This is a genomic window from Bradyrhizobium canariense (assembly GCF_900105125.1).
GTDB classification, from domain to species: Bacteria; Pseudomonadota; Alphaproteobacteria; order Rhizobiales; family Xanthobacteraceae; genus Bradyrhizobium; species Bradyrhizobium canariense_A.
In genome coordinates this window covers 6,015,567-6,073,237 of the sequence record NZ_LT629750.1, presented here as the reverse complement: position 1 = coordinate 6,073,237, position 57,671 = coordinate 6,015,567, and the positions used below count along the sequence as shown (strand labels likewise).

Below are 57,671 nucleotides of genomic sequence, written 5' to 3'. Positions count from 1 at the left end.
CAAAAAGCAGCCATGAAAAAAGCGGCCACGCATTGTGGCCGCTTTTTTTGTCGGTTTTCGCGTCACGTTGACGCAGCGCTCCGCGCCGGAATCACGTCCTAGTGCAAACCCCCGAATGCATAAATCAGGACGAGGATCGGAAGCGGGACACCGAGCAACCACAGCAGCAAATAACGTCCCATGAACAATCTCCGGTGATGATCGAGCAGAATGTCATCTCGAGGCCAGCTGACCTCAATGCCGGCCACCAATGCCAAATCGCGGGAGTTTGTTCCGGAAGTTGAGAGCTCGGCGGATCACCGTCAGCGGCGCGATAATTGTTCGGTCCGGTCTCGTTCCGTCATGTCCACGACGGTCTGCATCGGCGCGGTGAGTTCGTACACGTAGCTCACATCGGTAAAATACCGCTTCGAGATGCCGCCGAGCGCCTCCGGAGCGACACGATCGAGCAGGATGACGCCGAAATCGCTGTCCTGGCGGCGGGTTGCCTCGCTGGTGTTGAACTCTTCCCAGCGAAAATGAAATACCGCGTCGGGATCCTCTCCCGTCACTTCCCAATGCGCGACGATATGCGGATGCTTGCCGACCAGCGACAGCCCTTCGTCCGAATGCGATGCCAGTTCGAAGAACAATAGCGAGAGGCTTTGGGCGGCCCGCGCGCTGACAGAGATATCGGGACCGCTCACCGCGATGCGTTCGGAGTGCGGTATGGCGCGGGCCTCGAACAATCCCTGCAACTTCACGCCCTGCCACTGGCTTTCGCTCAACAGCGAGACCACGTTCGACATGGCGTGGATGCGCCCGATTAGAAGCTCACGGGCGCCATCGATATCCGCGCCATGACGCAGCGTCCGCGTCACGATCGACTGGATCACGGCTAAAATGTTCTTGACCCGATGATTGAGTTCATCGATGACCGCCGTCAGCCGGCGCTCAAAACCGATCCGCACCTGGATTTCGCGGCTCAGCCGCAAATTGTTGTAGGCGACGTAGCCGAACAGCCCGCAGACAATGCCGGTCAATGCAAGCCCGATCGCGGCCACGATAGCGGCTGTCTGCGCGGCGCGCTTCACCGCGTTGGTCTTGGCGTAATAGCCGAGCGACCAGTCGCGGCCTCCGAACGTCACCGTTCGTATCGCTGATGGGGAGGGCCCTTCCGGGTTTGTGATCCTCGACGACACCACGCCTTGATCGCTGGCAATCAGCTCACCATTGGCGCTGCGAGGATCTTTCAAGGCGACGGAGAACAACGATAGGTCGTCATTCGTCAGCATCAGCGGCGCCAGTTCGTATGAAAATGTCACGAAGCCCGCGGGCGAAGCGGCGCCGTCCGGCAAAACCGGTGCCGCCAAAACAACCCCGATCGGCCCATCTTGGCGCAACAGCCGAATCGGGTCTGATGCGACTGGTTTTCCTTCGGACATCGCCTTCGCGAACATCGGTCCAAGAATCGGATCTTGATCAAGCGAACGGCCCGGGAAGGCCATCGTCTGCCCGTTGCGAGGTTCGACGTCCATCACGACATCGATCGGCTGAGTGAGAGACTGCGTATCCCGCGGCGAATCGTCATAGTTACGAATCGTCGGGTCGGAAAATCCGGCTTTCGCCAGTTCGGCTCTTGCGGCATCCAGTTCGTTCGGCTTGAGCCGCGCGATCCAGCCCGCTACCACGAAATCGGTCTTGAAGGCATAAATGGAGGTCCGCAGCGGCTGCAGCATGTCCGCCTTGATCATCGACGGCGTGTGAAACAGGCCGGACGCGACGCGGGCCAGCAGCTCGCGCTCGGTCAACCGGTCCTGAACCAGGCTGGCGTGAACGTCGATCGCACGCGCCATCGCGATGCCGTCGAGCGTGAGTTCCTGATCGTGAACGCGATAGGCCGCAAGACCGGAGAGCAGAACCCCGATAAGCGCGATAAACCCGATGATGAATCCCAGCCGAACCACTCGGTTACTCGGTCATGAGGGGTTGGCGAAGAAATAGATCAAGCATGTGACATTCGCCGGGGCGGCAACAAACTGAAGCAGAGTGAAGGCCAACCGCCAGACATAATGAAGGAGCGATCATCGGTACGCAACCGCGGTGGGCGACAAAGCTGAAAACGGCCCGTTTTCAAGCATTAAGTCAGACGAGCCAGAGCGTACCAATCAAGAAAGATCGATTTAGTTCCGGCTACTTAACTAGAAGGCTTACAAATACTTGCCTTTGGGGTCTCGCGAGGTCGAAACGTTAACCAATCCGATCAGCGGCCTTGGTGCGTACAGCCGGACTGAGACCGCCTTTGGCCTCGATGAAACCGATAATGCGATCCAGGCCTTCGCTCTTCCTGAGATTGGTCATGACGAACGGCCGCTCGCCACGCATCCGCCGGGCGTCGGTATCCATTTTTTCCAGGGACGCACCGACATGCGGCGCGAGGTCGATCTTGTTGATGACGAGAAGATCCGATCGGGTGATGCCGGGACCGCCTTTGGAGGGGATCTTGTCGCCGGCCGCGACATCGATGACATAGATCGTGAGATCGGCGAGTTCGGGCGAAAATGTCGCAGCAAGATTGTCTCCGCCGGATTCGATCAGCACCAGATCGAGGCCCGGGAATTTCGCGCGCATGTCAGCGACGGCGGCAAGATTCATCGAGGCGTCCTCCCGTATTGCCGTGTGCGGACAGCCTCCGGTTTCAACGCCTGCGATGCGGTCGGGCGTCAGCGATCCCGAACGAACGAGAAATTCCGCGTCCCATTTGGTGTAGATGTCGTTGGTGATCGCCGCGATGTCATAGCGCTCCCGCATCGACTTGCAGAGCAAATCCATCAACGCAGTTTTTCCTGATCCGACGGGGCCGCCGATGCCGATCCGAAGCGGGCCGTGAGAACTAGCCATGTCAATCATTCCCTCCGTTGTCATCGTCCCGGCGAAAGCCGGGACCCATACCGCGTGATTTATCAATGAGGCAGGACGGGCGATGCCTTCTGCAACAATTGAGGACGGTGGTTCCCCGTTTTCGCGGGGACGACGTGTTGATAGATGAGTTCACGACCTGAACAGCCTGGTGTACTGCGTTTCATGCCGCATGCTGGCAAGGTCTGCGCGAAACGTCGCGCTGCCGAGATCATCGAGCGAGGCCTGGAGCGCACGAACGCCCGTCGCAGCGACGACGGACTCCAGCGACGCCAGCACGCGCTGACTATCGGTCTGCCCCAAGGGGATGAGCCGGGCGCCGGCGGAGATCCAGTTCGATGTCAGCGCGTGGAGGAAAGCATGCATCGTGAGCGGAAGCGGGATCGCATGCGCCGCGCTGACCAGGCCCACCGCGACCGGATAAACGATGCCACCCTCGCAGCAGGCGACCATTCGATCCAGACCCTCGCAATTCCACGCCGAACGCGCGATGTCGATGAATGCGCGGCCCTGCGCTGAGGTCTCGAGGTGACGCTCACGGGAAGGCACGAACGCAGCCGCAAGCTCAGAGACTTCGCGCAGGCCAACATCATCGCTCGACGCCGCGGCGCGGTGGGTGTGCGCGAGAAACACACCATCGCAAAATCCGGGCCCGTCCGTGAGCATCGCACCGAGCCAGTCGCGCAAAGACGCGGCGTCGACGATATCGCCGGCTTCCACCGCCCACTCGATGCCGCTCGAATAAGAAAAGGCCCCAACCGGAAACGACGGCGACAGCCAGGTCATCAGCCGGTACAGCGCCGCGGCCTCGCTCTCATTCACTCCGCCGCGATCGCCGATCGGGTGCCCCGTAGCGCCTCCGGTCGCGTTCGTGGCTGCCGCCGCGCGCCTCCGAGGTTTCGCCGGCGGCTTATTTGTGGTCATGAGCATGGGTGTGACCATGGTGATGCTCGTGATCGCAATGCTCGTCATGGGGATGGTGGTCGTCATGGTGGTGATGGTCACCATGATCGTGCGAGGAATGATCATGCGCCGCGTGATCGTGGTGATGATGATCCTCGGCGACGTGATCATGGCCGCCGCCGGCATAGGCGCCGCCTTCGGGATCGAACGGCGCCTCGATCTCGACGACGCGCGCGCCAAGACCCTTCACCATCGCCTCGATGACGTGATCGCGCCTAATGCGCAGGCCCTTGGCCATGATCTGCGTCGGCAAATGCCGGTTGCCGAGATGCCAAGCGACCCGGATTAAATGATGTGGATCGCTGCCGCGAATCTCGACCAGTGGCTCCGGAGCCGCGACGACTTCGATCAGGCGTCCATCGTCGAGCAGCAGCGCATCGCCGCCGCGCAGCGCAACGGCGTTTTCGAGATCGAGCAGGAATTCAAGCCCGCGCGTGCCCGTCATCGCCATCCGACGCCGGTGACGATCGTCGAAATCGAGAACGACGGTGTCGGCCGGCGCCTCGGTCCAGCGATGCTGGGCGTGAACTTGCGTCGCGCGGATCATGCGAGCCTCTGCTTCTTGCTATGACGCGTTTTCTTCACGTGAACCGGTTCACTTCGCTTGAAACGCTCTAGAACTTCTCGACCTTGCCATCGCTGATGATCTCGATCACCGTCGGCGACACCTTCAGCGGCGCTGAATATTCACGCCAGACCTTCATATGCGGCGCACGGCCATGCGCGTTGAGGTCGTCGCGGGTCTCCCAGCGCTCGACCACCACGAACAGATTGGGATCGTTGATGCTGGTGTGGCTCTCATAGGAGAGACAGCCTTTTTCCTTGCGGGTTGCCGCAATGCATTCCTTGGCGCCCTTGATGAAGGCGTCCCGCTGGTCCGGCTTCACCTGGGTGGTGGCAACGACATAGATCATCAGATTCTCTCCCGATGTTTTTCTTGATTAGCGAACTTCGACCTTTTCGGGCGTAATGACTTCGATCTTCGGCGGCGCCGTCATGCATTTTATGGCAACGCGGCCGAAGGCCTTCATGTGCTCGGCGCTCCGGTGCGGCACCAGCACCTCGGCGTTTTCCCACTGCTCGACAAACACCATCTTGGAATGATCGGTGACGCTTTCGTGCAGGTCATAGGCAATATTGCCGGGCTCCTTGCGGGTTTCCTTGATGCAGGCGGTGGCGGCGGCGATGAATTCGGCGCGTGTTTCAGGCTTCACGGTCAGTGTGGCAACAACGTAAATCACGAAAGTCCTCCCGGCTTGTTCTGGCTTTGATCGCCGGAGGCGACCATAGCCCATGATCCGCCAAAGTGTGAGCGGTTTGGCGGCAGGATCGCACGCCCATTTGGGAGCGCAATCGGACACAAAACCGGCAGCCGCCGTCGGATCAAGTCCGAGGGAATGCTTTGGCCAATCGCGGCTCTAGAACATGAAGTAGCGCTGCGCCATCGGCAGCACTTCAGCGGGCGCGCAGGTCAGGAGTTCGCCGTCGGCGCGGACCTCGTAGGTCTCGGAATCGACCTCGATCTTGGGCGTGGCGCCGTTATGGATCATGCTCTTCTTGGAGATGCCGTCGCGGGTATTCTGCACCGCGTAGAGCTTCTTATCGATGCCGAGTTTCCGCGCCAGCCCCGATGTCACCGCGGCCTTGGAGGTGAACACCACCGAGGAGGCCGTCAGCGACTTACCGTAGGCTGCGAACATCGGCTGATAATGCACGGGCTGCGGCGTGGGGATCGATGCGTTGGGATCGCCCATGGGGGCTGCGACAATCGAGCCGCCCTTGATGATGCAGTCGGGCTTCACGCCGAAGAAGGCAGGCGACCACAGCACCAGATCGGCAAGCTTGCCCTTTTCCACCGAGCCGATCAGCTTTGAGACGCCATGCGCGATCGCGGGATTGATGGTGTATTTGGCGATGTAGCGCTTGACCCGGAAATTATCGTTGTTGCCTTTGTCTTCCGGCAGCGAGCCGCGCTGCTTCTTCATCTTGTCGGCGGTTTGCCAGGTACGGATGATGACTTCGCCAAGTCGGCCCATCGCCTGCGAATCCGACGACATCATCGAGAGCGCGCCGAGATCGTGCAGGATGTCCTCCGCCGCAATGGTCTCTTTGCGGATGCGGCTTTCGGCGAAAGCGAGATCTTCGGCAATCGATGGATCGAGATGGTGGCACACCATCAGCATGTCCAGATGCTCGTCGATGGTGTTGCGCGTGAACGGGCGCGTCGGATTGGTGGAGGACGGCAGCACGTTCTTCAGGCCGGCCACCTTGATGATGTCGGGCGCGTGCCCGCCGCCAGCGCCTTCGGTATGAAAGGCGTGAATGGTGCGGCCTTTGAACGCCTTGATGGTATCTTCGACGAAGCCCGACTCATTCAAGGTGTCGGAATGGATCATCACCTGAATGTCGTGATCGTCGGCAACCGACAAGCAGTTGTTGATCGCCGCGGGCGTGGTGCCCCAATCCTCATGCAGCTTGAGCGCGCAGGCGCCGGCCTTGATCATCTCCACCAGCGCGGCCGGCCGCGAGGCGTTGCCCTTGCCGGAAATGCCGAGATTGACCGGAAACGCATCGAACGACTGGATCATCCGCGCCATGTGCCAGGGGCCGGGCGTGCAGGTCGTGGCAAAGGTGCCGTGCGACGGACCTGTGCCGCCACCGAGCATCGAGGTCACACCCGACATCAGCGCGTGCTCGATCTGCTGCGGACAGATGAAATGGATGTGGCTGTCGAAGCCGCCCGCAGTCAGGATCTTGCCCTCGCCCGCGATCACGTCGGTGCCGGGGCCGATGACGATGGTCACGCCGGGCTGGATATCCGGATTGCCGGCTTTGCCGATGGCGCTGATGTAGCCTTCCTTGATCGCAACATCGGCCTTCACGATGCCCCAGTGATCGACAATCAGCGCATTGGTGATGACGGTGTCGGCGGCGCCCTGCTTGTTGGTCGCCTGCGACTGGCCCATGCCATCGCGGATCACCTTGCCGCCGCCGAATTTCACTTCCTCGCCGTAGATGGTGAAATCCTTTTCGACCTCGATGATGAGGTCGGTGTCGGCGAGCCGCACCCGATCACCCGTGGTGGGTCCGAACATGTCGGCATAGACAGAACGTTTGATCTTCACCGACATGATTGGACTCCATCGCGAGAATTCCTCCCTCCCCCCTTGCGGGGGAGGGTCAGGGAGGGGGGTGAGGCTTGCTCCGCAGCCAGACCGATAGCGGCTACGACGCCTTCCAGATTCTTCATCACGTCATCATTGGTGAACCGAAGCACGCGATATCCGCGGGACGCAAACCATTCATCACGCCGACGGTCGTGGCGAAGACGAGACTCGAAATCGTGGCTTTCGCCGTCGACCTCAATAACGAGCTTGCAGGAGTGTGCGACGAAGTCCGCGATATAACTGCCCATGGGGCTCTGCCGGCGAAATCCGAAAGCGGCGAGCCGATGCGCTTTCAAGTGGCGCCAAAGCAGCGTTTCGCTGCGCGTCGTTGCTTGTCTTAGTCGTTTGGCACGATCTCGTTGAGTCTTGCCGACCTCGTTATGCGGCATACCCCCCTCCCCGCCCTTCCCTCGCAAGGGGGGAGGAGACCGGACAACAGTGATCGTCTCTGAAGAAATCAAAGCTTCCCCATCACGTCGCCGCGGAAGCCGTAGACGGTGCGCTTGCCGGCGAGCGCCACGAGCTGCACGTCGCGGGTCTGCCCCGGCTCGAACCGCACCGCAGTGCCGGCCGCGATGTCGAGCCGCATGCCGCGGGCTTTCTTGCGGTCAAATTTCAGCGCCGGATTGGTCTCGAAGAAATGGTAGTGCGAGCCGACCTGGATCGGACGATCGCCCGAATTGGCAACGGTGAGCGTCACCGTCTTGCGGCCGGCATTGAGCTCGATCTCGCCGTCCTTGATGAATAATTCGCCGGGGATCATTTTTCCTCCTCTGTCATTCCGGGGCGATGCGCAGCATCGAACCCGGAATCTCGAAATTCATAATCTCTGGATTCCGGGTCCGGCGCTCTGCGCCGTCCCGGAATGACCAATTTGCTTCATCGGATCGGCTCATGCACGGTGACGAGCTTGGTGCCGTCGGGAAACGTCGCTTCCACCTGAATGTCGTGAATCATCTCTGGGATGCCCGGCATCACCTGGGCACGGGTCAGCACCTGCGCGCCCGCCTGCATCAGATCGGCCACCGTGCGGCCGTCACGCGCGCCCTCGACGATGAAATCGGAAATGATCGCGATGGCCTCGGGATGGTTGAGCTTGACGCCGCGTTCCAGCCGCCGTCGCGCCACCATCGCCGCCATTGAAATCAGAAGCTTGTCCTTTTCGCGGGGAGACAGGTTCATGCGAGCACTCTAATGATTTTTGATCGATCCGATTTAATTGAGCCCACCTAATTGAGCCAGAGCCGCGGCAGCGCCGCACCGCTGGCGCGGCCGAGCACAGCCATCATGTCGGCACGAAGCCGGGCGGCATCTTGGGCACAGAAGCGCGCCATTGCAAACCCATTCCAGGCGGAGATGCCGACCTCACCACCGAACGAATCGGAAAGGTCGCGGATCCGCTCAACCAGCGCCTCATCGCCCGGCACGATCAGCGCCGTGCCGATGGCGACGCCGCCTTTGGCGATCGCAGGACTGGCAAGCTTGACGCCGATATCGCCATCGAGCCGCACGGTTTCGGCAAGCACCAGCTTGCCGCCGCGCCGCAAGCGCCAGCGATCGACGAATTCACCCCGAAGCATGCGTTCGCCCATCGCCGAGCGGCCGAACACCACGATTTCGCACAGCAGCAGCGAGGCGGTATCCGCAAGATCGATATCGATCCGGCGCGACACCCGCGCCGAATCGAACAGAATGGTTTCCTGCGGCAACCAGGCGAGGTGTGCGCCTGCGGCCGCTTTCAGGGCGATATTGAGCTGCGCGGCCGCATCCGGCGCACGATAGATTTTTTCCGCGGCTGCGGTCGTCAGCGTCAACCGCGCGCCCTCGCCTGCCGCGATATCGATATCGAAGCGATCGCCGCCGGCAACGCCACCTGCGGTGTTGACGAAAACAGCCGAGAGGCCGTCGCCTTCCGGCGAGGGAAAGCGCACGCGCAACGAACCGGATTCATGCAGATGGCGGCGGCGGGTGACGCCTTCCAGGAGATGTACGTCGAACGTCACCGACCCCTGAGCCCGATTGGCCGCGAAAATCGCCGAAGCCCCGCGCGTGGTATCGGTCCGCATCCCCTCCCCCCCAGCACGACCTTGGCCGGTCGCGTCTTAAAACCTTGATTAAAGCGCCATCTGGCGACTGATTTCGGCCGGATCCATCGCGCTGCGATCACAGGCATATTTCACAGCGCCGCGGTCCATCACCGCGAAATTGTCGCCGAGCTCGCAGGCAAAGTCGAGATATTGTTCGACCAGAACGATCGCGATATTGCCGAGGTTGCGAAGATACGAGATCGCGCGGCCGATGTCCTTGATGATCGACGGTTGAATGCCCTCGGTCGGCTCGTCGAGCAGCAATAGTTTCGGCCGCATCACCAGCGCGCGCCCGATCGCAAGCTGCTGCTGCTGGCCGCCGGAAAGATCGCCACCACGGCGGCCGAGCATCGATTGCAGCACCGGAAACAGCGCGAACACGTCGTCAGGGATATTGCGGTCTTCGCGCTTCAACGGGCCGAAGCCGGTCTTGAGATTCTCCTCCACGGTGAGAAGCGGAAAAATCTCGCGCCCCTGCGGCACGAAGCCGATGCCGCGCCGCGCCCGTTCATAGGGTTTCAACCCTGTGATATCGGCACCATCGAGCGTGATCGCGCCGCTGGCAATCGGATATTGGCCGACCATCGCGCGCAACAGGCTGGTCTTGCCGACGCCGTTGCGGCCGAGCACGCACGTTACCTTGCCGGGCTCCGCCGCGATCGAAACGCCACGCAACGCCTGCGCCGCGCCGTAATAGAGGCTGATATTGTCGACGTTCAGCATGATCAGCGTCCCAGATACACTTCGATCACCCGTTCATTCGAGGAGACCTGATCGATGGTTCCCTCGGCCAGCACCGTGCCTTCGTGCAGGCACGTCACCTTGACGCCGAGTTCACGGACGAAGGTCATGTCGTGCTCGACCACCATGATGGTCTTGTCGCGGTTGATTTCCTTCAGCAGCTCGGCGGTCTGGTGAGTTTCAACGTCGGTCATGCCGGCAACCGGTTCGTCGACCAGAAGCAGCTTTGGATCCTGCGCCAGCAGCATGCCGATCTCCAGCCACTGCTTCTGGCCGTGCGACAGGCTTCCCGCCAGGCGGTCGCGCGCGTCGGTCAGGCGGATGGTTTCCAGCACACGCTCGATACGCTCGGACTCGGCTTTAGTTTCCCGCCAGAACAGTGTGCCCTTGACGCGATGATCGACATTGAGCGCCAGCAGAAGATTATCCTCGATGGTCTGACTCTCGAACACCGTGGGTTTCTGGAATTTTCGGCCGATCCCGAGTTCGGCGATCCGTGTTTCATCAAGCCGGGTCAGATCGGTGACGCCGTCAAACAGGACCTCGCCTTCGTCCGGCTTGGTCTTGCCGGTAATGATGTCCATCATCGTGGTCTTGCCGGCGCCGTTCGGGCCGATGATCGCCCGCATCTCACCGGGGGCGAGCGTCAGCGACAGATTATTGATGGCGTGAAAGCCGTCGAACGAGACGTGCACGCCGTCGAGATAGAGCAGCGCCGAGGTAGCACGAGAGTCCATGACGTTCATTGTTTCACTCCGCCATGTTCGGTTCGCTGACGCCGTCTTCGCGCGCAGCACTCACGGCATTGGCCGTCAAGCGTCGCGCCTTCCACGGTTCCCACCAGGCATTGAAAGTGCCGATGATGCCTTTCGGCAATAACAGCGTCACCAGGATGAACATCGCGCCCAGCATGAACAGCCAGTACGGCGCCAGCGGACCGGACGTGAAATAGGTCTTGGCGTAGTTCACGACGACCGCGCCGAGCGCGGCACCGATCAAGGTGCCACGGCCGCCGACGGCAACCCAGATCACGGCCTCGATGGAATTTCCCGGCGCGAATTCGCCGGGATTGATGATGCCGACCTGCGGCACATACAGCGCGCCGGCAACGCCGGCCATGCACGCCGAAAGCGTGAACACGAACAGCTTGTAGGATTCGACGCGGTAGCCGAGAAACCGGGTGCGGGATTCGGCGTCGCGGATCGCGATCAGCACCTTGCCGAGCTTCGAGGTCACCACCGCGCGGCAGATCAGGAAACCGACAATCAGCGCCAGACAGCTCAGCGCGAACAACGCGGCGCGGGTGCCGTCGGCCTGGATGTTGAAGCCGAGAATATCCTTGAAATCGGTGAGGCCGTTATTGCCGCCGAAGCCGAAATCGTTGCGGAAGAACGCCAGCAACAATGCATAGGTCATCGCTTGCGTGATGATCGACAGATAGACGCCGGTGACGCGCGAGCGGAACGCGAGCCACCCGAAGCAGAAGGCCAACAGGCCCGGAACCACAATAACCATCAGGGCTGCGAACCAGAACATGTCGAAGCCGTGCCAGTACCAGGGCAGCTTCGGATAATTCAGGAACACCATGAAATCTGGCAATATCGAATTGCCGTAGACGCCTCGACTGCCGATCTGGCGCATCAGATACATGCCCATCGCGTAACCGCCGAGCGCAAAGAACGCGCCGTGGCCGAGCGAGAGAATGCCGCAATAGCCCCAGATCAGATCGATCGCGAGCGCCAGGATGGCGTAGCAGACGTATTTCCCGAACAACGACACCAGATAGGTCGGCACCTGAAACAGCGAGCCCGCCGGCAGCAGCAGATTCGACAGCGGGATCAGCACACCGCAAGCGGCGACCACGATCAGAAAGACGGTTGCGCTGCGGTCGAGCGAGCGCGTGAGCACGTGGGGCATCATGCTTCCACCGCCCGCCCTTTGAGCGCGAACAGGCCGCGGGGTCGTTTTTGGATGAAGAGAATGATCAGCACCAGGATGGCGATCTTGCCGAGCACGGCGCCCGCGACCGGCTCCAGGAACTTGTTGGCGATGCCAAGCGTGAACGCGCCGACCAGCGTGCCCCAGAGATTACCGACGCCGCCGAACACCACGACCATGAAGGAGTCGATGATGTAGCTCTGGCCGAGATTGGGGCTGACATTGTCGATCTGCGATAGCGCCACGCCGGCGATGCCGGCAATGCCGGACCCCAGACCGAATGTCAGCGCGTCGACGCGCGAGGTCGCGATTCCCATCGATGCCGCCATGCGCCGGTTCTGCGTCACCGCACGCATCTCAAGTCCCAGTGCCGTGTAGCGCAGCATCGCGAGCAGGATCCCGAATACCGCCAGCGTGAAACAGAGAATCCACAGCCGGTTGTAGGTGATCGTGATCTGTCCGAGCTGGAACGCACCGCTCATCCAGGACGGGTTGCTGACCTCCTGGTTGGTCGGGCCGAACATGGTGCGCACCGCCTGTTGCAAGACCAGCGACAGACCCCAGGTCGCCAGCAATGTTTCCAGCGGACGGCCGTAGAGAAAGCGGATGATGGTACGTTCGATCAGGATGCCGATCGCGCCGGCCACGATGAAGGCCGACGGTACTGAAATCAGGAGCGCGTAATCGAACAACCCTGGAAAGCTGCTACGAATGGTTTGCTGCACCACAAAGGTGACGTAGGCCCCGATCATGACCATCTCGCCATGGGCCATGTTGATGACGCCCATCACCCCGAAGGTGATGGCAAGGCCGATCGCGGCGAGCAACAGAACCGAACCGAGCGACAGGCCGTACCAGGCATTTTGCACCCAGGACCACATCGCTAGCCTGGTTTGAATGGCCGCGACCGCACTGGCCGCAGCGTGGGAGACGGCGGCCGGCTGGTCGCCGCCGATATCCGTCAGCATCGCCAGCGCTTCCTGGTCGCCACGCGCCCGGATGGTCGCAATGGCATCGATTTTATCGGCATCGGAGGCGTCATCCTTGAACAAGACGATCGCTGCGCGCGCCTCAATGAATGCCTGTTTCGCGTCTTTGTTCTTTTCCTTCTGCAGCGCGGCGTCGATCGCCGGCAGCAGGTTCTCCTCATGGTTCTTGAAAACCGATTGAGCGGCCTGGATCCGCTTCTCGGGATCCGGCGACTGCAACGTCAGCGCGCCGAGTGCAGCCTCGACGTGGCGCCGCAACTTGTTATTGAGCCGCACGGCGCTGGCGCTGTCCGGGACGCTTGCGACTGGCGCGCCGGTTTCGGCGTCGATCGCCTTGCCGTCCGGCTGCGTCACATAGACTTTCTTGGCGTCGGCGTCGAACATCAGCCGGCCGTCCTGAAGCGCGCTGATGATGGGAAAAGCCAGCGGATTGCCCGATATCGCGATCGCGTCGACCGCGTCTTCGGTATCGGAATAATCGTCGGTGGTGAATTTGCCGACCGCGTCTTCGAACGGCCCCGCCAGGACCGGAAGCACGGTGGCGAAGATGATCAGCAATGCAAACGGAAGCGCGCGGACGTTTCTAAAGACGTTGGTAAGCACTGTCAGACCCCGGCAGGAGCGATGAGGAAGGCGGCGGCCATCGCCGCCTTCCCTGTTTTGCTTGGAGGTGTCAGGAATGAATCAGGAGCCCTGACCGCCGCACTTGTTGGTCTTGGTGTTGTAGTTGCCGCACTTCTTGCCGACCCAATCGCCGATCAGATCCTTGGAGTCGGGCAGTTCCTTCGACCATGCGTCGCCGGCAACCAGGCCAGGCGTCTTCCACACCACGTCGAACTGGCCATTGCCTTTGATTTCGCCAATGAACACCGGCTTGGTGATGTGATGGTTCGAAAGCACCTCGGCCACGCCGCCCGTGAGGTTCGGCGTCTTGGTGCCCGGAAGCGCGTCGATCACCTTGTCAGGATCGGTCGACTTGGCTTTTTCGACCGCCTTCACCCACATGTTGAAGCCGATATAGGTGGCTTCCATCGGGTCGTTGGTCGTGCGCTTCGGATTCTTGGTGTAGGCCTGCCACTCCTTGATGAACTTCTCGTTCGCGGGCGTCTTGATCGACTCGAAGTAATTCCAGGCTGCGAGATGGCCGACCAGCGGCTTGGTGTCGATGCCGGCGAGTTCTTCTTCACCCACCGAGAAGGCGACCACCGGAATATCGGTTGCCTTGATGCCCTGGTTGCCGAGTTCCTTGTAGAAGGGAACGTTGGCGTCGCCGTTGATGGTGGAGACCACCGCGGTCTTCTTGCCGGCCGAGCCGAACTTCTTGATGTCGGCGACGATCGTCTGCCAGTCGGAGTGACCGAACGGCGTGTAATTGATCATGATGTCTTCATCCTTGACGCCCTTCGACTTCAGATAGGCCTCGAGGATCTTGTTGGTGGTGCGCGGATAGACGTAGTCGGTGCCCGCCAGCACCCAGCGCTTGACCTTTTCTTCCTTCATCAAATAGTCGACGGCCGGGATCGCCTGCTGGTTCGGCGCAGCGCCGGTATAGAACACGTTGCGCTCGCTCTCTTCGCCTTCGTACTGCACGGGATAGAACAGGATGTTGTTCAGTTCCTTGAACACCGGCAGCACGGATTTGCGCGACACCGAGGTCCAGCAGCCGAACACGACCGCAACCTTGTCCTTGGTAATCAACTCACGGGCCTTTTCGGCAAACAGCGGCCAGTTCGAAGCGGGATCGACGACCACGGCTTCCAGCTTCTTGCCGAGCAGGCCACCCTTCTTGTTCTGCTCATCGATCATGAACAGGACGGTATCTTTCAGCGTGGTTTCGCTGATCGCCATAGTGCCCGAGAGCGAGTGCAGGACGCCGACCTTGATGGTGTCGTCATCGGCTTTGGCTGCGCTAAATCCGGACAAGCCCAGGACCAGCCCGGCGGTGGCCGCCAGCCAGCGGCGACGGCTAAGGGGCGCCGCTATATCGTGAGTCAACTTTGTAAGCATGAGGTATCATCTCCCTGACGCAGACGTTAAACGCTGCGAAACGGCCCCACGGCCGCCTGCGTTAATGGAATCGCAAGAACCATGCCACGGCAGACAGACGATCTAAGCACATGATATATTTGATAGATTCGTCGCCAGACGGGAGACAGGCAGGAATATTTGCCTGATATTTAGGCTGAAAAAATGTATGCTTCGTCAGCAAACAGTCTATTTAATAAGCAATTGTGACATGCTGTCTAAATTAACGGCAGCATTCGGCACCCCACAACGTGCCCCTTCGATGCGCAATTGAACGCGAATTGACGGTGTTTGCAGCCGGACACCGGCCATTCCATAATTCACCTTGAAAGCGCCGCGTTCGTGTTCCATATCACCGGTACGACCCTGGGAATCACCGGGTCACCGCGAGCCGCGTGTTCTGAGCCCGTCCAACGGTTTCTGGCTTGCCCCTTTAGCTAACCAAAACCGACGCCCCAAACACGCGGGTGTCTCTGACACCCTCGCGCGCTCCTGGCTGACATTGCCGGGCGCCTGCTTTTTATAATGGAAAGAAACATCCTTTTGACCTCCTTTCAGGATTTCGGCCTCGCCGATCCCATCTCGCGTGCGCTCAAAGAAGAGAATTATCTCACGCCCACGCCCATTCAGGCCCAAACCATTCCCCTCGCACTGACCGGCCGTGACGTCGTCGGCATCGCCCAGACCGGCACCGGCAAGACCGCGGCCTTCGCGCTTCCCATCCTGCATCGCATTCTGGAAAACCGCATCAAGCCGCAGCCGAAAGCCTGCCGCGTGCTGGTGCTCAGCCCTACCCGTGAATTGTCGGGACAGATTCTCGAGAGCTTCAACGCCTACGGCCGTCACATGCGCCTCACCTCGGCGCTGGCGATCGGCGGCGTGCCGATGGGACGCCAGGTCCGCTCGGTCATGCAGGGCGTCGAAGTCATGGTCGCCACGCCGGGCCGCCTGCTCGATCTCGTGCAGAGCAACGGCCTGAAGCTCGGCCAGGTCGAGTTCCTCGTGCTCGACGAAGCCGACCGCATGCTGGACATGGGCTTCATCAACGACATCCGGAAGATCGTCGGCAAATTGCCGGTCAGGCGGCAGACGCTGTTCTTCTCGGCGACGATGCCCAAGGATATCGCCGAACTCGCCGAACAGATGCTGCGCGATCCGGCCCGCGTGGCGGTGACGCCGGTTGCCTCGACGGTCGAGCGTATCACCCAGCGCATCATTCAGGTCGATCATTCCGCCAAGCCGGCCTTGCTGGCGCAGATCCTGAAGCAGGAACAGGTCAATCGCGCGCTGATCTTTACCCGCACCAAGCATGGCGCCGACAAGGTGGTGAAGGGCCTCGAGCGGGCCGGCATCAGTTCCGACGCCATCCACGGCAACAAATCGCAAAACCACCGCGAGCGAGTCCTGGCGGCGTTCCGCACCGGTGAAATCCGCACGCTGGTCGCCACCGACATTGCCGCCCGCGGCATCGATGTCGACGGCATCAGCCATGTCGTCAACTTCGATCTTCCAAACGTGCCCGAGACTTACGTCCATCGCATCGGCCGCACCGCGCGCGCCGGCGCCGAAGGCATCGCGATCTCGTTGGTCGCGGGCGGTGAGGAACTCGCTTATTTGCGTGACATCGAAAAGCTGATCCGCATCACCTTGCCCAAGGAAGACCGCCGCACGCCGGGTCATCGCGACACGGCGCCGGCGCCTTCGCAACACCGAGGTGCACGGTCGGCACCACGCGTGCACGCGGCCCGGGCGAATGAAGCCGCGCCCGGATCAAAAGGTCCTCGCCGCCGACGCCGTCCCGGTGGTAATAATGGCGTTCCGCAAACCAACCGGCACGAGGTCAATCGGCAAGAGCCGTTGCGTCCGTCGCAAGGCGGCGCCAAGGCTGAAGGCATGAAGGCTGAAGGCATGCAAGGCGTTGCTTTCTTGCATCGCGAAAGCCGTCCGAATACCCGGCCCAATCGTACCCAAAGACCGCGCTAACGTTGATCGATCTGGAGATAATGTATGGCTAAAGAAGAGCTGATCCAGTTCGAAGGACTGGTCACCGAAATCCTTCCCGATGCACGTTACCGCGTGCAGCTCGATGCCGGGCACGAGATCGTCGCCTACACCGCCGGCAAGATGAAAAAGAACCGGATCAAGACGCTGGCAGGAGATCGGGTGACGATCGAGATGTCGCCCTATGACCTCGAGAAGGGCCGCCTCATTTTCCGCCACAAGGACGAGCGTCCGGGTGGTGGCATGGCCCCGCGCGGCGCACCGCCGCGCGGCCAATTCCGCCGCCGCTGAGCGCAACCTCCGGCCGTTCGACATGGCGCATGACAACGCCATGTCGGCGTCGGGCGACGATTTGACGCGTGCTCATTCGGGCCGATCAAAAAATCGTGCACCTCAGGATTGTTTTGGGGGCCCGCTTCCCATAATATAGGCTAATCGATTTTCGGCCGGACGAAATTAGCTATCCACCGGTACAGCCGGTTTAGACGCTGACGACCCTTCCAAAAATTCGATCTCACCAGCCCGCAGAATGTGGGTTTCGACATTTGATATCTGAGAAGGGACTATCCCGTGAGCATGGGAACCGTGAAGTGGTTTAACGCAACCAAGGGCTATGGCTTCATCCAGCCGGATGACGGTGGCAACGACGTGTTCGTGCACATCAGCGCCGTCGAGCGGGCCGGACTTGGAACGCTGCGCGAAGGCCAGAAGATTTCGTACGAGATCGTGGCAGATCGCCGTTCTGGCAAGTCTTCGGCCGACAATCTACGCGCCGCTGGCTGAGCGAATTTCGCCCGGCCTCGGCGACCGGCCGGGACGCTCGAAATTCAATTCGCATCTATATGAAAAAAGGCCGCGCCCATTGCGCGGCCTTTTGGCTATGGATCCGGTGCGCCCAGGAGTCCGACCGAAGTATCCGCGTTCAAGACGTCGGACAGGGCGGAATAGGAGTTGGAGGGACAACCGCCGGATAAATAACGCAATTCGATTGGCGCGGCCGCGTGTAGCTGACGTCGCTCAGGTTGATGCCGGCCTTTGACATCACGTAACCCACGGTCGGCGTGTAGAGATAATTGACCTGACTGTAGATCAGATAGGTGCCACCGACCAAAAGGGCTCCTGGTACCGTGACGACCGTTTTCGCCGCAAGCGGCGTGCCTCCTTGATACCCTTTGCTCCACTGCACTCGCGCCTGGGGCGGCGTCGTTGTTCCATCGACATAAAGTTCGGAAATGACGGCCTTCAACGGCGTCGTGTCATACGGCTGCATGATTGCAGCATTTGCGGCAAAGAAACCGACAAAATCGGAATCGCTGACGCCCGTCGTCGGCGACTGGGACGCCAAATCGGAGAGCGTGTGTGCCATCAGCGAAACCTTGCGATCCACCGCGACGCCGGAAGAAAACTCGACCGTTCCGAAAAACAACACGAGCATGATCGGCACAACCATGGCGAACTCGATCGCAGCGACTGCGCTGCGATCCCGGATCAGACCACGGATGGAAAGCCGGGCGCGAAGCCACATTTTCGATACCGGTTTCTCGACGCGGCTCATGAGCAAGATCCGTTGTAGGGCTCGTTGCGGAAAGCGGCCGTGGCGCGCAGCAAGTACTGGCTGCCGGACAAATTCGAGATGTTGTAACCAAGGCCGGTGACGTACAGCGGCCATTGATAAAACAGCCTCACCATGACGATATTGCAGGGGCCGCCCGTGTTATACTGCATGTTGTTGATGAACGTGCCGGTATTGCTGATCGGATTGGTGATGACCACGTTGCTGAACGACGAGAAGCTCTCCACGTCGACGTAGACATTGGCGCAATTAAACAGCGCCGGGATCTGGCTGCAGACATACTGCTGGAACTGCGTCTGCGTGAGAGGTCCGGTCTGCGACGGCGTGACGCCTCCCGGCAGCATCGCCTGACCGGTCTGGATGATGCGCGCGGAATCCTGGGTAATGGTTTCCAGCACTTGGCCCGCGAAGAAGATGATCGCCGTTTCGATGATCGCAAACAGCAGCGCGAAAAACACCGGCGCGACCAGCGCGAATTCAACCGCGGCCGAGCCTCGGCGGCTGCGGCGAAACCGGCGCAAGATAGTTCTGACGGAAGCTGATGAAGCGGCGGAAGACATCGGGATATCCTTGCGGCGGCAGCAACGATCTGCCCGCAAGGATTACCTCAAAGTGATTGTTGAATTGTTTCGCCAAATCGAAGCGGGGCGGACCGCAGAATTAACCGCGCGTTAACCATCGTCCAGCCCCATCGCGAAGCAGGAGGCGCGGAGTGCATAACCGGTTCGCACCGGCGAAACGCGTCAAAACCAAAAATCAGAGCCGTTTGATCGCAATGATCTCGCTGCCCGCGGCGCTGATGCGCGCGATGGCCTCGCCTGTATTTTCAATCACGGTTGCCATGTGATGCGCATTGGCGTGCACGATGGTGTCGGCGTCGCGCACCACCGCCACATGGCCTTTCCAGAAGATCAGGTCGCCGCGCCGCAACTTGTTCGATTCCGCCGGATCCAACGTCCTGCCGAGGCCATCCTGCTGCATGTCGCTGTCACGCGGGCAGCCGGTACCGGCGGCGCTCAGCGACACCTGAACGAGACCGGAACAATCGATCCCGAGGCTGCTCTTGCCACCCCACAAATAGGGCGTGCCGACAAACCGCTCGGCGATCGCAACGAAGTCATCCTCATAATGATCGATCGGTCCAACGTGCGGACGCGGCAAATAAAGGCCATCACGGGTCACGACGAACGGGCCATCCTCGCGCGTGACCGCCAGCGTTGTTCCCATCAAAAGCGTATCGACCGGAGAAAGCTTGATCGAGGGACCCGAAAACGCAAACGTTCTGATCGCGGTGATCTTGTGCGTCGGCACCGCAACAGGCCTGACGAGTGCGCGATCGGGAAGCCAGCCGACATAGCCATCGCCGTTCAACTGGCCCCAGGCCCAGCCCTCCGCGTTGCGATCGTAAATCGTCACGCGCTCGCCTTTCAGCGCCTGCGTCGCCAGCATCGATGCCGCCGACGGCCCTTCGTGCAAGGGGGCGATGGCGTCGGCCACCTCAAACGCCTCGCCGGGCACGAAGCGTGCGGCTTTGACCTTTCCTTCGAGATATTTCGCGGCGAGATCGGGCCGCGCCGGTGTCAGGCGTGGATCATCCATAGCGTTCGTCCAGCAATTTGTAGATCGCGCGGGCCGCCTGGCATTCGCCGCCCTCCGGCCGCGCCGGCTTTGCCGACGGGGTCCAGCCATAGATATCGACATGCAGCCAGCTTTTTGCGGCCTCGACGAAACGCTGCAGGAATAACGCACAGGTGATCGAGCCGGCGAACCCGCCCGACGGCGCGTTGTTGATATTGGCGACCTTTGAATCGAGCCAGGCATCGTAAGCCGGCCACAACGGCAATCGCCACAACGGATCGTTCTCCTGCTTCGCGCAAGCGGCCAGGTCCTGCGCCAGCGTCTCATCATCGGTGTAAAAGGGCGGTAAATCCGGCCCGAGCGCCACGCGCGCTGCGCCGGTCAGGGTGCCCAGATCGATCAGCAGGTCGGGCTTTTCTTCGTCGGCCAGCGCCAGCGCATCGGCGAGGATCAGCCGCCCTTCGGCATCGGTGTTGCCGATCTCGACCGTCAGACCCTTGCGCGATTTGAAGATATCGAGCGGGCGGAACGCATTGCCGGCGATGGCGTTTTCGACCGCGGGAATCAGGACCCGAAGCCGCACCTTCAGCCTGGCATCCATCACCATCGACGCCAGCGCCAGTACATTGGCCGCTCCGCCCATGTCCTTTTTCATGATCAGCATGCCGCTGGAAGGTTTCAGGTCCAGCCCACCGGTATCGAAACACACGCCCTTGCCGACCAGCGTCACCTTGGGATGAGCGGGATCGCCCCAGCCGAGGTCGATCAGGCGCGGAGCACGCGTCGATGCCATGCCGACCGCATGAATCAGCGGAAAATCCTGCGCGAGATCATCACCAACGATGCAGTTGAAACTGGCGCCGAAGCGCGTCGCGAGTTCCTGCGCCGCCTGCGCCAATTCCTGCGGCCCCATGTCGTTTGATGGCGTGTTGATGAGATCGCGGGCAAGGCCGGCCGCCTCAGCCATGCGCGTGATATCCGCGAGGTCTACGCCGTCAGGCGGCACCAGCCGGACGTCGGATTCATCCGCCTTGCGATAACGGCTGAAACGATAGCTGCCGAGGACAAAGGCAAGCGTAGCCAGGCGAGCGTCGTGCGGCGCATTGGCGAAGCGATAGGTACCCGGCGGCAGCAAGCCCGGCAACGACCCCGGCCTGAATGGATCGCGAGATTTGCTGGTCTGTTCGTCGAGGCCGAAAATGACCTGCGCAATCGCACCGTCAGCTGAAGGCAATGCCAGATATTTTCCGGGCTTCGCTGCAAAGCCGTTGGCGAGCGCGAACTGCTGGGCCGGCGCCGAAAGACCATCGCGGATCGCATCCCATGTCGTTTTGGTGGCAAAGGTAATGGGAATCGCCGGTGCGGCTGGCGCGGTCTCGAACACGGAATGCATGCTTCGCTCGTCTTCAATTTAGATGGGACAATACAGATACGCTTTGGACCAACCAGACTTCGCAAAGTTTTCGCGTGCCCGCAATCTCCTAGGGAACGCGGCCGAAAGTCTCCGGCCCTACACGCCGCAGTGGGGGCGTGTTAGGCTTCCCATGTTGCAACCTGGGAGAGTGAAATGGCCAAGAAGGGCAAGGGGCTGGACGGCCGGCATCGCGACACGACCGGTCGGATCGACAAGAAGCACGGCAACACGCGTATCGGATCGTTGCGCAAGACCTATGGCGAGCATTTTGCGCAAGGTCGCCGCAAGGACATGATGCTCAAGACCTTGCTCGCCGAGACCGGCATGGAGTCGCTGCACGCCTACCTGCGCAAGCATCACAAATAGCCGGATGGATGACCGGTCTCTGGGCACATCCGAACCGGGCACCACAGCGGGCGATCGGTCGATCAATAGAGGCGGCACGGACCGGTGGAGGACCGGAGCGTTATCGTGACCGGCTTGCCCTGCGATCGGCTTTGACCCGATCCGAAACCCGCTGAAAGGTCAATTAACCTGACGTTAGGGTTAACAGTCTATTGCTGGCGCGTTCAGCTCGATCAATTCGCCTGATATCGCGGGTTAAAGTGCCATGCGTCGACAGTCCAGCGTTGCCCGGTATCTCGCGTCTGCGGCCGTGGTGGCTATTTTTGCCGTTGGGCTTTGCGGATGCCAGACCACGTCAGACATCACAGGCTCGCTGACGCCGAAGGCTGACAGCGGTGCCGCCGCCGATCCGCGTCGCGTGGCGGAAATTGATGGCGAACGTTACCGCGCCAACCCCAAGGACGCTGACGCCGCCCTGGCCTATGGTCAGGCGCTCCGTGCCACCGGGCAGCACAGCCAGGCCGCCGCCGTGCTCGAACAGGCCACCATCGCCCATCCCGGCAACAAGGCGCTGCTCGCGGCTTACGGCCGGGCGCTTGCCGACAACAGTAATTTCCAGGCCGCCTTCGATGTCCTCGCGCGCGCGCATACGCCCGACAATCCCGATTGGCGAATCCTTTCGGTGCAGGGAACCATGCTCGACCAGCTAGGCCGTCACGACGAAGCGCGGGGCTATTACGTCAGCGCATTGAGGATCGTGCCCGACGAGCCGTCAGTGCTGTCCAATCTCGGCCTCTCCTACATGCTTTCCAGGGATCTGCCCAAAGCTGAACAGACGCTGCGCCAAGCCTATGCCAGCGGCAAGGCCGATTCCAGGGTGCGGCAAAATCTGGCGCTGGTAGTCGGCTTGCAGGGCCGCTTCGCCGAGGCGGAAAGCATCGCGAAGGCGGATCTGCCGCCGGACGAGGCGGCGGCAAACGTCGCTTATCTGAAGCAAATGCTCAACCGCAAGGATAATCCGCGCGGGGCCGCCAAGCCGGTGCCGATGGCGTCGCTCGGCCAGCCCGAATAATCGCTTCGATCACTCGTAACGTGTGACCAGCTCCGACCGGTGCCTGTTCAGCCCCAAGGAAATCAGAACCGAGCCCTCGTTTTCTGATTTTGACGCGTTTTCTTCGTGCCAACCGGCCTCCCCCCGCATCTCGTGCGGGGCGGACCTTTACTCGAACCGCTATGAAGACCGCGCTTGCGGGCGTTACTGCATCGCCATGACCTTGATAGCGGTCGGCCCCAGGATGACAACGAACAGCACCGGCAGGAAGAACAGGATCATCGGCACCGTCAGCTTCGGCGGCAAGCCGGCCGCCTTCTTCTCGGCCTCGTTCATGCGCATGTCGCGATTTTCCTGCGCCATGACGCGCAAGCTCTGGCCGAGCGGCGTTCCGTAACGCTCCGACTGCTGCAAAGCCAGGCAGACCGATTTCACGCCCTCGAGGCCAGTGCGCTTGGCCAGATTTTCGTAAGCGACCTTGCGGTCCTGCAGATAAGAGAGCTCGGCCGTGGTCAGCGTGAACTCCTCCGACAGCGCGACGGACTGCGTCACGATTTCGATACTGACCTTGCGGAATGCGGTTTCGATCGACATGCCCGACTCGATGCAGATCAGCAGCAGGTCAAGCGCATCGGGAAAGGCGCGCTTGATCGAGAGCTGGCGCTTGCTGATCGCGTTCTTGAGGAACATCATCGGCGCCTGCAATCCAAGATAGGCTGTTACGACGCATATGCCGATCTTGACCGGCATCGACTTCTGCATGTGGGAGATCACGAAAACATACAATACCGACGCCACGAAAAGCAGAATGGGCGTGACCAGCCGGAAAAAAAGGAACGTGACATAGGGCGCGTGTCCACGATAGCCGGCCATGATCAGCTTCTCGCGCGCAGCCTCCTGCGCCAGCCATTTTCCGAGATTGAAGTCGTCCACCACCTTGGAGACGAGTTGCTTTGGTGCCTGCCGCAGCGACACTTTCTCGGACTTGGTGAGGCGCTCGCGCTCGCGTTGCCGGATCCGCTCGCGCTCGCTCGCGACTGCCTTCATCCGTCTGGCCAGACCGTCGCCCGCGAACAGCGGCGTAATCAGCGTGTAGGCCGTGGCGCTCGCGGCAAGGGCCGCAAGCAGCATGGTCATGAAGTGCGCGTCATGGATTTTTTCAATCAGAAACTGAATCACGCTGCACCATCAAAAATCGAAGTTGATCATTTTCTTCATCACGAAGATGCCGATGGACATCCAGACCACGCAACCGACCAGCATCAACTGGCCGGTCGGATGCGTCCACAGCACCGAGATGTATCCCGGCGTCGAGAGGTAGACGAGCAGCATGACGGTGGGCGGCAACGAGCCGATGATGCCCGCGGACGCCTTGGCTTCCATCGACATGGCCTGAATTTTCTCGGCCATTTTCTTGCGATCGCGGAGCACCTTGGACAAATTACCCAACGCCTCGGACAAATTGCCTCCGGATTTCTGCTGGATCGCGATGACGATTCCGAAGAAATTCGCTTCCGGCACCGGCATCCGTTCGTACAGTCGTGCACAGGCCTCGCCGAGCGGCATGCCAATGGCCTGTGTCTCGATGATCGCCAGAAATTCACTCCTCAGCGGGTCGGGCGAATCGGCCGCGACGACCTTGATCGATTCAAACAATGGCAGCCCGGCCTTGATGCCGCGAACGATCACGTCGACGGCGTCCGGCAGCGCCTTGAGGAAATTCTTTTCCCGGCGTTTCTTCAGGTAGCTCAGCGCCCAGCGCGGCAGACCGAATCCGCCGGCAAAAGCCAGGCCGATCGCAGCGAGCAGTCCACCGCCGAACAGCAGCGCAAGCACGAAAAAGACGGCGGCAAGAATGCCGGAAATCACCAGGAATTTCTGCGTCGTCCAGTCGAGGCCGGCCTGGGTCAGGCGGACGCCCAGCGGCACCCTCTTGTCTTTTTTCCGCCGCGCCTCAAGTTCCTTCAGCGACCCTTCGACCTGTTCACGGCGCGTGCGTTGATTTTTGTCGGTCTGGCGCGAGGCCGCCGGCTCGGATCGCGCGATCGACGCGCGGCGATTCTCGGCCTTCCTCTCACCCGACAGGATGGGATAGAGAAAAACCCATGCCAGGCCACCGAGGGCAGTAGCGGCGAGAAAGGCCAGCGCGAGCGTTTGCATTTTCATGGCGGGCTCCCGGCGACTTCGGCTGCGTCGAGCGCCGCGGCAAGCCGCTTCTCCTCGCCGTAATAGCGCGCACGATCCCAGAAGCGAGGCCGTCCAATGCCGGTTGAGCGGTGCCGTCCGACGATGTTGCCGTTGGCGTCCTCGCCCATCAGGTCGTAGATGAACAGGTCCTGGGTGATAATCGTATCGCCTTCCATGCCCATCACCTCGGTGACGTGCGTGATGCGGCGGGAACCGTCGCGCAGGCGCGCGGCCTGAATGATGACGTCGATCGAGGCGCAGATCATCTCGCGAATGGTGCGCGATGGCAGCGAAAATCCACCCATGGTGATCATGGACTCGCAGCGCGACAGGGCTTCGCGGGGATTGTTGGCGTGCAGCGTTCCCATCGATCCGTCGTGACCGGTGTTCATGGCCTGCAGGAGGTCGAACGCCTCCGGTCCGCGGACTTCGCCGACGATGATGCGTTCAGGTCGCATGCGCAGGCAGTTTCGGACCAGTTCGCGCATAGTGACCTGGCCTTCGCCCTCGATATTCGGCGGACGGGTTTCAAGGCGCACCACATGCGGTTGCTGCAGCTGAAGTTCGGCGGCGTCCTCGCAGGTGATGATGCGCTCGTCGTGGTCGATATAGTTGGTGAGACAGTTCAGCAGTGTGGTCTTGCCGGAACCGGTACCGCCCGAGATCAGGACATTGGCGCGGCAACGCCCGATGATTTGCAGGATATCGGCGCCTTCCGGCGTGATCGCGCCGAATTTGACCAGCTGGTCGAGGGTGAGCTTGTCTTTTTTGAATTTGCGGATGGTGAGCGCCGGGCCGTCGATCGCCAGAGGCGGGACGATGGCGTTGACGCGTGAGCCGTCGGCGAGGCGCGCGTCGCAGATCGGCGAGGATTCGTCGACGCGGCGGCCGACCTGGCTGACGATGCGCTGGCAGATATTCAACAATTGCTGATTGTCGCGGAAGCGGATTCCGGTGCGCTGAATTTTTCCGGCGACTTCGATGAATACCGTGCCGGCGCCATTGACCATGATGTCGGCGATATCGTCGCGCGACAACAGCGGCTCCAATGGGCCGTATCCGAGCACGTCGTTGCAGATGTCATCGAGCAGTTCCTCCTGCTCGGCGATCGACATCACGATATTCTTGATCGCGATGATCTCGTTGACGATATCGCGGATTTCCTCGCGCGCCGACTCGCCATCGAGCTTGGCGAGCTGGGCAAGATCGATGGCCTCGATCAGCGCGCCGAAGATGGTCGCCTTGACCTGGTAGTAAGTATCCGACCGCCGCGCTTCCATTGCGGGGGCGGGTGCAACCGGCTTGGCCGGCGCAAGCGGTGGCGAAGAAACCGCGGGCGGCTTTGCTTCGCGCGAGACGGCGGCGACAGCCGCAGCCGCGTTGGAAGACGGTTCCAACGTGCCAGCGGCGGGTTTCATCGCCCGCAAATCGTTTTCTATTCCGCTACGCTTACCAAACACGACGATACTCCATGCGGACGGCTTACTTTGCCCGCAACTTCTCCAGGAACGGCGACAGGAACGAGTTACGCGGCTTCTTGGTCTCGCCGCGGCCGGTTAGCCGCTGCGCGATCTGCAGAAACAATTCGGTGGCGCGGTGACTGGCGGAGATTTCCGCGATCATCTGGCCATTGTTCGCCGCCGAACCGAACATTTGCGGATCGAACGGGATAGAAACGATCGGCGGCGTCTCAATGGCCTTGGCAAATTCGCTGGCATTGATTTCCGGGCGCTTCGGCACGCCGACCTGGTTGAGACAATACAGCGGCATCCGGTCATTGGGCCGAGACGCCTTCAACAGGTCGAAGATATTCTTGGTGTTACGCAGGTTGGCGAGGTCGGGCGCCGCGACGATCAGAATATCGTCCGCTCCGACCAGCGCGCGTTTCGCCCATCCCGACCATTGATGCGGGACGTCGAGCACGATGCAGGGCATCGTCGAGCGTAAGGTGTCGAAGATCGAATCGAAGGCGTCGGCGCCGAAATCGTAAACCCGATCGAGCGTTGCCGGCGCTGCCAGCAGGCTGAGATGGTCGGTGCATTTCGACAGCAGGCGGTCGACAAACGCCGTGTCGATGCGGTCGGGAGAGAACACCGCATCTGCAATACCCTGCGGCGGATCCTGGTTGTAATCCAGGCCGGCGGTGCCGAATGCCAGGTCGAGATCGGCGACGACGGAATCAAGCGCAAGGTCGCGTGCGATCGCCCAGGCCACGTTGTGGGCAATGGTGGATGCACCGACACCGCCCTTGGCTCCCACGACCGCAATGATACGACCGACCGCTTTTGCTTCAGGCGCCGAGAACAGGCCGCAGACCGAACGCACCACGTCGAGCGCGTTGATCGGCGCAATCACGTAATCGCTGACGCCGCGGCGCACCAGTTCTCGATAGAGCGCGACATCGTTGAGACGGCCTATCACAATGACGCGGGTCCCGGAATCGCACACGCTGGCGAGTTGGTCGAGGCCTGTCAGAATGTCGTTGCGGCCTTCGGTTTCCAGGATGATCACGTTTGGCGTCGGCGCCGTACGATAGGCCTCGATGGCGGCTGCCATGCCGCCCATCTGAATCTTCAAATGAGCCTTGCCGAGGCGGCGGTCTTCGCCCGCCGATTGCACGGCTGCAGCGGTTTCCACGGTCTCGCAAAAGGCCTGCACCGACACGCGCGGCGACGGGGCGATGTGATCGTCCGCGAGCGGCGGCGTGACGTCCGGCTGTTCGTCGGAATTTTGTCGGGCGTAGCTGATCATTTGCCTGTGTCGCTGAGTTTGGCCTTGTCGGCTTCCGGATAGGTGGTCGCTGTCGAATTGCCTTTGCGATACTTCTCGAAGGCCTCCGAGCGCCGTGCGGCGTAGGCGGGGGTTTCAGACCGCGGTTGCGCGAGGTCTGACGGATTGTCGATCATCGCGGCCACGTTGCGCTGAGCGGCGCAGCCGAAATTATAATAGTCCTTGTTCTCAAGATAACTCTTGTCCTTGACCGAGGGACCGAGATCCTCAGGCCACAAACCACAAGGCCCGGCGACAGCCGAGATCTTCGGATAGGTCAGCCGGATCGTTGCCATCAGGCGCGGGTCGTTCGGGTGATAATGGCGGACGACAATCCCGCGCGGCGGCACGCCGCCCGCCGTCAGCAGCGACTGAACTTCGCGAAACGCGTCCGCGGCCGCCGCGGCATTGGGCGTGTCGACCGGCACATCGGCGTTGATCGGGCCGGTCGCTTCCTGGCGCCAGGTTTGCGCCAAGCCCATGACATCGGCCCGATCGGATGCGGCGAGGCCGCCGCGCGCATGACCGACGAAGATCACCAGCGAACGGTCCGCTTCCTGGACCGTGATCGGATGGCGCAGACGATAATCGTCCGGGATGCTCGCCGTCGTCACTTCGTCGCTGGTATGGGTGCAGGCGCCCAGCGCAACGGCAAGACCGACAAGCGCTCCCGCCACGCGGAAGACGCGATTGCGATCGACGGGTGTTTTGATTGTCATCGTCATCGTCTTTGTCCCGCCTCAGTCCGTAATAAAGCCGTAGGTGCCGCGATAATTCTGTGTCGGCTCGGTGCGACCCGGAACGCCATAGATGCGATTGATGCTGCCCAGGAGATCGGCTTGCGGATCAGCAGCCGCGGCGAACCCGTCATCCGGGCGCGACAGATCCTTCGGTGCGACGGCCCGAACGATATAGGGCGTCACCAGCACCATCAGTTCGGTCTGATTGTTGACGAAGTCGCGGCTGCGGAACAACGACCCAAGCACCGGCAACGTCGACAGCCCGGGCAGTCCGTTGATCGCCAGCTTTTGCTGTTGCTGAATCAGGCCGGCCATCGCCATCGCGCCGCCCGACGGAATCTCCAGCGTCGTTTCCGCACGGCGAGTCTTGATCGAAGGCACCGAAATTCCGCTGATGTTGATCGAATTGTCGGTGGAGACTTCGGATACTTCGGTCATCACCCGCAGGCTGATCCGGCCCTCGGTGAGCACGACCGGGGTGAAATTGAGCGAGATACCGAACTTCTTGAACCCGATCGACGGGGCGCATTGCCCGACCGATCCCGCCGCCGTGGTTTGGCAGGTCACGCCGGTGGGAATCGGAAACTCACCGCCCGCGATGAAGGTCGCGGACTCGCCCGAGATCGCGGTCAGGTTCGGCTCGGCCAGGGTACGAACCACGCCTGCGCTTTCCATCGCACGCATGGTCGCGCTGACCGATGGCGTGGAACCGAACGATGTCGTCAGGGCGTTGCCGGAAACCAGCGGGCCACCGTTTGCCGTGAACGGATTCGAATTGTTGAAGGTCACGACCGAGCTGCCGTAACTCAAATTGGCGCTGAGATCGATGCCCATCTGCTTGACGATCGAACGCGCCACTTCAGCGACCGTGACTTTCAACATCACCTGGTCGCGCCCCCTGACCACGATCGAGTTGACGACCTTCTCGGCTGCGCCTGCAAGCCGTGCGGCGAGATCGCCCGCCTGTTGCGCCTCAATCGGCGTGGCCGCCGTACCGGTCAGTATTATGCTGTCGCCAAGGCCGTCGATCTGGATGTCGGAGTTCGGCGCCACCTGCTTCAATGCGGCGCGTATGCCGTTGAGGTCGCGCTTTACCGCGATATCATAGGCAGCGATCTGCTGGCCGGCGGAATCGAAAAACACGATGTTGGTCTGACCGACGGCAGCACCGATGATATAGGCCCGTTGCGCGGAACGAACCACGGCGTTGGCGATCTTGGGGTCCGCGACCAGCACATCCTTGATGTCGCGCGGCAGATCGATAACGATCGATTTGCCGATGCCGAGCGACAGGAAGCGCGCATTCATCTGTCCGTCGGCGGCGACCGGTGCGACTTGCGCCGCGACGCCATAGTCGGCTGCCACAACCGGGGTCAAGGCCGGGTTGAGCGTCAGTGCCGCGACGGCCGAGAATGACAGCGCGCGAACCACAAAGGCCCGCATTAACCGCTGATTTCCCCTGCATTTCATGTCGGTCGTCCTCTTAATCACTTCGTCGTCTGGGTCGGTACGCCATATCGAATGACGTTGATGCCGTTGCTGCGTTTGGGGGCTGGATCGTCGGCGTTACTCGCGACCGCATTGACGTCGGCGATGCTGCGCAGCGCCAGCGACAGCGTGCCGGCCTGACGTGCGGCGGTAAGCGTTGCGGTTTGCTCGGGCTTTAGTTCGAGCGTGACGGTCTTGCCGACCACGGTGTTCTGGCCGTCTTTTTCCTTCGGCGCCTGGTCGATCGCGAGAACGCGAATGTTGGTCAGGATGATTTCCGCCTCGACCACATCGTTCGATGAGGCGTGGTCCGGATTTTTCTCGTGTTTCGAAAGAATGACGTCGACGCGGTCGTTCGGCAGGATAAAGCCGCCGGCGGCGGTCTCCGGCGAGATTTCGGTCGAGACGGCGCGCATCCCCGAAGGCAGGATCGCCGCCATGAAGCCAGATCCATTGCCCTTGACCAGTTTCTGCTCACGGATCGGCTCGCCTGCAATGAACGGCGCGCGCGCGATCGAACCGGCGATCTGCGTTGTGGCGTCGGGGCGATCGTTGCGGCGGATGAAAGTGTTGCTCGCGGTCGCCTGGGGCCAGGTCTGCCACTGCAGGTCTTCGGGCTTGACGGTCTGGCCGAGTGCGATATCGGACTTCGCAATCAGCACATCCACGGTTTGCAGCTGCGCCACCGGTGCGGCCTGCGGAATCGGCTTGTCGGATCCGCTCGCAAGGTACGCGGCAATGCCGCCAGCACCGATAGCGACGGTCAGGACGACAATGCGTGCGGTATTCATACGCTTCACTTTCCACATTACGCCGCGACGCTTCCGTCGCCGTGATGGGAGTTGACCAGTTATTCGTCAAAGCATGGTTAATGAGGCGTATCTAAATCGCCTTAACGCCGGGTTTATCCGGCGAGATCAGGGGACGGCGAAGTGAGCGAGATCGACCACCCTGATCCAATCCGTGTCGGGATAGATCATCAATGCGCCAATGGCGAGCGCGACGCCGTAGGGAATGCCGCTTTCCTTGGCGTGCAGCCTGAGTAACCAGGCCTGACCGGCCAGGGCGTAGGGCAACGGCCATTGTCTGAACTGGAGCAGCAACAGCGTCAGGACGCCGCCAAACAGCGAAGCATAGAGCAGATAGTCCAGCAGATGGCCGAAGCCGAACCATAGCGCTGCGGCAGCCGCGACCTTGGCGTCCCCGCCCCCGATCCAGCCCATGGCAAAGCAGGCAAAAGCGACCGCGAGTACGCTGGCGCCGGCTCCCACATGTGTGGCGATATCGTAGGGTCCCATGCCGCTTAACAAAGCGAGAACCAGGAATCCCGCCGCAAGGGCCAGCGACACCCGGTTGGAAATCGTCATGGTGAAAAGATCGCTTGCGGCGGCGAATGCCATCAGGGCCGGAAACAGCAGAAGCCGAGCGATGTCGAGGATCATGGGATTACACAGCCCGTGCTGCTGGCGCGAGGTCGGAGCATCGCCCGATTTTAATTGTCAGATATGAACAATCGGGAAACGCATCGAGGATCACCAGATACTCACGATCCGCATCGCGAGCACGAGAATCGCCAAGGCCAGCGCCAGGCAGACCAGTTCCACGGGCGCTTCACTGCGGTTGCCCGCTGAGGGTACTGTTCTGGCCGCGGCCGAGGCGGCATCGGGTTTACGCATATGTACGCCGTCGCATTTGCGGTGGAAACAAAAGGCTCCGGGATCGGAGGCCTTCGACAATCGGCCTTGAACGCCGATTATTTCGACGAGTTGTTCACCCTAAGGTCGGCGAATTTCAGCGTCGTTAATTCGATGGCGAAAACGCGGCTGGAATCGGTTGCTCTCGAGCAGAGTAAATTTCGGATTAAGGCCTTTGCTACAAGGCGAAACAGGCTGTGATCACGTCATCATGAGCATTGTGAACAACGTTCGCCGCGTCTTCTTCATGGCTCCTTAAACATGGACGCGTAACCGTTGATATCTCTGGTCAGATGAGGCGGTGATGTCGAACGTGGTGTTGGAAATCGTCGGGATGCTTGGTGAGACGATCGCCAAAGTGGTTCCCCTTACCATCGTGGTGGCTGTGGTGTTTTCGGTGCTCAGCCACTTCTGGGCGTGCAATCCCGGAACGCCATGGTGGCGCAAGCGCGAGTTGGTGACCGACGTCTGTTACTGGTTCTTCGTGCCGTTATTTGGTCGCGTGTTGCGGATCGGGCTATTGGTGGTCGGCGCCAGCTTCGTCTTCAATATTCGTGATGCCGATCAGCTGATTGCCTTTTACGACAATGGCCACGGCCCGCTCGCGACGTTGCCGTTGTGGCTGCAGGCGCTGCTGTTCCTGGCTTTGTCGGATTTCATGCTCTATTGGCTGCACCGCCTGTTTCACGGCGGCGGCTTCTGGAAATATCACGCGATCCATCATTCGTCCGAAGAGCTGGACTGGATTTCGGCGGCGCGTTTCCATCCGGTGAACCTGTTCCTTGGAACCATCGGGGTGGATGTCATCCTGCTGATGGCCGGCATCTCGCCGAACATCATGCTTTGGGTGGGACCTTTCAACCTGTTCCATTCCGCGTTCGTCCACGCCAACCTCAACTGGACGCTTGGACCGTTTAGATACGTGCTGGCGACGCCGGTCTTCCACCGCTGGCACCATACGGCGCTGGAAGAGGGCGGTAACACCAATTTTGCCGGGACTTTTCCGCTGTGGGACATCCTGTTCGGCACGTTCCGGATGCCTGAGGGCGAGCTGCCGCAGGCGTACGGCAAGGAAGATGCCATCCCATCCGAAATCGTCGGGCAAATCGCCTATCCGTTCCGGCAATGGATCAGCGAAGGGCGAACGTAATTTCAGCTCCGTTTGCAGTTCGTTCACCAATTGAAGTCAGGTTAGCCAGGTCGGGCGCCGGTTCCGCTGCATATCGCCTCAGCCGGCTAGTCAACGTCCCGGAGTAGAGTATGTCGTTCAAGTGCCTGCGTACGCGCACACGCGCCTTTTCCGGACTCCGCTCGCTGGCGGCGGCAGTTCTGCTGTTGCCGGCCGTTGCCTTTGCCGAGCCGCATCCTGACGCCATCGCGGTCAATGTCGATCAGGCGAAGCTCGTCAAACTCCCCGCCCGTGTTTCAACCATCGTGGTCGGAAATCCTTTGATCGCCGACGTCACGCTGCAGAGCGGCGGGATCGTCGTTGTCACCGGCAAGGGCTACGGGGCGACCAATTTCATCGCCATGGACCGCGGCGGCGAGGTACTGGTAGACCGCGTCATCCAGGTCGAGGGCCCCACCGACCAGCTCGTGACGGTCTATCGCGGTGTCGACCGGGAGTCCTATAGCTGCATGCCGATTTGCCAGCGCCGGGTCACGCTCGGCGATGGCGATAGCTATTTCAAGCAGACGATGGACCAGGCCGGTACGCTCTCCACCCAAGCCGGCGGCGCAAGCAAATCCACCAATTAGAACCGGTTCGGTTCCGACCGGGTCGGAACCAGGCTGTCGTTTTTGTTTAACGCGTTTCTCCACGCGAACCGGACTCCAGCCCGTAGCCGGTGCGGAGCAGGATTTCGCCCGACAACGCGTTGAGCCAAGTCAATCCGCGACGGCGCCACCGGGAGCGGCTTCGAGCCGAAACGCAGCCGCAAACAGCGCGCGCGTGTAATCGCTCTTCGGGTTTTGGAACAGCTCCGCAGCCGCCCCCTCCTCCACTACCTTGCCGTGCCGCATCACGATCAGGTGGCTGGCGAGCGAGGCGACGACGCGCAGGTCATGCGAGATGAACATGTAGGTCAGGTCGCGCTTGCGCTGCAATTCGCGCAGCAGATCGACCATCTGTGCCTGGAACAGCATATCAAGCGCACTGGTCGGCTCATCCAGCACGACGAAATTCGGCTCCAGCACCACCGCGCGGGCGATGCTGATGCGCTGGCGCTGGCCGCCAGAGAATTCATGCGGATAGCGAAACCGCGTCGCCGGATCGAGGCCGACATCCCTGAGCGCCTTGATCACCCGCGTTTCGCGTTCGGATTCCGAAAGCCCGCGCTGATGCACGGTCAGACCTTCGGCAACGATATCACCGACCGACATGCGCGGGCTCAACGCGCCGAACGGATCCTGAAACACGATCTGCATGTCACGGCGGAACGGCAGCATCGCCTTGAAACGCAGGCCCTGGATGTCCTTGCCCAGGAACACGATCGGCCCGTCTGATGAAATCAGACGCAGCAACGCGAGCCCCAGCGTGGTCTTGCCGGAGCCGGATTCGCCGACAACGCCGAGCGTTTCGCCTTTGCGCACCGAGAGGCTGACGCCATCGACCGCCTTGATATGTCCGACCGTACGGCGGAGCACACCGCGCTTGATCGGAAACCAGACCTTCAGATCATCGGTCGACATCACGACCGGTGACTCAGGACGGGGCGGCGCCGGATCGGGCTTCGGCTCGGCCGCAAGCAAGGCGCGGGTGTACGGATGTTTAGGCGCGGTGAAGACCTGTTCGACCGGCCCCTGCTCGACGATCTTGCCGTTGTTCATGACGCAGACCACATCGGCGATGCGGCGCACGATGCCGAGATCGTGGGTGATGAACAGCAGACTCATGCCGAGCCGCGCGCGAATTTCGGCGAGCAGGGTCAGGATCTGCGCCTGTACGGTAACGTCGAGCGCCGTGGTCGGCTCATCGGCGATCAGGAGATCAGGCTCGTTGGCGAGCGCCATCGCGATCATCACCCGCTGGCGCTGGCCGCCGGACAATTGATGCGGATAGCTCGCGAGCCGCGTTTCCGGATCGGGAATGCCGACCTGCGTGAGCAGCTCGAGCGTTCGCGCGCGCGCCATGGCGCCGCGGACTCCGCTGTGAAGCTGCAGGATCTCTCCAATCTGGGACTCGATCGTATGCAGCGGATTAAGCGACGTCATCGGCTCCTGGAAGATGATCGAGATGTCGTTGCCGCGGATGCCGCGAATCTCGCGTTCCGACAAATTGAGCAGTTCGCGTCCCTTGAACTGAATACTGCCTGACGGATGCGAAGCGGTCGGATACGGCAATAGCTTCAGGATCGACAACGCGCTGACGGATTTTCCGGAACCGGATTCGCCGACCAGCGCCACGCACTCGCCGCGCTTGATGTCGTACGAAATGCCGTCGACCGCAACCGAAGTGCCGCTCGGCTGATGAAACGCCACCGACAAATCACGGACATGGAGCAGCGGCTGGTTGATGGCGTCCATGCGACCTGCCTATCGGAATGTCTTGCGCGGATCGAAGGCGTCGCGCGCGGCTTCGCCGATGAAGATCAGTAGCGACAGCATGATGGCGACCGCGAAAAAGCCGGTGAAGCCGAGCCACGGCGCCTGAACATTGGCCTTCGCCTGCGACAGCAACTCACCAAGCGATGGCGAGCCCGGCGGCAATCCCATGCCGAGAAAGTCGAGCGCGGTCAGCGTCATCACCGATGAGGAGACGATGAATGGCAGGAACGTCATGGTCGCGACCATGGCATTCGGCAACAGATGCCTGAACATGATCACGCCATTGGATACGCCGAGCGCACGCGCCGCCTGGATATATTCGAAATTGCGGCCGCGCAGGAATTCCGCCCGCACCAGACCAACCAGCGATACCCATGAGAACAGCAAGAGGATGCCGAGCAGTACGAAGAAGCCGGGCACCAGCACCGACGACAGGATCAAAAGCAGATACAGCGAAGGAATCGCGGTCCACACCTCGATCACGCGCTGGAACGTCAAATCGATCCAGCCGCCGAAAAAGCCCTGGATGCCGCCGGCGGCGACGCCGATGATCGACGAGATGATGGTGAGCGTCAGGCCGAACAGCACCGAGAGGCGAAAGCCGTAGATCAGGCGCGCGACCACATCGCGGCCCTGGTCATCGGTGCCGAGCCAGTTGTATTCGAGGTCGCGGCAGCTCTTCAGGCCCTTGCGCTGCACCACTTCCTTGCACTGCGCCTCTGTCAGCATCCAGGTCGGCGGCGATGGCGCCGGCGTCGGCAGGTCGAGGTTGTGCGTATCGTAGGAATAGCGGATCAGCGGCCAGAGGATGGTGCCGCCCTTGTCCGCGATCAGCTTCTGCAAATACGGATCGCGATAGTCTGCCGCGGTCTGAAAATCGCCGCCGAACGCGGTTTCGGGATAGCTGACGAAGGCCGGCCAATACAGATGCCCGTCATATTTGATCAGGAACGGCCGATCATTGGCGATCAGCTCGGCGAACAGCGAAATGAAGAACAGGATCAGGAAAATCCAGAACGACCAGTAACCCCGACGGTTCGATTTGAAGTTCTGCCAGCGGCGGCGGTTGAGCGGCGACGGGCTGAAACGATGGCGCGTCATCGGCACGGCTTCGCCGAGCGGCGATTGCGTCGTGGTTTCGATCGGGGGCGGCGCGATCACGGTCATCAGACTTCCCGCGCCTCGAAATCGATCCGCGGATCGATCCACATATACGCCAGATCGGAGATCAAATTGACCACAAGGCCGACGAGCGAAAAGATGAACAGCGTTCCGAACACCACCGGATAGTCGCGGTTCAGCACGCTTTCGAAACCGAGCAGGCCCAGGCCATCGAGCGAGAAAATGGTTTCGATCAGGAGCGAGCCGGAGAAGAAGGCGTGAATGAAGGCGCCCGGAAAACCGGCGATCACGATCAGCATGGCATTGCGGAAGACGTGATTGTAGAGCACCTGACGCTCGCTGCAGCCCTTGGCGCGCGCGGTCATCACATATTGTTTGCGGATCTCATCCAGGAACGAATTCTTGGTCAGCAGCGTCATGGTGGCGAAGGCGCCGAGCGCCATCGAGATCAGCGGCAGCGTGATGTGCCAGAAATAATCCAGGATTTTCCAGTACCAGGGGAAGTGCGACCAACCATCCGAGGTGAGACCGCGCAATGGAAAAATATTGAAGAACGAACCGCCGGCGAACAGGATGATCAACAGAATTGCGAACAGAAATCCCGGTATCGCGAATCCGATGATGACCACTGCGGAGGTCCAGGTATCGAACTTCGAGCCGTCCTGCACCGCCTTGCGAATGCCGAGCGGAATCGAGATCAGATAGGTCAGGAGCGTCATCCAGATTCCGAGCGATATCGAAACCGGCAGCTTCTCCTTGATCAGTTGCAGCACGCTGATATCGCGGAAATAGCTCTTGCCGAAGTCGAAGCGCGAGAAATTCCACACCATCAGCGCGAAACGCTCCGGCGCCGGCTTGTCGAAGCCGAACTGTTTTTCCAGGCTCTTGACGAATTCAGGATCGAGCCCTTGCGCGCCGCGGTACTTCGATCCGACGGCATCGCCGGATATATTGACCTGGCCGCGCGCGCCGAAATCGCCACCGCCGCCCGAAATCCTGGAGGTGCCGCCGGTATCCGCGCCGCTGAGCTGCGCGATCACACGCTCCACCGGACCGCCGGGCGCGAACTGCACCACGACAAACGAGACGAACAGGATGCCCAACAGCGTCGGGAACATCAGAAGAATCCGGCGGGCGATATAAGCGCTCATGAGCTATTTCGCCTGCTCGACCTTGGCGACCTTGGTCGGATCGGACCACCAGTTTTCCGGCGCGCCGACGCCCTGCGCGTAACGCGGCGGTTTTTCCGTATGAGAGAAAACATCCCAATAGGCGATCGGGTGTGTGGCGCGATACCATTGCGGCACCCAATAGCGTCCGGCACGAAACACCCGGTCGAAGGCACGACACACGATCGTCAGATCGGCGCGGTTGTCGGCGGCGAGAATTTTTTCGATCAGCGCGTCAATCACGGGATCGGAGATCCCGGCAAGGTTATAAGAGCCCTTGGTCGCGGCGGCCTGCGATGAGAAGAATGGCCGCACAGCGTCCCCTGGCGTCGCCAGCGCCGGCAGCCGCTCGACGGTGATGTCAAAGTCGAAATCCTCTACCCGAGCCCGGTATTGCACGGGATCGACAATCCGCAACGTGGCGTCGATCCCCAGCGTGCCGAGATTCTTGATGAAGGGCCCATGGTGCGGCTGAAACGTGGGATCGTCGCTTAAAAACTCGATCTTGAACGCCTCTCCATTTGGCAATAGTCGCTTGCCGTCCTTGATGACGAACCCGGCGTCCTGCAACAATTGCGACGCCTTGCGCAGCAGCGTCCTGTCCTGGCCCGATCCGTCAGACACCGGCGGCACGAACGGCATCCCGAACACCTCGTCCGGTACCTTGCCGCGAAACGGCTCGAGCAGCTTGAGCTCTTCCGGCGACGGCGGTCCCTCCGCCACCATGTCCGAATTCTGGAACGGGGAAACAGTGCGCTTGTAGGCGCCGTACATGATGCTTTTGTTGGTCCATTCGAAATCGAACGCCTGGATCAGCGCTTCGCGTACCCGCGGATCCCTGAACTGCTCACGGCGGGTATTCATGAACCAGCCCTGGCCACCTGACGGCGTATCGTCGGGCAATGTTTCGAGCTTCACCCGGCCATCCTTGACCGCCGGAAAATCATAGCGCGTCGCCCATACCCGCGCGGTGAACTCCTCACGGAACAGATAGTTCTTCGCGGTGAAGCCTTCGAAGGCAACATCGCGATCCCGGTAGAACTCGTACCGCACGATATCGAAATTGTAGCTTCCGCGGTTGACTGGAAGGTCGGCAGCCCACCAGTCCTTTACCCGTTCGAACTCGATGTAGCGATTGACCTCGAACTTGCCGACCTTGTACGGCCCCGATCCCAGCGGCGTATCGAGCGTCGATTCGTCGAACGGCCGCGTCGCGTAATAGGCTTGTGAGAATATCGGCAGGCTGACAACGAAAAGCGGTACGTCGCGCGCGCGCTTTTCGGCGAAGGTAACAACCAGCGTGGCGTCATCGACCGCTTCGGCCTTCATCATGTCGCGCATCTGCGTCAGAATGAGGGGATGACCCTTTGCCTTCAGCGTGGTCAGCGAGAAGGCGGCGTCATGCGCCGTCAGTTTTGAGCCGTCGTGAAACCTCGCCTCCGGACGCAAGGTGAAGCGATAGCTGGTCTTGTCAGCCGATATCTGTACCGACTTGGCAACGAGACCGTACATCGCATCCGGCTCGTCGTTCGCGCGCGCCATCAGCGTCGCAAAGGTCATGTCCATGCCCTGCGCGCCTTCACCCTTCAGGATGTAGGCGTTAAGCGAATTGAACGTAAGGAACGACTGGTTGAAAGCGCGCTGCGAGGGAATGAATGAGAACACTCCCCCTTTCGGCGCCGCGATGTTGACATAGTCGAAATGCTTGAAGTCGGCGGGATATTTCAGGTCGCCGAACACCGATATCCCGTGAACTTCCGCATTGCCGTCGGTCGCGGCCGTCGCAGGCCGAAACCGCATGGCACCCAGTGCGCCGACGCCAAGCCCGAGCACATGCCGGCGCGAGAGCGACATTATCCGTGCGGGATTGCTCACGCTTTGCCGACCTTGGCAGCTTTTTCAGCGTCCCACCACCACACCGTCGGGAAACCGGAGATAGCGTATTTCGGCAGCGGCTCGGCGTGGCTGAAGCGATCCCAGCGCGCGAAATTCCAGGAGTCTGTGCCGTACTGCGGCACGACATAGAAATTCCACAGCAACACCCGATCGAGCGCCTTGCAGGCGGCGACCAGTTCGGTGCGATTTTTTGCGAAGATGATGCGATCGATCAGGGCATCGACCGCGGGATTCTTGATGCCGGGAGTGTTTTTGCCGCCGGGACTGTCCGCCGACTGCGATCCGAAGAAGTCGCGCTGCTCGTTGCCCGGTGACAGCGACTGCGCCCATACGTCGGTAACGATATCGAAGTCGAAATTGCGCAAACGATTCTCATACTGAGCATCGTCGATGGTCCGGATCGAAACGGTGATGCCGAGACGTTCGAGCGACGGTTTGTAGAACAGCATCAAGCGTTCCATCGGCGGCTCGCTTGTCAAAAACTCGACGCTGACAGGCTTTCCCGACGCATCGACCAGCTTGCCGTCCTTGATCTCGAAGCCGGCTTCCTTCAGAAGCCTGACGCCTTCGCGCAAATTAGCGCGCACGGCTTCCGGGTTGCCGCCGACCGGATTCGTGTAGGGCGTCGTGAAGACCTCGGCCGGAACCTTGTCGCGTACGGTTTCCAGGATTTGCAACTCCTGACCTTCAGGAAGGCCGGAGCTCGCAAGATCGGTGCCTGAGAAGTAGCTGTTGATCCGCTTATACGCGCCGTAGAACAACTGCTTGTTCATCTCCTCGAAATCGAAAGCATAGTTGAAGGCGCGCCGCAGCCGCACGTCCTTGAACAGATCGCGGCGCAGATTGAAGATGAAGCCTTGCATCCGGCCCACGCTGCGCATCGGGAATTGTTCCTTGATGACGCGCTTCTCGGCGACCGCCGGAAAGTCATAGGCCGTCGCCCATTGCTTGGCCGAGTTCTCCAGGATCCAGTCCGCCTGGTCAGCCTTGAAGGCCTCCAGCGCCACGAGATTGTCGCGGAAGAATTCGAATCGCTGCTCATCAAAATTATTGGTGCCGACCTGCACCGGCAGATTGGCGCCCCAGTAATCCTTCACGCGCTCGAGCACGACCGAGCGGCCGGCCGTAAAATCCTTGATCCGATAAGGACCGGAGCCAAGCGGCTTTTCCAGCGTGGTTGCGGAGATGTCGCGCTTCTTGCCGTCGCTGTCGACGCCCTCCCACCAATGCTTGGGCAACACCGTGATTTCGCCGACGATCGTCGGCAATTCGCGGTTTCCCGGGGAGTCGAAGGTGAACGTGACCTCGCCTTCGCCGGTTTTCTCCGCTTTGGCGACGTGACGGTAGTAGGCGGAATACATCGGATTGTATTTCCGCAAGACCTCGAGCGAAAAGAGCACGTCTTCCGGGGTCACCGGTTTGCCGTCCTGCCAGCGCGCCTCCTTGCGCAACCGGTATTTGGCCCACGAGAAATCGTCGGGATAGGCGAACGATTCGGCCAGCAAACCGTAATAGGTCGCGATCTCGTCCTGCGCCCCGCTGGTCAGGGTTTCGTAGATCAGCCCGATCGCCGGCGCGATTTTGCCCTTCACGCCCGACACGGCGATGTTGAAATTATCAAAGGTGCCGATCGAGATCTGGCGCACCATGCCGCCCTTGGGGGCATCCGGATTGACGTAGTCGAAGTGCTTGACGTCGGCCGGATATTTGACGTCCCCGAACAGCGACAACGCGTGACGCCAGGCCGGCTCGCTTGCCGTCGATTGCGCATGCGCCGAGTTGATCGCAGGAAAACCTGCTGCTGCTCCCAGTGCCGGGGCGATCACGGTGGAGGCTGCGCTCTGCAAAAGGTGTCGTCGGGTAATTGCCAAAGGAGAAATCCCTGCTGTTACGGCGCTCTATTGAGGACGCAATATAAGGCAACGGTTCGACAGATTATGTTGCTTTTTCCTAATGATAGGCACCTGGAACCGGGGGTTTCTGCGGCGAAACGTCCCAATAACAAAAGCGCGAGGCGTTTAAACGAAAACGGCCAGGCAATGCCTGGCCGTTCACATGAAAGTCCACTGCGAGGGCGTTACTTCGCCGCCGTCGGGAGCGGGGCCGGATTGTCCGACAGGGTGTTGAGATAGGCGATCACGTCGGCGCGCTCGCTATCCTTCGGGATGCCGGCAAAGCCCATCGCGGTGCCGGGGATGAAGCCCTTGGGATTGGTAATGAACTGGTTGAGGTCATCAATGGTCCAGGTGCCGCCTTTGGCTTTCATGGCGGCAGAGAAATTGAAGCCGCCGCGATCCTCGCCTCTCTTGTCGCCGACGATGCCGTAGAGATTCGGACCGACGCGGTTGGGGCCGCCCTTCTCGAAGGTATGGCAGGCCTGACATTTCTTGGCGGCCGCAGCGCCCTTCTCGGCCGAGGCGGTCTGCAACAGTTTCTCGATCGGCACGGTCGGTGCGGCCGCGGCTTCCGGGCCGCCGGCGGGCGCCGCTTCCTTCACCGCGATTTCGTAACCCGGCTTTTCCGGCATCACGGGCGAGAAAATTGCGCCGGCTGCGAAGCTGGTCGCCAAAACAACAAGGCAGGTGCCCAGAACGGCGCCCAGAATTTTATTGAGTTCGAAGGAGTCCATTTCGGATCAGGCTCCAGGCCTTACAGGTCGACTTTAGGCCGACTGAACGGCCGCGGATGGCACGAGGAATCAGGCTTTCGCACCGCACCCCGCGCAGCGATGAGATATCGGTTTGCCCGCGCTCTGGCAACCCGTATAAACGCGCCAGCTTTCGCCCAATCCCCATCATTTCCGGCCCGTTATTGACCCGCCCTGAGCCCGCTCGGATGACCGAAAACCGCACTTTGGTGCTCATTCCCGCCCGCATGGCGGCCACGCGCCTGCCCGGCAAGCCGCTATTGGACATCGCCGGCCTGCCGATGATCGTCCACGTGCTGCGCAGCGCCGAGGCGGCGCACATTGGCCGCGTCGCGGTCGCCACCGACACGCCGGAAATCGCGGCAGCCGTAAAAGCCCATGGCGGCGAAGCGGTCATGACCCAAGCTGATCACCCCTCCGGGTCGGACCGGATTTACGAGGCGCTTCGTACGCTGGACCCGGATGGCCGCGCCGAAATCGTCGTCAATCTGCAGGGTGACTTTCCGACCATCCACCCCGACAATATCAGCAGCGTGCTGGGCCCCCTCGCCGACCCCGCGGTCGACATCGCGACGCTGGCGGCCGAAATCCATACCGAGGAGGAAAGCACCAATCCGAACGTGGTGAAGGTGGTCGGTTCGACTGTAAGCGGGCGGCGAATGCGCGCGCTCTACTTCACCCGCGCAACCGCGCCTTGGGGCGACGGGCCGCGCTACCACCACATCGGCCTTTATGCCTATCGCCGCGCGGCACTGGAGCGTTTCGTGGCGCTCCCGCCCTCGACACTGGAGCGGCAGGAGAAACTGGAGCAGCTTCGGGCCCTCGAGGCCGGGATGCGGATCGACGTCACCGTGGTCGACACCGTCCCGCGCGGCGTCGACACGCCGGCCGACCTCGAAACCGCCCGGCGCATACTGGCTAAAACCTAGGCTGTTGGTACAAGGCGCTATGACAAAAACCATGAAAATTGCATTCCAGGGCGAGCCAGGCGCGAATTCCCACATCGCCATCGTCGGAGCCTATCCCGACGCCGAACCGCTGCCCTGCGCAACCTTCGAAGACGCGCTGGCCGCGATCTCCTCGGGCGAGGCGGATCTGGGGATGATCCCGATCGAGAACTCGGTCGCCGGCCGGGTCGCCGACATTCATCATCTGCTGCCGCAATCCGGCCTGTTCATCGTCGGCGAATGGTTCGAGCCGATCCATCATCAATTGATGGCGCCGCGCGGGGCCAAACTGGCTGACATCAAGACGGTGGAGAGCCATGTCCACGCGCTCGGACAATGCCGCCGCATCATCCGCAAGCTCGGCATCAGGCCGATCGTGTCGGGCGACACCGCCGGGAGCGCGCGGATCGTAGCCGAGCGCGGCGACAAGAGCTGCGCGTCGATTGCCTCGCGGCTCGCGGCTGAGATCCACGGCCTGGATATCCTGGCCGAGGATGTCGAGGACGAGACCCACAACACCACCCGCTTTGTGGTGCTGGCGCGTGAGCCGAACTGGGCCAGCCAAGGCTCGGGACCGCTGGTCACCACGTTTGTTTTCCGGGTGCGCAACCTGCCGGCCGCGCTCTACAAGGCGATGGGCGGCTTCGCCACCAATGGCGTCAACATGACCAAGCTGGAAAGCTACATGGTCGACGGCAATTTCTTCGCCACGCAATTCTACGCCGATGTCGACGGCCACCCCGAGGACAGGAATCTCGCCTTCGCGCTGGAGGAATTGAAATTCTTCTCGCGCGAATTCCGCATCGTAGGCGTCTATCCCGGCCATCCGTTCCGCGCGACGTTCAGCGAGAAGCAGGATTGAATTGGAGAGACCTCATTCCGGGTTCGCGCTAACGCGCGCCCCGGAATGACGGCGCGAGTAATCGTTACGCCGCCGCGCTCTTCCCCAGCCCAAACGCATCCGCCAGCAAGCTATATGACTTCTTGCGTGCGTCGTGATCGTGCACCGCGGTGATGATCATCAGCTCATCGGCCTGGCTGGCCGCGATCATCGGCTGCAGCTTCGCCATGATAGTGGCCGGACTGCCGACGAACAGCCGCGAGCGATTGCGCGCGATCAGGGCGCGGTCGGCATCGGTGTAGGGATAGGCCAAGGCCTCCTCGACACTGGGCAGCGGCAGGTATTCCCCGCGGTCCCGGCGCAACCGGTTGAGATCCATCGAGGACGCCAGCCGCTCTGCTTCCGCATCGGTTTCCGCTGCGACCACCGCGACCGCGAGGATGCCGCTTGGCGTCGCGCGCCAGCCCGAAGGTTTGAAGCGCTGACGATAATTGGTCAGCGCTGCGATCGCGTCATAGGACGCAAAATGATGCGCAAACGCAAAGCCCATCCCGACCTGGGCTGCCAATTCTGAACTGTAATCGCTGGAGCCGAGCAGCCAGATCGGCGGCAGCGGCGTGTCGTCCGGCATCGCGATCACCTTGTTATAGGGATGGTCGGCCGGAAAATCGCGCGTCTCCCACAGCGTCAATTCGTGCAGCCGCTCGAGAAAATCGTCGCCCTCGCGGCGGTCGAGCCGGCTGCGCAGTGCATACGCCGTGGCGCCATCGGTGCCCGGCGCGCGGCCAAGTCCGAGGTCGATCCGGCCGGGAAACAGCGCCTCCAGCATCTTGAAGCGCTCGGCCACGACCAGCGGCGCATGGTTCGGCAGCATCACGCCGCCGGAGCCGACCCGGATGTGGCTGGTTACGGCGGCGATCTGCCCGATCATGATATCGGGCGCGGGGCTCGCCACGGAGGCAAGGTTATGATGTTCAGCCAGCCAATACCGGACATAGCCAAGCTGATCGACGTGGCGCGCCAGATCGATGCTGTTGCGCAGCGCGGCGGCCGGCTTGGTGCCTGTGGTGACGACGGAGAGATCGAGGACCGAGAGAGGAATCATGGCCACAAGCTAGTGCGCCATTTCCGCGCCACAAAGAGCCTCGCCGTGCAGATCAGGCGCGCGCTGGCAGAGCCGGGAATAGCTCGCGCCAGCCGACGCAGGTGGGATGAATGTAAAGCAAATGTCATAAATCAGGTTTTGCCCACTGTTCATATCCGGTGCTGCAGGGCTCCAATGTGCTAGTTTTTGCCTTATAATGCCGTATTTGCCGCACCAAATGCTTTTATCAAACTCTGCCCACATATCTCTTAAACCCGCCTTGCATCGAAATATATAAGGGTTTATTGGGCAATTTCCCATTCCCAATGGGCTATTTGAGGAGCCTCGTTTGGCCTATTTTAGGGTCCTGGCAGCCAAGCCTGACGTCCGGGCGTCCGAGTGGAGTTTGTGGGATCATGACCGAGAATACGCCCTCCGCGCCCAATGGGCACCGACCGCATGACCTGCCCGCAATCTCGTTTGAGTTCTTCCCGCCGAAGACCGAGGAGATGGAGCGCAGCCTGTGGGAAACCATCAAACGGCTGGCGCCGCTGGCCCCCAATTTCGTCTCGGTGACCTATGGCGCCGGCGGGTCGACCCGCGAGCGCACCCATTCGACCATTGCCCGCATTCTGTCCGAGACCAGCCTGACGCCGGCCGCACATCTCACCTGTGTCGATGCGCCCCGCGCCAATGTCGATGACGTGGTTGCGCAATATCACGCGGCCGGCGTCCGCCATATCGTCGCGCTGCGCGGCGATCCCGCCAGCGGCATCGGCGGCGTCTACACCCCGCATCCGGAAGGCTACAGCAGCTCCGCCGATCTCGTCGCCTCGATCAAGCGCCGGCACAGCGATATCGAAGTGACGGTGTCGGCCTATCCCGAGCGGCATCCCGAAAGCACTGATTTCGACGCCGATATCGATATGCTCAAGGCCAAGGTCGACGCCGGTGCAACGCGGGCGATCACGCAGTTCTTCTTCGATAACGACCTCTACTTCCGCTACCTCGACCGCGTCCGCGCCCGCGGCATCGAGATCCCGATCGTCCCGGGCATTTTGCCGGTGCAGAACTTCAAGCAGGCGGCGAATTTCGCCAAGCGCGCCGGCGCCAGCATGCCGGACTGGCTGGCGCAGAAATTCGAAGGCCTCGACGACGATCCCGAGACCCGCAAGCTGGTGGCGGCGGCGGTGGCCGCCGGCCAGGTGCAAAAGCTCGCCAAGCATGGCGTCGAGACCTTTCACTTCTACACCATGAACCGCGCGGACCTCGTGTTCGCGATCAGCCATTTGCTCGGCATCCGCCCGCAGGCTGCACAGAAGGCTGCCTGATCGATGACCGTTCCTGTTTCGCCAAAGCGAACTGCCCTGCTCGCTGCTGCCCGCGAGCGCATCCTGGTGCTCGACGGCGCCATGGGCACCATGATCCAGGGGCTGCAATTCGACGAGGCGGCGTTCCGCGGCGAACGTTTTGCGGACTTCCATCGCGACGTCAGGGGCAACAACGACCTGCTGATCCTGACCCAGCCGAGGGCGATCGAGGATATCCACGCCGATTATTTGCGCTCCGGCGCCGACATCGTCGCCACCAACACCTTCTCCTCGACCTCGATCGCGCAGGCCGATTACGAGCTGTCCGATCTTGCCTATGAGCTCAATCTCGAAGGCGCGAAACTCGCGCGCAACGCCGCGCTGCGCGTTACCGCCGAGGACGGCAAGCCGCGCTTTGTTGCGGGTGCGATCGGACCGACCAACCGCACCGCGTCGATCTCGCCCGACGTGTCGAATCCCGGTTTCCGCGCCGTGACGTTTGACGATCTGCGCAAAGCCTATGGCGAACAGATCAACGGCCTGCTCGACGGCGGCGCCGATCTGTTGCTGGTCGAGACCATCTTCGACACCCTCAACGCCAAGGCGGCGCTCTACGCCATCGCCGAAATCAGCGAGGCCCGCGGCATCGACGTGCCCGTGATGATATCCGGCACCATCACCGATAAATCCGGCCGCCTGCTGTCGGGCCAATTGCCCGAAGCGTTCTGGAATTCGGTACGCCACGCCAGGCCCATCACCATCGGCTTCAATTGCGCGCTCGGCGCCGAAGACCTCCGAGCCCATATCGCCGATATCGGCCGCGTCGCCGATACGCTGGTGTGCGCCTATCCGAACGCAGGCCTGCCCAACGAATTCGGCCAGTACGATGAAAGCCCGGAATATATGGCGCGCCTGATCGGCGAGTTCGCCAGCGCCGGCCTCGTCAACATCGTCGGCGGCTGCTGCGGCACCACGCCGGATCATATCGCCGCGATCGCGGCCGCGGTCGCGCCGCATCGCCCGCGCATCGTGCCCGAGATTGAGCCGCGGTTGCGGCTGTCGGGTCTCGAGCCGTTCGAGATCACGCCGGCTATTCCCTTCGTCAATGTCGGCGAGCGCACCAACGTCACCGGCTCGGCCAAATTCCGCAAGCTGGTCACTGCAGGCGACTACACCGCAGCGCTTCAGGTGGCGCGCGACCAGGTCGAGAACGGCGCCCAGATCATCGACGTCAACATGGACGAGGGCCTGCTCGATTCGGAAGCGGCGATGGTGACATTCCTCAATCTCGTCGCCGCCGAACCCGATATCGCCCGCGTTCCCGTGATGGTGGATTCGTCGAAATTCGCCGTGATCGAAGCCGGCCTGAAATGCGTTCAGGGCAAGCCGGTTGTCAATTCGATCTCGATGAAGGAAGGCGAGGAGAAGTTCATCCACGAAGCAAAAATCGCGCGGCGTCACGGCGCCGCCGTGGTGGTGATGGCGTTCGACGAAGCAGGGCAAGCCGATACGTTCGCGCGCAAGACCGAGATCTGCAAGCGCGCCTACGACATCCTCGTCAATCAGCTCGATTTCCCGCCCGAGGACATCATCTTCGATCCGAATATTTTCGCGATCGCGACCGGGCTCGAAGAACACAACAATTACGGCGTCGATTTTATCGAGGCGACGCGCTGGATCCGGCAGAACCTGCCGCACGCGCATATCTCCGGCGGCGTCTCCAACCTGTCGTTCTCGTTCCGCGGCAATGAGCCGGTGCGCGAGGCCATGCATTCGGTGTTCCTGTATCACGCCATCAAGGCCGGCATGGACATGGGCATCGTCAATGCCGGGCAGATGATCGTCTACGACGACATCGATCCAGAGCTGCGCCAGGTGTGCGAGGACGTCATCCTCAACCGCGATCCCGGTGCGTCGGAGCGGCTGCTGGCGCTCGCGGAAAAATTCCGCGGCAAGGAGAAGCAGACCAAGGAGCAGGACCTCGCCTGGCGCGAATGGCCTGTCGATAAGCGGCTGTCGCACGCGCTGGTACACGGCATCACCGAATTCATCGAGGCCGATACCGAAGACGCCCGCAAGGTCGCGGAGCGCCCGCTCAATGTCATTGAAGGCCCGCTGATGGCCGGCATGAACGTGGTCGGCGATCTCTTCGGCGACGGCAAGATGTTCCTGCCGCAGGTGGTGAAATCCGCCCGCGTGATGAAACAGGCGGTCGCCTATCTGATGCCGTTCATGGAAGAGGAAAAGGCGCGCAACCTTGCCAATGGCATCACCGGCGACGGCCGCAAGAACGCCGGCAAGATCGTGCTCGCGACCGTCAAGGGCGACGTGCACGACATCGGCAAGAACATCGTCGGCATCGTGCTGCAATGTAACAACTTTGAAGTCATCGACCTCGGCGTGATGGTGCCCGCCACCAAAATCATCGAGACCGCGAAGGCCGAAGGCGCCGATATCATCGGCCTGTCCGGCCTGATCACGCCGTCGCTGGACGAGATGAGTTTCCTGGCCAGCGAACTGGAACGCCAGGGCCTGAAGGTGCCGCTGCTGATCGGTGGCGCCACCACCAGCCGCGTCCATACCGCTGTGAAGATCGAGCCGAACTACAAGGGCGGACCGGTGGTGCATGTCAATGACGCCAGCCGCGCCGTCGGCGTGGCCTCGGCGCTGCTGTCGCCCGAGCGGCGCGAGGCCTATGCCGCCGAAGTGCGCGCCGATTACGCGAAAATCTCGGCGGCGCATTTCCGCGCGCAGGCCGACAAGAAGCGGCTGAAGCTCGCGGACGCCCGCGCCAACGCCCCGCACATCGATTTTGCCAAGACGCCGCCGAAGAAGCCCACCTTCCTGGGCATCAAGAGTTTTGCCGATTACGACCTCGCAGAGCTCGCCTCCTACATCGACTGGACGCCGTTCTTCCAGACCTGGGAGCTGACTGGGCGTTTTCCGGCCATCCTCGACGATCCCAAGGTCGGCGAAGTCGCGCGCTCGCTCTATGATGATGCCCGCAAGATGCTCGACCGGATCGTGAAAGAGAAATGGTTCAAGGCGCAGGCGACCATCGGTTTCTGGCCCGCCAATACCGAGGGCGACGATATCGCCGTCTATGCCGACGACACCCGCCAGGAAAAGATCGCGACCTTCCACACGCTGCGCCAGCAACTGGAGAAGCGCGAAGGCCGCTTCAACACGGCGCTGTCGGATTTCATTGCGCCCGCCGCGTCGGGCGTGCCTGACTATATCGGTGCGTTCGTGGTCACCGCAGGGATCGGCGAAGACATCATTGCCGACCGCTTCAAGCATGCCAATGACGATTACTCCTCGATCCTGTGCAAGGCGCTGGCGGATCGTCTCGCCGAGGCCTTTGCGGAGCGGATGCACGCACGCGTGCGCCGGGAATTCTGGGGCTACGCGCCGGACGAGACGCTTAAGCCGGACGAGTTGATCCTGGAGCAATATGCCGGCATTCGCCCGGCGCCCGGCTACCCCGCGCAGCCCGATCACACCGAGAAGAAGACGCTGTTCGCGCTGCTCGACGCCGAGAACACCGCCGGCGTGAAGCTGACCGAAAGCTATGCGATGTGGCCGGGCTCGTCGGTCTCCGGGCTCTATTTCAGCCACCCCGAAAGCTTCTATTTCGGCGTCGGCAAGATCGAGCGCGACCAGGTCGAGGATTACGCCGCGCGCAAGGGCATGACGGTGGCCGAGACCGAACGCTGGCTGGCGCCGGTGCTGAACTACATTCCGGCGCAGGACCGGTCGACGCAGGATCGCGCCGTGAAGGAAGCGATGCCGACGCTGGCGCCGACATCAGCCACGCCCGCCAACGACGTTGTCGTTCAAGAAATGGCCTCGCATCCTCCGGGCTGCACCTGCGCGGTGCATCTGGCGTATCGCAAGAAGACGGCAAGGGCGGGGTAAGCTTTCTTCCCTCTCCCCTTGCGGGAGAGGGTGCCTGAGCGAAGCGAGGGCGGGTGAGGGGTTCCTCTCCGCAGCGAAGAACCCCTCATCCGCCGCGGACTTCGTCCGCGTCACCTTCTCCCACAAGGGGAGAAGGGAGTGAGCACCTTCGTTCAATTCCCGATTCAACTTTCAAAGAGCATGACCGTCATTGCGAGCGAAGCGAAGCAATCCAGGGCCGAACACCGAGGAAAAGTTCTGGATTGCTTCGTCGCTTCGCTCCTCGCAATGACACACTATGGGGCACACGCTCGCATTCTCGCGGCGCTGACCGCCCGAGTTGTTATGCAGTCCGCCCCTCGAAAATGGAGGGCGCAGGGAAAGCCGGGTGCCCGCTGCACCCGCAGCCTCGTGCGCAAAGTGTTGGAAGCACACGAGTGTCGTCACCACAGGTTCACCGGAACACCCGGCCTTCCCTGCGCAATGGTTTTAACGGTCTATTCCGCGCTCTCCCCGGTGATCGGGCTTTCTTGCCACCGTCGTCGGTGTGATGCGAAGCGACATCACTTGCGTGATGCGCAGGCATCATCGACCGACTTGACGCCAGCGTCGGGGCGTCAGGACCACACGGCTTCGCCGTCCGCACTCAGCGCCGGTCGTCTGCGCGCCGAAGCGCGCCCGACGCTGCCGCGTCCATCGCATTCCATCCCGCGTTCGTGACGATCGCGATACGCCCCTCGTTCGGGACAGAACGGCAGCGATAGGCAACTGATTTGCCTCGGCAGAAAAGCGAAGAAATTTTCGAAACAGGGCTGGACAGCCGAATCACTGAATCAGAACTCGCGCCAACAACCGCAGCTCTTTGTTGAATGCGAAGAGGAAAAGGGGGATTATTTGTTCGTCATTCCGGGGCGCGAGCAACGCGAGCGAGCCCGGAATCCATAACCACCGCACTCGCGATGTCATATTACGTCTATCTCCTTGCGAGCAGAAAACACGGCACACTCTATCTCGGTGTGACAAGCGATATCGTGCGTCGCGGCTACGAACACCGCAGCAAGGCGATCGGCGGCTTTACGACAAAATATGGCGTCGACAAGCTGGTGTGGTTTGAGATCTACGACGACATTGCAACCGCTATTGCCCGAGAAAAGGAATTGAAGAAATGGCGGCGCGACTGGAAAATTCGTTTGATTGAGGAGCAAAATCCGGAGTGGGTCGATCTGTATCCCGGTATCTCAAATTGACATCGGGAGTATGGATTCCGGGCTCGACGCTTCACGTCGCCCCGGAATGACGACAATAGGTGAGTAGCTCACCCCTCCCCCTCATCGCTCGCCAGCACGCCCTTCACCGCCCGCGCCCAGCCCTTCAGTTTTCGCTCGCGCGTGGCCTGGCTCATGTTGGGCTTGAAGCGGTGCTCCAGCCGCCAGTTGTCGGCGAATTTTGAAGGCTCGGGATAGACGCCGGCGTTGAGGCCGGCGAGATAGGCGGCGCCCAGGGCGGTGGTTTCCTGGATCATCGGGCGATCGACCGGCGCGTCGAGCAAATCCGCAAGGCGCTGCATGGTCCAGTCGGAGGCGGCCATGCCGCCGTCGACGCGCAGCACGATGTTCGCAGCTTTGGCTTCCGGCCAGTCGTCGCGCATCGCGGCCCAGAGGTCAAAAGTCTGGTAGCAGACGCTTTCCAGCGCGGCGTGCGCCAACTCGGCCGGACCGGTGTTGCGCGTCAGCCCGAACAGCGCACCGCGCACCCGCGGATTCCAGTAGGGTGCGCCGAGGCCGACGAAGGCCGGCACCAGATAGACCGACTGCGTGGAATCGGATTGGTCGGCGAGCGGGCCGGTCTCGCTGGCCTGCTTGATGATGCCGAGGCCGTCGCGCAGCCACTGCACCGAGGAGCCGGCGACGAAGATCGAGCCTTCCAGCGCGTAGGTGCGTTTGCCGTTCAACTGATACGCAATCGTCGTCAGCAGCTTGTTCTTCGAGGCCACGGGCGTCGCGCCGGTGTTGAGCAGGGCAAAACAGCCGGTGCCATAGGTCGATTTGATCATGCCGGGCGAAAAGCAGGCCTGCCCAATGGTCGCCGCCTGCTGGTCGCCGGCGATGCCTGATATCGCGATCACGCCGCCAAACAAATCCGCCACGCTGTCGCCAAATTTTGCCGAGGAGTCCTTGACCTCGGGCAACATCGAACGCGGCACGCGCAGGATTTTCAGCAGTTCATCGTCCCACTCGCCGGTGTGGATGTTGAACAGCAGCGTGCGCGAGGCGTTGGTGGCGTCGGTCGCGTGCACCTTGCCGCCGGTCAGCCGCCACAGCAGATAGCAATCGACGGTGCCGAACATCAGTTCGCCGCGCTCGGCGCGCGCGCGGGCGCCGGGCACGTGATCGAGGATCCAGGCGACCTTGGTGCCGGAGAAATAGGGATCGATGATCAGGCCGGTTTTCGCCGAGATCGCCGGCTCGTGGCCTTCACTCTTTAACTTGGCGCAGATGTCGGCGGTGCGGCGGTCCTGCCAGACGATGGCGCGGTGCACGGCGGTGCCGGTGGCGCGGTCCCACACCACGGTGGTTTCGCGCTGGTTGGTGATGCCAATGGCGGCGATGTCCTTGGCACCGATACCGGCTTTCCGCAGCGCCTCGCGGCAGGTCGCCACCGTCGAGGTCCAGATGTCCTCCGGCTCGTGCTCGACCCAGCCCGAGGCCGGAAAATGCTGCGGGAATTCCTGCTGCGCGGATGCGGCGATGGAGATGTCGGAGCGAAACACGATCGCGCGTGAGGATGTGGTGCCCTGATCGATGGCCAGCACGAAAGACATTTGCGGTGATTCCTGGCGTTGCTTCCCGGGGTGTTTATTCAGGTGGTGTTGCGCCAAGGCAAGCGGATTGGGAGCGGAAGGTCAATATAGATGAGACGACGGCTTGTTCGCCACACGCGAGCTGGGCCCCCTCTCCCGCTTGCGGGGGAGGGTTGGGGTAGGGGCAAGCCACATCGGGATTCGTCTAACTGAATAGCAGTCAAGTAGCGTGCGGATCCGGAAGAAGCTGCGCGTGTGGCTTTCCCCCTCCCGCCTTCGCTCCGCGAAGGCACCCTCCCCCGCAAGCGGGAGAGGGGAAGATAAGGTGACGCCCTCGCTAGACCGACGCGGTCGTCACGCCGCCGTCGACCACGATGGTCTGGCCGGTCATGAAGGTGGAGGCGTCGGAGGATAGATAGGCCACGGCGCCGGCGATCTCGTCGGGCTCGCCGATCCGACGCAGCGGTGTGGTGGCGCAGCGGCGCTTCAGGCGCTCCTCGTCTTCCCACAGCGCACGGGCGAAATCGGTTTTGACCAGACCAGGTGCTACGCAATTGACGCGCACGCCCTTCGGGCCCCATTCGCCGGCGAGGCTACGGCACAGCGCAAAATCCGCCGCTTTGGAAATCCCGTAGGCGCCGATCACGGTCGAACCACGAAGTCCGCCGATCGAGGAGATGATGACGACCGAGCCGTTGCCACGCTCGGCCATCTGCGGGATCGCCAGCGAGCACAGCCAGATGTTGCTCTTGACGTTGGAGCCCATGATCTTGTCGAAGGCTTCGTCGGTGATGTCGAGCAGCGGGCCGTAATAGGGATTGACCGCGGCGTTGCAGACGAGGATGTCGATCTTGCCGAAATGTTTTGTCGCGCCCGAGATCAGCGCCTCGACTTCGGCGCGCCGCGAAATGTTGCAGGCAATGACATGGGCCTCGCCGCCGGCCTTGTTGATGCCATCAGCGACTTCCTGGCAGGCATCCGCCTTGCGGCTGGAGATCACCACCTTGGCGCCGAGCTTCGCCAGCAGTTCAGCCGACGAGCGGCCGATGCCGCGGCTCGAACCGGTGACGACGGCGACTTTGCCGGTGAGATCGAACGGGGTGTTTTTCACGGTGGTGCTCCCTTTTTTGTTTTATTCGATGTTGGTTTTGTTTTCCGCTCGTCATGCGCGGGCTTGACCCGCGCATCCACGCCTTACTTTCTTCCGCAAAGACGTGGATGCCCGGCACAAGGCCGGGCATGACGATCTTGCAGTCATTCCGGGATGCGCCTCTTGGCGCAGACCCGGAATCTAGAAGTTATAAGCTCGAGATTCCGGGTTCGATGCTTTCGCATCGCCCCGGAATGACGGGACTAAGTCAGCGCCCGGAATGACGAAGAACTAAACCAGCCCACCGCTGTCGGTGACGCGACGGAGGTGGTAGTCGGTATCACCCAGCGTGTTCTCGATCATGGTCAGCCGCTTGAAGTAGTGGCCGATCTTGGCTTCCTGGGTCATGCCGATGCCGCCGTGGAGCTGGATCGACTGCTGGCCGACGAACTTCAGCGATTTGCCGATTTGCACCTTCGCCGCGGCGATTGCGGTGGCGCGCTCTTTGGCGTTGTCGAAGTCGGACGCCATGGTGGCGAACATCGACATGCTGCGGGCCTGTTCGACCGCGACGAACATGTCGGCGGCGCGATGCTGCAGGGTCTGGAAGCTGCCGATCGGCACGCCGAACTGCTTGCGGGTTTTCAGATATTCGACGGTGGTCTTGAGCGATTCATCCATCGCACCGACCGCCTCGGCGCACAGCGCGGTGCGGGCTTCATCGACCACGCGCTCGATCAGCGGCAGGCCGTTCTCGGGGTCGCCGATCGCGGCACTGCCGTCGACTTCGACGCCGGTGAAGGTGATATCGGCCGCGTGCAGGCCGTCCTGGGTCGGATAGCCCTTTTTCGCGATGCCCTTGGCATTGCCGGGCACCAGGAACACGCCGATGCCGTTCTTGTCGCGCTGGCCGCCCTTGGTGCGCGCGGTTACGATCAGCGTGTCGGCGGTCTCGCCGTTGAGCACGACGAATTTCTCGCCGTCGATCACCCAGCCCGAACCCTTCTTCTTGGCCGCGGTCGCGATGTCGTGGAGGTCGTAGCGCGAATTCTTCTCCAACTGCGCGAAGGCAAAGGTCTTGCTGCCGTCGATGATGCCGGGAATGTGCGCGGCCTTCTGCTCGGCCGAGCCGCCATGGCGCAGGAAGCCGCCGCCGATCACGACGGTCGCGAGATACGGCTCGAGCAGCAGTGCCTTGCCCAGCGCCTCCATCACGATCATGGTCTCGACGCCGCCGGCGCCGAAGCCGCCATCCTCTTCGGAGAACGGCAGGCCCAGCAGGCCCTGCTCGGCAAGCTTGCCCCAGAGCGCTTTGCTCCAGCCGCCCTTCTCCGCCATGTATTTCTTGCGCTGGTCGAAATCATAGGAATCCGTCAGCAGTCCGTCGACGCTTTCCTTGAGAAGCCGCTGCTCCTCGGACAAATCAAAATCCATTTTTTTACTTCCTCGTATCCAAGACAACTGTCGCCGTCATTCCGGGATGCGCCTCTTGGCGCAGGCCCGGAATCCATACTCACGATGGTGGTTATGGATTCCGGGCTCGTGCTCCGCACGCCCCGGAATGACGAAGGTGGGAACGCGGAATGGCAGTTGCGATTAAAGCCCCAGCACCGCCTTGGTGATGATGTTGCGCTGGATCTCGTTGGAGCCGCCGTAGATCGAGACCTTGCGGTTGTTGAAATAGCTCGGCGCGATCTGCGCGGTCCAGTCCATCGCCTCGTTGCTGCCGTCGTCGCCATGCTCGTCATAGGGCGCGGCGAACGGGCCGATCACTTCCATCAGCAATTCGGTGGTGGTCTGCTGGATTTCCGAGCCCTTGATCTTGAGCACCGACGATGCCGGGTTGGGCTTGCCCTTGCCGTGCTTGTTTTCGTCAGCGACGACGCGAAGCTGCGTCAGCTCCAGCGCCTTCAGCTCGATCTCGACCGCGGCAAGTTTTTCGCGAAAACCCTGGTCTTCCATCACAGGCCTGCCGCCGGACTCGACCTTGGAGGCCAGCTCCTTGATGCGGCGGATGCGCTCCTTGGACACGCCGACGCGGGCGATGCCGGTGCGCTCGTTGCCGAGCAGAAATTTGGCGTAATCCCAGCCCTTGTTTTCCTCGCCGATCAGGTTCTCCACCGGCACCTCGACGTCATCGAGGAAGACCTCGTTGACCTCGTGGCCGCCGTCGATGGTCTCGATCGGGCGTACCGTGACGCCTTTCGACTTCATGCTGAACACGATGAAGGAGATGCCCATCTGCTGCTTCTTCGCAGTGGTATCGGTGCGGCACAGGCAGAAGATCATGTCGGCGTATTGCGCCAGCGTGGTCCAGGTCTTCTGGCCGTTGATGATGTATTTGTCGCCCTTGCGCTCGGCTTTGGTTTTCAGCGAGGCGAGATCGGAGCCCGAACCCGGCTCGGAAAATCCCTGGCACCACCAGTCGTCGACGCTGGCGATGCGCGGCAGATATTGCTTCTTCTGCGCCTCGTTGCCGAAAGTGTAGATGACCGGGCCGACCATGCTGACGCCGAAGGCCAGCGGCGCCGGCGCCGGCGCCATCTGCAGCTCTTCGTTGAAGATGTAATGCTGCACCGAGCTCCAGCCGGTGCCGCCATATTCCTTCGGCCAGTGCGATACGCCCCAACCCTTCTTGTTGAGGATGCGCCACCAGGTGATCATCTCTTCCTTGCTGAGATGACGGCCTTCCTGCAGTTTCTGCCGCGTCGCCGGCGGCACGTTTTCCTTGAAGAAGGTCCGCACCTCGTCGCGAAACGCCACTTCTTCCTTGCTGAAACTGAGATCCATCGGATCCTCCTGTCATGAAAGCCGCTTGCGCCGGCTTCGGAATTTTCCTGTCATTCCGGGGCGCGTTGAAAACGCGAACCCAGAATCTCGCCACCGTTGCAACAATCTCGAGATTCCGGATCAGCCGCTGCGCGCCTGTCCGGAATGACGAAAACCCCTTACTGCAACACCTCGAACAAACCGGCCGCGCCCATGCCGCCGCCGACGCACATGGTCACGACAGCGTATTTGGCCTTGCGGCGACGGCCTTCGATCAGCGCGTGGCCGGTGAGGCGCGCGCCCGACATGCCGTAGGGATGGCCGACCGCGATCGCGCCGCCGTCGACGTTGATCTTCTCGGGATCGATGCCGAGCTTGTCGCGGCAATACAGCACCTGCACGGCAAAGGCCTCGTTCAATTCCCAGAGGTCGATATCGTCGATCTTGAGGCCGTGACGCTTGAGCAGACGTGGCACCGCGAACACCGGGCCGATGCCCATTTCATCGGGCTCGCAGCCGGCGGCGACGAAGCCGCGGAAGATGCCGAGCGGCTTCAGGCCGCGCCTGGAGGCTTCCTTGTCGCTCATGATCACAGAAGCGCTGGCGCCGTCCGACAACTGGCTGGCGTTACCGGCGGTGATGGTAAAACCTTCGCCACGCACCGGCTTGAGGCCGGCGAGACCTTCGGCGGAAGTTTCGGGACGTGGGCCTTCGTCCTTGGACAGCGTGATGTCCTTGAACGAGATTTCGCCGGTGGCCTTGTCGGCGACGCCCATCTTGGTAGTGATCGGCGCCAGCTCATCATTGAACTTGCCGCCTTGTTGAGCTGCCGCGGTGCGGCGCTGGCTCTCCAGCGAGTATTCATCCTGGCGTTCGCGCGAAATGCCGTAGCGCTTGGCCACGAC

General features: G+C 61.5%; 54 protein-coding genes (1 of these 54 only partly in view). 13 read left to right on the top strand and 41 right to left on the bottom strand.

The genetic code is table 11. The features are described from left to right. Positions 1–302 precede the first annotated feature (302 nt). The 16 genes from BLV09_RS28690 to urtA all read right to left on the bottom strand — a co-directional run bounded on the left by BLV09_RS28690 (position 303) and on the right by urtA (position 14,790). The gene (locus tag BLV09_RS28690) at positions 303–1,946 is read right to left on the bottom strand and encodes a CHASE domain-containing protein (protein WP_146689799.1); all 1,644 of its coding nucleotides are present in this window, start codon (positions 1,944–1,946) and stop codon (positions 303–305) included. A 283-nt stretch (positions 1,947–2,229) separates the two neighbouring features. Beyond that, positions 2,230–2,880 carry an urease accessory protein UreG gene (gene ureG, locus BLV09_RS28685; RefSeq protein ID WP_100387425.1) on the bottom strand — a complete coding sequence of 217 codons (651 nt, stop codon included), beginning with the start codon at positions 2,878–2,880 and terminating at the stop codon, positions 2,230–2,232. Positions 2,881–3,030: 150 nt separating this feature from the next. After that, positions 3,031–3,684 (bottom strand): urease accessory protein UreF, encoded by a 654-nt coding sequence (locus BLV09_RS28680; protein WP_244549213.1) that lies wholly within the window; start codon positions 3,682–3,684, stop codon positions 3,031–3,033. Positions 3,685–3,808: 124 nt separating this feature from the next. Then, positions 3,809–4,408, bottom strand: a complete 600-nt coding sequence (gene ureE / locus BLV09_RS28675; RefSeq protein WP_146689798.1) for an urease accessory protein UreE — start codon at positions 4,406–4,408, stop codon at positions 3,809–3,811. 67 nt (positions 4,409–4,475) lie between these two features. Beyond that, on the bottom strand, positions 4,476–4,775 hold the full coding sequence (locus BLV09_RS28670) for a putative quinol monooxygenase (protein ID WP_146689797.1): 300 nt from the start codon (positions 4,773–4,775) through the stop codon (positions 4,476–4,478). Between the two features lie 27 nt (positions 4,776–4,802). Beyond that, entirely contained in the window at positions 4,803–5,102 is a 300-nt protein-coding gene (locus BLV09_RS28665; protein WP_146689796.1) for a putative quinol monooxygenase, read from the bottom strand. Between the two features lie 177 nt (positions 5,103–5,279). After that, a complete protein-coding gene (ureC, locus tag BLV09_RS28660; RefSeq protein WP_146689795.1) occupies positions 5,280–6,992 on the bottom strand; it encodes an urease subunit alpha in 1,713 nt (570 codons plus the stop codon). Continuing rightward, positions 6,983–7,417 carry an endonuclease domain-containing protein gene (locus BLV09_RS28655; RefSeq protein ID WP_146689794.1) on the bottom strand — a complete coding sequence of 145 codons (435 nt, stop codon included), beginning with the start codon at positions 7,415–7,417 and terminating at the stop codon, positions 6,983–6,985. Before BLV09_RS28655 ends, ureC begins: the two co-directional genes overlap by 10 nt. Positions 7,418–7,485: 68 nt before the next feature. Further along, entirely contained in the window at positions 7,486–7,791 is a 306-nt protein-coding gene (locus BLV09_RS28650; RefSeq protein WP_100385563.1) for an urease subunit beta, read from the bottom strand. A 116-nt stretch (positions 7,792–7,907) separates the two neighbouring features. Beyond that, complete coding sequence (locus tag BLV09_RS28645; RefSeq protein ID WP_100385562.1) at positions 7,908–8,210, bottom strand: urease subunit gamma; 303 nt, start codon at positions 8,208–8,210, stop codon at positions 7,908–7,910. Between the two features lie 47 nt (positions 8,211–8,257). Continuing rightward, a complete protein-coding gene (locus BLV09_RS28640) occupies positions 8,258–9,094 on the bottom strand; it encodes an urease accessory protein UreD (protein WP_146689793.1) in 837 nt (278 codons plus the stop codon). 48 nt (positions 9,095–9,142) lie between these two features. Then, positions 9,143–9,838: an urea ABC transporter ATP-binding subunit UrtE gene (urtE, locus tag BLV09_RS28635; RefSeq protein ID WP_100385560.1), complete on the bottom strand. Its 696-nt coding sequence runs from the start codon at positions 9,836–9,838 to the stop codon at positions 9,143–9,145. 2 nt (positions 9,839–9,840) lie between these two features. After that, positions 9,841–10,602, bottom strand: coding sequence for an urea ABC transporter ATP-binding protein UrtD (urtD, locus tag BLV09_RS28630; protein ID WP_100385559.1), 762 nt, complete (start codon positions 10,600–10,602; stop codon positions 9,841–9,843). A 4-nt stretch (positions 10,603–10,606) separates the two neighbouring features. Then, the gene (gene urtC / locus BLV09_RS28625; protein ID WP_100385558.1) at positions 10,607–11,776 is read right to left on the bottom strand and encodes an urea ABC transporter permease subunit UrtC; all 1,170 of its coding nucleotides are present in this window, start codon (positions 11,774–11,776) and stop codon (positions 10,607–10,609) included. Then, positions 11,773–13,341 (bottom strand): urea ABC transporter permease subunit UrtB, encoded by a 1,569-nt coding sequence (urtB, locus tag BLV09_RS28620; protein ID WP_433994451.1) that lies wholly within the window; start codon positions 13,339–13,341, stop codon positions 11,773–11,775. The genes urtC and urtB overlap by 4 nt, the downstream gene beginning before the upstream one ends. Before the next feature lie 126 nt (positions 13,342–13,467). Continuing rightward, positions 13,468–14,790 carry an urea ABC transporter substrate-binding protein gene (gene urtA / locus BLV09_RS28615; protein WP_146689791.1) on the bottom strand — a complete coding sequence of 441 codons (1,323 nt, stop codon included), beginning with the start codon at positions 14,788–14,790 and terminating at the stop codon, positions 13,468–13,470. Positions 14,791–15,333: 543 nt separating this feature from the next. On the opposite strand from urtA, the gene BLV09_RS28610 reads away from it, so the two are divergent. From BLV09_RS28610 to BLV09_RS28600, 3 genes are all read left to right on the top strand, one after another. Then, positions 15,334–16,791: a DEAD/DEAH box helicase gene (locus tag BLV09_RS28610; protein ID WP_100385555.1), complete on the top strand. Its 1,458-nt coding sequence runs from the start codon at positions 15,334–15,336 to the stop codon at positions 16,789–16,791. Between the two features lie 24 nt (positions 16,792–16,815). Further along, positions 16,816–17,100 carry a translation initiation factor IF-1 gene (infA, locus tag BLV09_RS28605; protein ID WP_100385554.1) on the top strand — a complete coding sequence of 95 codons (285 nt, stop codon included), beginning with the start codon at positions 16,816–16,818 and terminating at the stop codon, positions 17,098–17,100. Positions 17,101–17,379: 279 nt separating this feature from the next. After that, a complete protein-coding gene (locus BLV09_RS28600; protein WP_002714433.1) occupies positions 17,380–17,592 on the top strand; it encodes a cold-shock protein in 213 nt (70 codons plus the stop codon). 139 nt (positions 17,593–17,731) lie between these two features. Here BLV09_RS28600 and BLV09_RS28595 read toward each other — a convergent pair whose 3' ends face one another. The 4 genes from BLV09_RS28595 to BLV09_RS28580 form a co-directional block, all read right to left on the bottom strand. After that, positions 17,732–18,334 carry a TadE/TadG family type IV pilus assembly protein gene (locus BLV09_RS28595; RefSeq protein ID WP_244549211.1) on the bottom strand — a complete coding sequence of 201 codons (603 nt, stop codon included), beginning with the start codon at positions 18,332–18,334 and terminating at the stop codon, positions 17,732–17,734. Between the two features lie 26 nt (positions 18,335–18,360). Further along, entirely contained in the window at positions 18,361–18,942 is a 582-nt protein-coding gene (locus tag BLV09_RS28590) for a TadE/TadG family type IV pilus assembly protein (protein WP_100385552.1), read from the bottom strand. A gap of 196 nt (positions 18,943–19,138) precedes the next feature. Further along, a complete protein-coding gene (locus BLV09_RS28585; protein WP_146689790.1) occupies positions 19,139–19,981 on the bottom strand; it encodes an NlpC/P60 family protein in 843 nt (280 codons plus the stop codon). Beyond that, positions 19,974–21,353 carry a leucyl aminopeptidase family protein gene (locus BLV09_RS28580; RefSeq protein WP_146689789.1) on the bottom strand — a complete coding sequence of 460 codons (1,380 nt, stop codon included), beginning with the start codon at positions 21,351–21,353 and terminating at the stop codon, positions 19,974–19,976. Before BLV09_RS28580 ends, BLV09_RS28585 begins: the two co-directional genes overlap by 8 nt. A 174-nt stretch (positions 21,354–21,527) precedes the next feature. Between BLV09_RS28580 and BLV09_RS28575 the strand changes: the two genes are divergently transcribed. Both BLV09_RS28575 and BLV09_RS28570 read left to right on the top strand, forming a co-directional pair. Next, positions 21,528–21,740 (top strand): hypothetical protein, encoded by a 213-nt coding sequence (locus BLV09_RS28575; RefSeq protein ID WP_146689788.1) that lies wholly within the window; start codon positions 21,528–21,530, stop codon positions 21,738–21,740. Between the two features lie 244 nt (positions 21,741–21,984). Next, positions 21,985–22,791 (top strand): tetratricopeptide repeat protein, encoded by an 807-nt coding sequence (locus BLV09_RS28570; protein ID WP_146689787.1) that lies wholly within the window; start codon positions 21,985–21,987, stop codon positions 22,789–22,791. 183 nt (positions 22,792–22,974) lie between these two features. Here the strand turns inward: BLV09_RS28570 and BLV09_RS28565 are convergent, their stop codons facing one another. The 9 genes from BLV09_RS28565 to BLV09_RS37495 all read right to left on the bottom strand — a co-directional run bounded on the left by BLV09_RS28565 (position 22,975) and on the right by BLV09_RS37495 (position 31,630). Further along, positions 22,975–23,907 carry a type II secretion system F family protein gene (locus tag BLV09_RS28565; RefSeq protein WP_433994450.1) on the bottom strand — a complete coding sequence of 311 codons (933 nt, stop codon included), beginning with the start codon at positions 23,905–23,907 and terminating at the stop codon, positions 22,975–22,977. A gap of 51 nt (positions 23,908–23,958) precedes the next feature. Further along, on the bottom strand, positions 23,959–24,936 hold the full coding sequence (locus BLV09_RS28560; RefSeq protein WP_100385546.1) for a type II secretion system F family protein: 978 nt from the start codon (positions 24,934–24,936) through the stop codon (positions 23,959–23,961). After that, positions 24,933–26,417: a CpaF family protein gene (locus BLV09_RS28555; RefSeq protein ID WP_100385545.1), complete on the bottom strand. Its 1,485-nt coding sequence runs from the start codon at positions 26,415–26,417 to the stop codon at positions 24,933–24,935. Before BLV09_RS28555 ends, BLV09_RS28560 begins: the two co-directional genes overlap by 4 nt. A 22-nt stretch (positions 26,418–26,439) precedes the next feature. After that, a complete protein-coding gene (locus tag BLV09_RS28550; protein ID WP_100385544.1) occupies positions 26,440–27,708 on the bottom strand; it encodes an AAA family ATPase in 1,269 nt (422 codons plus the stop codon). After that, a complete protein-coding gene (locus BLV09_RS28545; RefSeq protein WP_167558907.1) occupies positions 27,705–28,445 on the bottom strand; it encodes a CpaD family pilus assembly protein in 741 nt (246 codons plus the stop codon). The genes BLV09_RS28550 and BLV09_RS28545 overlap by 4 nt, the downstream gene beginning before the upstream one ends. Positions 28,446–28,466: 21 nt before the next feature. Further along, positions 28,467–29,936: a type II and III secretion system protein family protein gene (locus BLV09_RS28540; RefSeq protein ID WP_100385542.1), complete on the bottom strand. Its 1,470-nt coding sequence runs from the start codon at positions 29,934–29,936 to the stop codon at positions 28,467–28,469. Positions 29,937–29,953: 17 nt separating this feature from the next. Further along, entirely contained in the window at positions 29,954–30,745 is a 792-nt protein-coding gene (gene cpaB / locus BLV09_RS28535) for a Flp pilus assembly protein CpaB (RefSeq protein ID WP_167558906.1), read from the bottom strand. A 126-nt stretch (positions 30,746–30,871) separates the two neighbouring features. After that, the gene (locus tag BLV09_RS28530) at positions 30,872–31,396 is read right to left on the bottom strand and encodes an A24 family peptidase (protein WP_146689783.1); all 525 of its coding nucleotides are present in this window, start codon (positions 31,394–31,396) and stop codon (positions 30,872–30,874) included. Between the two features lie 90 nt (positions 31,397–31,486). Next, complete coding sequence (locus tag BLV09_RS37495; protein ID WP_167558905.1) at positions 31,487–31,630, bottom strand: hypothetical protein; 144 nt, start codon at positions 31,628–31,630, stop codon at positions 31,487–31,489. Positions 31,631–31,952: 322 nt separating this feature from the next. On the opposite strand from BLV09_RS37495, the gene BLV09_RS28525 reads away from it, so the two are divergent. Next, positions 31,953–32,798: a sterol desaturase family protein gene (locus BLV09_RS28525; RefSeq protein ID WP_100385540.1), complete on the top strand. Its 846-nt coding sequence runs from the start codon at positions 31,953–31,955 to the stop codon at positions 32,796–32,798. Between the two features lie 110 nt (positions 32,799–32,908). After that, entirely contained in the window at positions 32,909–33,406 is a 498-nt protein-coding gene (locus tag BLV09_RS28520; RefSeq protein ID WP_100385539.1) for a pilus assembly protein N-terminal domain-containing protein, read from the top strand. Between the two features lie 129 nt (positions 33,407–33,535). Here the strand turns inward: BLV09_RS28520 and BLV09_RS28515 are convergent, their stop codons facing one another. The 6 genes from BLV09_RS28515 to BLV09_RS28490 all read right to left on the bottom strand — a co-directional run bounded on the left by BLV09_RS28515 (position 33,536) and on the right by BLV09_RS28490 (position 42,010). After that, positions 33,536–35,173: an ABC transporter ATP-binding protein gene (locus tag BLV09_RS28515; protein WP_100385538.1), complete on the bottom strand. Its 1,638-nt coding sequence runs from the start codon at positions 35,171–35,173 to the stop codon at positions 33,536–33,538. A gap of 9 nt (positions 35,174–35,182) precedes the next feature. Beyond that, the gene (locus BLV09_RS28510; protein WP_100385537.1) at positions 35,183–36,361 is read right to left on the bottom strand and encodes an ABC transporter permease; all 1,179 of its coding nucleotides are present in this window, start codon (positions 36,359–36,361) and stop codon (positions 35,183–35,185) included. After that, on the bottom strand, positions 36,361–37,467 hold the full coding sequence (locus BLV09_RS28505) for a microcin C ABC transporter permease YejB (RefSeq protein WP_100385536.1): 1,107 nt from the start codon (positions 37,465–37,467) through the stop codon (positions 36,361–36,363). Before BLV09_RS28505 ends, BLV09_RS28510 begins: the two co-directional genes overlap by 1 nt. A gap of 3 nt (positions 37,468–37,470) precedes the next feature. Further along, positions 37,471–39,342, bottom strand: coding sequence for an extracellular solute-binding protein (locus BLV09_RS28500; RefSeq protein ID WP_146691338.1), 1,872 nt, complete (start codon positions 39,340–39,342; stop codon positions 37,471–37,473). 14 nt (positions 39,343–39,356) lie between these two features. Beyond that, on the bottom strand, positions 39,357–41,252 hold the full coding sequence (locus BLV09_RS28495; protein WP_146689782.1) for an extracellular solute-binding protein: 1,896 nt from the start codon (positions 41,250–41,252) through the stop codon (positions 39,357–39,359). A gap of 206 nt (positions 41,253–41,458) precedes the next feature. Next, positions 41,459–42,010: a c-type cytochrome gene (locus BLV09_RS28490; protein ID WP_146689781.1), complete on the bottom strand. Its 552-nt coding sequence runs from the start codon at positions 42,008–42,010 to the stop codon at positions 41,459–41,461. Between the two features lie 206 nt (positions 42,011–42,216). On the opposite strand from BLV09_RS28490, the gene BLV09_RS28485 reads away from it, so the two are divergent. Continuing rightward, on the top strand, positions 42,217–42,957 hold the full coding sequence (locus BLV09_RS28485; protein WP_146689780.1) for a 3-deoxy-manno-octulosonate cytidylyltransferase: 741 nt from the start codon (positions 42,217–42,219) through the stop codon (positions 42,955–42,957). Positions 42,958–42,976: 19 nt separating this feature from the next. Next, entirely contained in the window at positions 42,977–43,837 is an 861-nt protein-coding gene (locus BLV09_RS28480) for a prephenate dehydratase (RefSeq protein ID WP_146689779.1), read from the top strand. 64 nt (positions 43,838–43,901) lie between these two features. On the opposite strand, the gene BLV09_RS28475 is transcribed toward BLV09_RS28480, so the two are convergent. Then, positions 43,902–44,921, bottom strand: coding sequence for an LLM class flavin-dependent oxidoreductase (locus BLV09_RS28475; RefSeq protein WP_146691337.1), 1,020 nt, complete (start codon positions 44,919–44,921; stop codon positions 43,902–43,904). Positions 44,922–45,316: 395 nt separating this feature from the next. Between BLV09_RS28475 and metF the strand changes: the two genes are divergently transcribed. From metF to BLV09_RS28460, 4 genes are all read left to right on the top strand, one after another. Continuing rightward, positions 45,317–46,231, top strand: coding sequence for a methylenetetrahydrofolate reductase [NAD(P)H] (metF, locus tag BLV09_RS28470; protein ID WP_146689778.1), 915 nt, complete (start codon positions 45,317–45,319; stop codon positions 46,229–46,231). A gap of 3 nt (positions 46,232–46,234) precedes the next feature. Beyond that, positions 46,235–50,128 (top strand): methionine synthase, encoded by a 3,894-nt coding sequence (gene metH, locus BLV09_RS28465; RefSeq protein WP_146689777.1) that lies wholly within the window; start codon positions 46,235–46,237, stop codon positions 50,126–50,128. Between the two features lie 138 nt (positions 50,129–50,266). After that, positions 50,267–50,827, top strand: coding sequence for a hypothetical protein (locus BLV09_RS37490; protein WP_167558904.1), 561 nt, complete (start codon positions 50,267–50,269; stop codon positions 50,825–50,827). Between the two features lie 239 nt (positions 50,828–51,066). Beyond that, a complete protein-coding gene (locus BLV09_RS28460; protein ID WP_146689776.1) occupies positions 51,067–51,354 on the top strand; it encodes a GIY-YIG nuclease family protein in 288 nt (95 codons plus the stop codon). A gap of 68 nt (positions 51,355–51,422) precedes the next feature. Here the strand turns inward: BLV09_RS28460 and glpK are convergent, their stop codons facing one another. The 5 genes from glpK to BLV09_RS28435 form a co-directional block, all read right to left on the bottom strand. Next, positions 51,423–52,928 carry a glycerol kinase GlpK gene (gene glpK / locus BLV09_RS28455; protein ID WP_146689775.1) on the bottom strand — a complete coding sequence of 502 codons (1,506 nt, stop codon included), beginning with the start codon at positions 52,926–52,928 and terminating at the stop codon, positions 51,423–51,425. A 316-nt stretch (positions 52,929–53,244) separates the two neighbouring features. After that, positions 53,245–54,018 carry an SDR family NAD(P)-dependent oxidoreductase gene (locus BLV09_RS28450; protein ID WP_146689774.1) on the bottom strand — a complete coding sequence of 258 codons (774 nt, stop codon included), beginning with the start codon at positions 54,016–54,018 and terminating at the stop codon, positions 53,245–53,247. A gap of 270 nt (positions 54,019–54,288) precedes the next feature. Next, the gene (gene pimD, locus BLV09_RS28445; RefSeq protein WP_146689773.1) at positions 54,289–55,431 is read right to left on the bottom strand and encodes a pimeloyl-CoA dehydrogenase small subunit; all 1,143 of its coding nucleotides are present in this window, start codon (positions 55,429–55,431) and stop codon (positions 54,289–54,291) included. Between the two features lie 162 nt (positions 55,432–55,593). Then, positions 55,594–56,787 (bottom strand): pimeloyl-CoA dehydrogenase large subunit, encoded by a 1,194-nt coding sequence (gene pimC, locus BLV09_RS28440; protein WP_146689772.1) that lies wholly within the window; start codon positions 56,785–56,787, stop codon positions 55,594–55,596. A gap of 158 nt (positions 56,788–56,945) precedes the next feature. Then, on the bottom strand, positions 56,946–57,671 hold the 3' portion of the coding sequence (locus BLV09_RS28435) for an acetyl-CoA C-acyltransferase (RefSeq protein ID WP_146689771.1). It continues 462 nt past the right edge of the window; the window shows 726 of its 1,188 coding nt (coding positions 463–1,188); the start codon falls outside the window, past its right edge; its stop codon occupies positions 56,946–56,948.

Excerpts from the sequence above, each read along its gene's own strand:
- BLV09_RS28585 (WP_146689790.1), bottom strand. The coding sequence starts at position 19,981 with ATGGATGATCCACGCCTGACACCGGCGCGGCCCGATCTCGCCGCGAAA.
- BLV09_RS28575 (WP_146689788.1), top strand. The coding sequence starts at position 21,528 with ATGGCCAAGAAGGGCAAGGGGCTGGACGGCCGGCATCGCGACACGACC.
- BLV09_RS28590 (WP_100385552.1), bottom strand. The coding sequence starts at position 18,942 with ATGTCTTCCGCCGCTTCATCAGCTTCCGTCAGAACTATCTTGCGCCGG.
- BLV09_RS28515 (WP_100385538.1), bottom strand. The coding sequence starts at position 35,173 with ATGGACGCCATCAACCAGCCGCTGCTCCATGTCCGTGATTTGTCGGTG.
- BLV09_RS28540 (WP_100385542.1), bottom strand. The coding sequence starts at position 29,936 with ATGAAATGCAGGGGAAATCAGCGGTTAATGCGGGCCTTTGTGGTTCGC.
- BLV09_RS28570 (WP_146689787.1), top strand. The coding sequence starts at position 21,985 with ATGCGTCGACAGTCCAGCGTTGCCCGGTATCTCGCGTCTGCGGCCGTG.
- BLV09_RS37495 (WP_167558905.1), bottom strand. The coding sequence starts at position 31,630 with ATGCGTAAACCCGATGCCGCCTCGGCCGCGGCCAGAACAGTACCCTCA.
- metH (WP_146689777.1), top strand. The coding sequence starts at position 46,235 with ATGACCGTTCCTGTTTCGCCAAAGCGAACTGCCCTGCTCGCTGCTGCC.
- BLV09_RS28510 (WP_100385537.1), bottom strand. The coding sequence starts at position 36,361 with ATGACCGTGATCGCGCCGCCCCCGATCGAAACCACGACGCAATCGCCG.
- BLV09_RS28595 (WP_244549211.1), bottom strand. The coding sequence starts at position 18,334 with ATGTGGCTTCGCGCCCGGCTTTCCATCCGTGGTCTGATCCGGGATCGC.
- BLV09_RS28550 (WP_100385544.1), bottom strand. The coding sequence starts at position 27,708 with ATGATCAGCTACGCCCGACAAAATTCCGACGAACAGCCGGACGTCACG.
- BLV09_RS28460 (WP_146689776.1), top strand. The coding sequence starts at position 51,067 with ATGTCATATTACGTCTATCTCCTTGCGAGCAGAAAACACGGCACACTC.
- ureC (WP_146689795.1), bottom strand. The coding sequence starts at position 6,992 with ATGTCGGTGAAGATCAAACGTTCTGTCTATGCCGACATGTTCGGACCC.
- BLV09_RS28580 (WP_146689789.1), bottom strand. The coding sequence starts at position 21,353 with ATGCATTCCGTGTTCGAGACCGCGCCAGCCGCACCGGCGATTCCCATT.
- BLV09_RS28485 (WP_146689780.1), top strand. The coding sequence starts at position 42,217 with ATGACCGAAAACCGCACTTTGGTGCTCATTCCCGCCCGCATGGCGGCC.
- BLV09_RS28640 (WP_146689793.1), bottom strand. The coding sequence starts at position 9,094 with ATGCGGACCGATACCACGCGCGGGGCTTCGGCGATTTTCGCGGCCAAT.
- BLV09_RS28525 (WP_100385540.1), top strand. The coding sequence starts at position 31,953 with ATGTCGAACGTGGTGTTGGAAATCGTCGGGATGCTTGGTGAGACGATC.
- BLV09_RS28475 (WP_146691337.1), bottom strand. The coding sequence starts at position 44,921 with ATGATTCCTCTCTCGGTCCTCGATCTCTCCGTCGTCACCACAGGCACC.
- BLV09_RS28645 (WP_100385562.1), bottom strand. The coding sequence starts at position 8,210 with ATGAACCTGTCTCCCCGCGAAAAGGACAAGCTTCTGATTTCAATGGCG.
- BLV09_RS28560 (WP_100385546.1), bottom strand. The coding sequence starts at position 24,936 with ATGAAAATGCAAACGCTCGCGCTGGCCTTTCTCGCCGCTACTGCCCTC.
- BLV09_RS28520 (WP_100385539.1), top strand. The coding sequence starts at position 32,909 with ATGTCGTTCAAGTGCCTGCGTACGCGCACACGCGCCTTTTCCGGACTC.
- urtD (WP_100385559.1), bottom strand. The coding sequence starts at position 10,602 with ATGAACGTCATGGACTCTCGTGCTACCTCGGCGCTGCTCTATCTCGAC.
- BLV09_RS28610 (WP_100385555.1), top strand. The coding sequence starts at position 15,334 with ATGGAAAGAAACATCCTTTTGACCTCCTTTCAGGATTTCGGCCTCGCC.
- metF (WP_146689778.1), top strand. The coding sequence starts at position 45,317 with ATGACCGAGAATACGCCCTCCGCGCCCAATGGGCACCGACCGCATGAC.
- glpK (WP_146689775.1), bottom strand. The coding sequence starts at position 52,928 with ATGTCTTTCGTGCTGGCCATCGATCAGGGCACCACATCCTCACGCGCG.
- urtE (WP_100385560.1), bottom strand. The coding sequence starts at position 9,838 with ATGCTGAACGTCGACAATATCAGCCTCTATTACGGCGCGGCGCAGGCG.
- BLV09_RS28565 (WP_433994450.1), bottom strand. The coding sequence starts at position 23,907 with ATGACCATGCTGCTTGCGGCCCTTGCCGCGAGCGCCACGGCCTACACG.
- BLV09_RS28505 (WP_100385536.1), bottom strand. The coding sequence starts at position 37,467 with ATGAGCGCTTATATCGCCCGCCGGATTCTTCTGATGTTCCCGACGCTG.
- BLV09_RS28670 (WP_146689797.1), bottom strand. The coding sequence starts at position 4,775 with ATGATCTATGTCGTTGCCACCACCCAGGTGAAGCCGGACCAGCGGGAC.
- BLV09_RS28680 (WP_244549213.1), bottom strand. The coding sequence starts at position 3,684 with ATGACCTGGCTGTCGCCGTCGTTTCCGGTTGGGGCCTTTTCTTATTCG.
- BLV09_RS28655 (WP_146689794.1), bottom strand. The coding sequence starts at position 7,417 with ATGCCGCATAACGAGGTCGGCAAGACTCAACGAGATCGTGCCAAACGA.
- urtC (WP_100385558.1), bottom strand. The coding sequence starts at position 11,776 with ATGATGCCCCACGTGCTCACGCGCTCGCTCGACCGCAGCGCAACCGTC.
- infA (WP_100385554.1), top strand. The coding sequence starts at position 16,816 with ATGGCTAAAGAAGAGCTGATCCAGTTCGAAGGACTGGTCACCGAAATC.
- pimC (WP_146689772.1), bottom strand. The coding sequence starts at position 56,787 with ATGGATCTCAGTTTCAGCAAGGAAGAAGTGGCGTTTCGCGACGAGGTG.
- BLV09_RS28530 (WP_146689783.1), bottom strand. The coding sequence starts at position 31,396 with ATGATCCTCGACATCGCTCGGCTTCTGCTGTTTCCGGCCCTGATGGCA.
- urtA (WP_146689791.1), bottom strand. The coding sequence starts at position 14,790 with ATGCTTACAAAGTTGACTCACGATATAGCGGCGCCCCTTAGCCGTCGC.
- pimD (WP_146689773.1), bottom strand. The coding sequence starts at position 55,431 with ATGGATTTTGATTTGTCCGAGGAGCAGCGGCTTCTCAAGGAAAGCGTC.
- ureE (WP_146689798.1), bottom strand. The coding sequence starts at position 4,408 with ATGATCCGCGCGACGCAAGTTCACGCCCAGCATCGCTGGACCGAGGCG.
- cpaB (WP_167558906.1), bottom strand. The coding sequence starts at position 30,745 with ATGAATACCGCACGCATTGTCGTCCTGACCGTCGCTATCGGTGCTGGC.
- BLV09_RS28490 (WP_146689781.1), bottom strand. The coding sequence starts at position 42,010 with ATGGACTCCTTCGAACTCAATAAAATTCTGGGCGCCGTTCTGGGCACC.
- BLV09_RS28650 (WP_100385563.1), bottom strand. The coding sequence starts at position 7,791 with ATGATCCCCGGCGAATTATTCATCAAGGACGGCGAGATCGAGCTCAAT.
- BLV09_RS28545 (WP_167558907.1), bottom strand. The coding sequence starts at position 28,445 with ATGACAATCAAAACACCCGTCGATCGCAATCGCGTCTTCCGCGTGGCG.
- ureG (WP_100387425.1), bottom strand. The coding sequence starts at position 2,880 with ATGGCTAGTTCTCACGGCCCGCTTCGGATCGGCATCGGCGGCCCCGTC.
- BLV09_RS28480 (WP_146689779.1), top strand. The coding sequence starts at position 42,977 with ATGACAAAAACCATGAAAATTGCATTCCAGGGCGAGCCAGGCGCGAAT.